Source organism: Lentibacillus populi (genome assembly GCA_014642895.1).
Classification (GTDB): domain Bacteria; phylum Bacillota; class Bacilli; order Bacillales; family Amphibacillaceae; genus Lentibacillus_C; species Lentibacillus_C populi.
In genome coordinates this window covers 1-53,666 of record BMJD01000032.1, presented here as the reverse complement: position 1 = coordinate 53,666, position 53,666 = coordinate 1, and the positions used below count along the sequence as shown (strand labels likewise).

At 38.7% G+C, this 53,666-nt stretch carries 42 protein-coding genes and 2 pseudogenes; 14 read left to right on the top strand and 30 right to left on the bottom strand.

Annotated features, from left to right (window positions below):
* Together IEX12_RS16565 and IEX12_RS16560 are read left to right on the top strand one after the other, a co-directional pair.
* Positions 1-249, top strand: a 249-nt coding sequence (locus tag IEX12_RS16565) for a thiamine pyrophosphate-dependent enzyme (RefSeq protein WP_286171217.1), incomplete at its 5' end; no start/stop codon positions are given.
* A 105-nt stretch (positions 250-354) separates the two neighbouring features.
* Positions 355-1,683 (top strand): MFS transporter, encoded by a 1,329-nt coding sequence (locus IEX12_RS16560; RefSeq protein ID WP_102414732.1) that lies wholly within the window; start codon positions 355-357, stop codon positions 1,681-1,683.
* A gap of 745 nt (positions 1,684-2,428) precedes the next feature.
* On the opposite strand, the gene IEX12_RS16555 is transcribed toward IEX12_RS16560, so the two are convergent.
* From IEX12_RS16555 to IEX12_RS16525, 7 genes are all read right to left on the bottom strand, one after another.
* The gene (locus tag IEX12_RS16555) at positions 2,429-3,343 is read right to left on the bottom strand and encodes an aminopeptidase (RefSeq protein WP_102414730.1); all 915 of its coding nucleotides are present in this window, start codon (positions 3,341-3,343) and stop codon (positions 2,429-2,431) included.
* A gap of 302 nt (positions 3,344-3,645) precedes the next feature.
* Positions 3,646-4,314 carry an AroM family protein gene (locus IEX12_RS16550; RefSeq protein WP_188725515.1) on the bottom strand — a complete coding sequence of 223 codons (669 nt, stop codon included), beginning with the start codon at positions 4,312-4,314 and terminating at the stop codon, positions 3,646-3,648.
* Complete coding sequence (locus IEX12_RS16545) at positions 4,311-5,252, bottom strand: DUF1177 domain-containing protein (protein WP_102414728.1); 942 nt, start codon at positions 5,250-5,252, stop codon at positions 4,311-4,313. The genes IEX12_RS16550 and IEX12_RS16545 overlap by 4 nt, the downstream gene beginning before the upstream one ends.
* Positions 5,253-5,265: 13 nt before the next feature.
* The gene (locus IEX12_RS16540) at positions 5,266-6,315 is read right to left on the bottom strand and encodes an S-methyl thiohydantoin desulfurase domain-containing protein (protein ID WP_102414727.1); all 1,050 of its coding nucleotides are present in this window, start codon (positions 6,313-6,315) and stop codon (positions 5,266-5,268) included.
* A gap of 15 nt (positions 6,316-6,330) precedes the next feature.
* On the bottom strand, positions 6,331-7,896 hold the full coding sequence (locus IEX12_RS16535) for an OPT/YSL family transporter (RefSeq protein WP_188725514.1): 1,566 nt from the start codon (positions 7,894-7,896) through the stop codon (positions 6,331-6,333).
* 2 nt (positions 7,897-7,898) lie between these two features.
* Complete coding sequence (locus IEX12_RS16530) at positions 7,899-8,540, bottom strand: aspartate/glutamate racemase family protein (protein ID WP_102414725.1); 642 nt, start codon at positions 8,538-8,540, stop codon at positions 7,899-7,901.
* A 125-nt stretch (positions 8,541-8,665) separates the two neighbouring features.
* Positions 8,666-9,013, bottom strand: coding sequence for a PucR family transcriptional regulator (locus tag IEX12_RS16525; RefSeq protein WP_188725513.1), 348 nt, complete (start codon positions 9,011-9,013; stop codon positions 8,666-8,668).
* Positions 9,014-9,419: 406 nt separating this feature from the next.
* Between IEX12_RS16525 and IEX12_RS16520 the strand changes: the two genes are divergently transcribed.
* Complete coding sequence (locus tag IEX12_RS16520) at positions 9,420-10,748, top strand: IS1380 family transposase (RefSeq protein ID WP_188725512.1); 1,329 nt, start codon at positions 9,420-9,422, stop codon at positions 10,746-10,748.
* Positions 10,749-10,919: 171 nt separating this feature from the next.
* On the opposite strand, the gene IEX12_RS16515 is transcribed toward IEX12_RS16520, so the two are convergent.
* The 5 genes from IEX12_RS16515 to IEX12_RS16495 form a co-directional block, all read right to left on the bottom strand.
* Positions 10,920-11,984, bottom strand: coding sequence for a PucR family transcriptional regulator ligand-binding domain-containing protein (locus IEX12_RS16515; protein WP_188725511.1), 1,065 nt, complete (start codon positions 11,982-11,984; stop codon positions 10,920-10,922).
* A 549-nt stretch (positions 11,985-12,533) separates the two neighbouring features.
* Positions 12,534-13,292: an amino acid ABC transporter ATP-binding protein gene (locus IEX12_RS16510; protein ID WP_102414723.1), complete on the bottom strand. Its 759-nt coding sequence runs from the start codon at positions 13,290-13,292 to the stop codon at positions 12,534-12,536.
* A 51-nt stretch (positions 13,293-13,343) separates the two neighbouring features.
* Positions 13,344-13,997 (bottom strand): amino acid ABC transporter permease, encoded by a 654-nt coding sequence (locus IEX12_RS16505; RefSeq protein ID WP_102414722.1) that lies wholly within the window; start codon positions 13,995-13,997, stop codon positions 13,344-13,346.
* Positions 13,998-14,051: 54 nt separating this feature from the next.
* Entirely contained in the window at positions 14,052-15,203 is a 1,152-nt protein-coding gene (locus tag IEX12_RS16500; RefSeq protein ID WP_102414721.1) for a saccharopine dehydrogenase family protein, read from the bottom strand.
* A gap of 43 nt (positions 15,204-15,246) precedes the next feature.
* A complete protein-coding gene (locus IEX12_RS16495; RefSeq protein WP_188725510.1) occupies positions 15,247-16,050 on the bottom strand; it encodes an ABC transporter substrate-binding protein in 804 nt (267 codons plus the stop codon).
* A gap of 168 nt (positions 16,051-16,218) precedes the next feature.
* Between IEX12_RS16495 and IEX12_RS23510 the strand changes: the two are divergent.
* The 3 genes and pseudogenes from IEX12_RS23510 to IEX12_RS16485 all read left to right on the top strand — a co-directional run.
* Positions 16,219-16,446 (top strand): annotated as a pseudogene (locus IEX12_RS23510) (GntR family transcriptional regulator); the annotation flags it as partial.
* Between the two features lie 9 nt (positions 16,447-16,455).
* Positions 16,456-16,935, top strand: a complete 480-nt coding sequence (locus IEX12_RS16490) for a GntR family transcriptional regulator (protein ID WP_286171219.1) — start codon at positions 16,456-16,458, stop codon at positions 16,933-16,935.
* Between the two features lie 770 nt (positions 16,936-17,705).
* A complete protein-coding gene (locus IEX12_RS16485; protein ID WP_188725508.1) occupies positions 17,706-18,359 on the top strand; it encodes an SDR family oxidoreductase in 654 nt (217 codons plus the stop codon).
* Positions 18,360-18,687: 328 nt separating this feature from the next.
* Here IEX12_RS16485 and IEX12_RS16480 read toward each other — a convergent pair whose 3' ends face one another.
* The 13 genes from IEX12_RS16480 to IEX12_RS16420 all read right to left on the bottom strand — a co-directional run bounded on the left by IEX12_RS16480 (position 18,688) and on the right by IEX12_RS16420 (position 33,606).
* Positions 18,688-20,112, bottom strand: a complete 1,425-nt coding sequence (locus tag IEX12_RS16480) for a YfcC family protein (RefSeq protein ID WP_188725507.1) — start codon at positions 20,110-20,112, stop codon at positions 18,688-18,690.
* 128 nt (positions 20,113-20,240) lie between these two features.
* The gene (locus IEX12_RS16475) at positions 20,241-21,440 is read right to left on the bottom strand and encodes a M20 family metallopeptidase (RefSeq protein ID WP_088052598.1); all 1,200 of its coding nucleotides are present in this window, start codon (positions 21,438-21,440) and stop codon (positions 20,241-20,243) included.
* A gap of 121 nt (positions 21,441-21,561) precedes the next feature.
* Positions 21,562-23,613 (bottom strand): CocE/NonD family hydrolase, encoded by a 2,052-nt coding sequence (locus IEX12_RS16470; RefSeq protein ID WP_188725506.1) that lies wholly within the window; start codon positions 23,611-23,613, stop codon positions 21,562-21,564.
* A 79-nt stretch (positions 23,614-23,692) separates the two neighbouring features.
* Entirely contained in the window at positions 23,693-24,403 is a 711-nt protein-coding gene (locus IEX12_RS16465) for a TetR/AcrR family transcriptional regulator (protein WP_088052597.1), read from the bottom strand.
* Positions 24,404-24,448: 45 nt separating this feature from the next.
* Complete coding sequence (locus tag IEX12_RS16460; RefSeq protein ID WP_188725505.1) at positions 24,449-25,969, bottom strand: BCCT family transporter; 1,521 nt, start codon at positions 25,967-25,969, stop codon at positions 24,449-24,451.
* A 377-nt stretch (positions 25,970-26,346) separates the two neighbouring features.
* Positions 26,347-26,547 carry a hypothetical protein gene (locus tag IEX12_RS16455; protein WP_188725504.1) on the bottom strand — a complete coding sequence of 67 codons (201 nt, stop codon included), beginning with the start codon at positions 26,545-26,547 and terminating at the stop codon, positions 26,347-26,349.
* A 226-nt stretch (positions 26,548-26,773) separates the two neighbouring features.
* Positions 26,774-26,983, bottom strand: coding sequence for a twin-arginine translocase TatA/TatE family subunit (gene tatA / locus IEX12_RS16450; RefSeq protein WP_188725503.1), 210 nt, complete (start codon positions 26,981-26,983; stop codon positions 26,774-26,776).
* Positions 26,984-27,005: 22 nt separating this feature from the next.
* Entirely contained in the window at positions 27,006-28,757 is a 1,752-nt protein-coding gene (phoD, locus tag IEX12_RS16445; protein ID WP_188725502.1) for an alkaline phosphatase PhoD, read from the bottom strand.
* Between the two features lie 804 nt (positions 28,758-29,561).
* Complete coding sequence (locus IEX12_RS16440; RefSeq protein WP_088052593.1) at positions 29,562-29,981, bottom strand: Fur family transcriptional regulator; 420 nt, start codon at positions 29,979-29,981, stop codon at positions 29,562-29,564.
* Positions 29,982-30,046: 65 nt separating this feature from the next.
* Complete coding sequence (sipW, locus tag IEX12_RS16435) at positions 30,047-30,619, bottom strand: signal peptidase I SipW (protein WP_088052592.1); 573 nt, start codon at positions 30,617-30,619, stop codon at positions 30,047-30,049.
* Complete coding sequence (locus tag IEX12_RS16430) at positions 30,616-31,446, bottom strand: TasA family protein (protein ID WP_268811348.1); 831 nt, start codon at positions 31,444-31,446, stop codon at positions 30,616-30,618. Before IEX12_RS16430 ends, sipW begins: the two co-directional genes overlap by 4 nt.
* 59 nt (positions 31,447-31,505) lie before the next feature.
* Entirely contained in the window at positions 31,506-32,087 is a 582-nt protein-coding gene (locus IEX12_RS16425) for a TasA family protein (RefSeq protein WP_088053535.1), read from the bottom strand.
* 73 nt (positions 32,088-32,160) lie between these two features.
* A complete protein-coding gene (locus IEX12_RS16420) occupies positions 32,161-33,606 on the bottom strand; it encodes an alkaline phosphatase PhoX (RefSeq protein ID WP_088052590.1) in 1,446 nt (481 codons plus the stop codon).
* A gap of 187 nt (positions 33,607-33,793) precedes the next feature.
* Here IEX12_RS16420 and tatA (IEX12_RS16415) point away from each other — a divergent pair, with 187 nt between their 5' ends.
* Positions 33,794-33,994 carry a twin-arginine translocase TatA/TatE family subunit gene (tatA, locus tag IEX12_RS16415; RefSeq protein WP_088052589.1) on the top strand — a complete coding sequence of 67 codons (201 nt, stop codon included), beginning with the start codon at positions 33,794-33,796 and terminating at the stop codon, positions 33,992-33,994.
* A 172-nt stretch (positions 33,995-34,166) separates the two neighbouring features.
* Positions 34,167-34,940 carry a twin-arginine translocase subunit TatC gene (gene tatC, locus IEX12_RS16410; RefSeq protein WP_188725501.1) on the top strand — a complete coding sequence of 258 codons (774 nt, stop codon included), beginning with the start codon at positions 34,167-34,169 and terminating at the stop codon, positions 34,938-34,940.
* Between the two features lie 244 nt (positions 34,941-35,184).
* Here the strand turns inward: tatC and IEX12_RS16405 are convergent, their stop codons facing one another.
* The 4 genes from IEX12_RS16405 to IEX12_RS16390 form a co-directional block, all read right to left on the bottom strand.
* Entirely contained in the window at positions 35,185-36,273 is a 1,089-nt protein-coding gene (locus IEX12_RS16405; protein ID WP_188725500.1) for a metallophosphoesterase family protein, read from the bottom strand.
* Between the two features lie 743 nt (positions 36,274-37,016).
* The gene (locus IEX12_RS16400; RefSeq protein ID WP_102414717.1) at positions 37,017-38,831 is read right to left on the bottom strand and encodes an ABC transporter substrate-binding protein; all 1,815 of its coding nucleotides are present in this window, start codon (positions 38,829-38,831) and stop codon (positions 37,017-37,019) included.
* 23 nt (positions 38,832-38,854) lie between these two features.
* Positions 38,855-40,375: an ABC transporter permease gene (locus IEX12_RS16395; RefSeq protein ID WP_088052585.1), complete on the bottom strand. Its 1,521-nt coding sequence runs from the start codon at positions 40,373-40,375 to the stop codon at positions 38,855-38,857.
* Positions 40,376-40,388: 13 nt separating this feature from the next.
* Positions 40,389-41,765: an ABC transporter permease gene (locus IEX12_RS16390; RefSeq protein WP_088053534.1), complete on the bottom strand. Its 1,377-nt coding sequence runs from the start codon at positions 41,763-41,765 to the stop codon at positions 40,389-40,391.
* A gap of 200 nt (positions 41,766-41,965) precedes the next feature.
* Here IEX12_RS16390 and IEX12_RS16385 point away from each other — a divergent pair, with 200 nt between their 5' ends.
* Entirely contained in the window at positions 41,966-43,705 is a 1,740-nt protein-coding gene (locus IEX12_RS16385; protein WP_088052584.1) for an ABC transporter ATP-binding protein, read from the top strand.
* 604 nt (positions 43,706-44,309) lie between these two features.
* Here the strand turns inward: IEX12_RS16385 and IEX12_RS16380 are convergent.
* A complete protein-coding gene (locus IEX12_RS16380; RefSeq protein WP_088052583.1) occupies positions 44,310-44,897 on the bottom strand; it encodes a DUF2961 domain-containing protein in 588 nt (195 codons plus the stop codon).
* 394 nt (positions 44,898-45,291) lie between these two features.
* Between IEX12_RS16380 and IEX12_RS16375 the strand changes: the two genes are divergently transcribed.
* The 5 genes and pseudogenes from IEX12_RS16375 (at position 45,292) to IEX12_RS24005 (ending at position 53,236) form a co-directional block, all read left to right on the top strand.
* Positions 45,292-47,352, top strand: a complete 2,061-nt coding sequence (locus tag IEX12_RS16375) for a hydantoinase/oxoprolinase family protein (RefSeq protein ID WP_088052582.1) — start codon at positions 45,292-45,294, stop codon at positions 47,350-47,352.
* Entirely contained in the window at positions 47,342-49,024 is a 1,683-nt protein-coding gene (locus tag IEX12_RS16370) for a hydantoinase B/oxoprolinase family protein (protein ID WP_088052581.1), read from the top strand. Before IEX12_RS16375 ends, IEX12_RS16370 begins: the two co-directional genes overlap by 11 nt.
* A gap of 50 nt (positions 49,025-49,074) precedes the next feature.
* Positions 49,075-49,845 (top strand): IclR family transcriptional regulator, encoded by a 771-nt coding sequence (locus IEX12_RS16365; protein ID WP_088052580.1) that lies wholly within the window; start codon positions 49,075-49,077, stop codon positions 49,843-49,845.
* A gap of 24 nt (positions 49,846-49,869) precedes the next feature.
* Positions 49,870-51,468 (top strand): OPT/YSL family transporter, encoded by a 1,599-nt coding sequence (locus tag IEX12_RS16360; RefSeq protein ID WP_102414716.1) that lies wholly within the window; start codon positions 49,870-49,872, stop codon positions 51,466-51,468.
* A 276-nt stretch (positions 51,469-51,744) separates the two neighbouring features.
* A pseudogene (locus IEX12_RS24005) lies at positions 51,745-53,236 on the top strand (IS1634 family transposase).
* The last annotated feature ends 430 nt before the right edge of the window (positions 53,237-53,666 follow it).

The following is a 53,666-nucleotide window of genomic DNA, read 5'->3' as shown; positions in this document are numbered from 1 at the left end:
GTTGGTTCTAATATTGAGGGTCCAGACTTTGCAGAAGTAGCAAAGTCCATGGGGGCAATTGGATATACGATTGATAAACCAGAAGACATTGGTCCGGTGGTGAAGGAAGTATTGGAACAGCGGAAACCGGCCGTACTAAACATCTATGTGGACGGAACCCAGCTGGCACCACCATTCCGCAAAGATGCTTTGCATATGCCAATACGCTTGTTAGATAAATACAAGCACTTGGATTATCGTAATATATAAGTACCTCTCAAGAAGCTTATGTCAAGCTTCTTGAGTTTTCAATTTTAATGTAATCGGTTTCAGAATTACCCGGATGATATCAATTATTAAAAAGGTGGGAAATGTATGAATGTAGCTAAGAAAAGGATGATTAGACGTGTAGTAGCATCCAGCTTAATTGGATCAACGATAGAATGGTACGATTTTTTCCTTTACGGGGTTGTTGCAGGTATTGTATTTAGCCAACTATATTTCCCAACAGGTGATCCTGTAATTTCTACCATGCTTGCATTTGGAACTTTTGCAGCGGGATTTGTTGCGAGACCTTTGGGCGGAATCGTTTTCGGGCATTTTGGAGACAAAATTGGACGTAAAAGTATGCTTGTTCTAACCTTAACAATTATGGGAGTTAGTACAACCTTAATGGCCTTTCTGCCACCTTATGAAAAAATAGGAATTGCAGCCCCTATCATCCTGCTAATTATGCGTTTAGTACAGGGACTTGCTGTCGGAGGAGAATGGGGAGGTGCTGTCCTTATGACTTATGAACATGCTCCCGAATCAAAACGTGGTTTGTATGCTAGTCTGCCACAAATCGGTCTATCCATCGGACTTTTATTTGCTTCGGGGGTAGTAGGAATATTGTCGTTCATACTATCATCCGAGCAATTTATGAATTGGGGATGGAGGATCGCCTTTGGTATAAGTGCATTGTTAGTTTTTATAGGGTTATGGATTCGGCTAAATGTAGAGGAGAGTCCGGAATTTCAGGAAATTAAAAATGATAATGCCGAATCCGCAATACCTTTTAAAGAAATGTGGCGTGGTAATACCCAAAATGTGCTCGCAGGAATGGGGGCAAGGTATATTGATGGTGTCTTCTTTAACATTATGGGTGTCTTTTCTATTACCTATCTCACACAAAACATGGATGTATCCCGTAATGTTGCCTTGTTAGGAGTTTCTACAGCAGCATTTGTTATGTGCTTTTTCATTCCGCTATTTGGTTACATTTCGGACAGAATTGGGAGAACCCGAACCTATTGGTATGGTAGTCTGATCACTGGCTTTTCAGCCATTCCAGCATTTATGTTAATGTCAACATCCGGGGCTAGTAACACATTAATCTGGTTGTCTATTATTATCCCATTTGGAATTTTCTACGCTGCAGTTTACGGGCCTGAAGCGGCATTATTCTCAGAATTGTTTGATCCTCATGTCAGATATACCGGTATATCGTTTGTATACCAATTTTCAGGAATATTTGCCAGCGGATTAACACCCATGATTGCAACTTATTTACTGAGTCTAAATAAAGGATTCCCTACAATGCTAGTAGGTTATGTAGTATTTGCAGGTATTGTTAGTGCCCTTTCAGTTAAATGGATTGGTTCAATAAAGGGTTCAAAACAAAAGCAAATAGACCGTCTTAATGCAAAAGTAACCCAACTGTAAATGCTGTAAGAACTATAAAACAGTTATTATCCAGATACATTTTTTCATATTCCAATTGAACCGAGTTATAAGAGAGAGCTGACTTCTTTTTCTTCTAACTTGGTTTTTGTTTCTTTTATCATATATGATTGAATAAATGCGGTTTTTAGGAGTGGTTTTATAAACCTCGTATTATTTTGCTTTCATATTAGCGTGGCATTTCATCTGATAATTTTAACTGGACAAAATCCAATGATATTTCTGCACAGAGAGAGAAAGTGGTGAACTTTATACCTTGTGAAGCGGTTGGATTTCACTAGACCTAATCGCCTTGGGTTATATCTGAATCTATCCAGGCAAGTAAATATTTGCAGTAAGTACATAACGAATAATTGCCGAATTAGAAGGGGGTGTTCCTTGGAGGCACCTTCCATTTCTTACTCACTAATAAAGAGTAAGTATAGAAAAAAACTATATAAACAGAAAATCTGCCAGTTTTCATAAGTACTAGCAGATTTACTTTTTTCTTAAAGTATTACAACCTATTATTATAGATACCTCTCCTTGAACATTTTGGACATGACCCACATCGCATTCGACAGGGATGCTTTTTCACCGGAGTTTTGGTCTGAACGTTTCCCATGGATATAACAAAGAACCCTTTCCCAGGGCGTCTTTATTGCCATGATATCCGTCAATTCCTGAAAAGGCAACCCCTCAAATATTGGACTTTTTATATCAGCTTTAACAAAATCCAACATCTTCCTTAATCATTCCACTCCAACGTTGGTTTTTTTGTAACACAATCAATATGTACGTCTGTTTTAATCGTGCCACCAAATGTATGGTTTGAACCAAACGCGACATGCACGGTATTGTAAGCCTTTTCATCCTCTAATATTTTTCCTGTCAATCGAGCAGCATAATTTGTACCTATACCTAGCTCCCCAAGTAGCCTTCCATCGCCATCACCCAGTAACTCCAGCAGACGCTTTCCAACTTCTCCTGTCGCATGAACCAAGCGACCTTGTTTAACCGTTAACAATACGGGCTCATCTACTAAGCCAATTCCAGCAATGGAACCATTGATCTCAATTTCTCCAGTCGCACCACCTTCTACCGGAGCAATAAACGCTTCTCCAGAAGGAAGATTGCCCGAAGCAGCTTTATGACGAAATACCCCTGTACTTGGAACGCCATCTCTCCCCTTAATTGGAATGCTTAATTTATACCTATCTCCAGTAAAGATTGATACGTTATTCATTTGTGTTAACTTTGCAGTCATTTCATTTGTCTCTTTTTCAACAACACTATAATCTGCACTCATCGCACCCTTTAAAAACATATCTTCGGTTATCCCGGGCATGGTAATAACGCTAATTCCATTCGCGTTAGCATTTTTACGGGCGACCGTATGTGTTAAGGAATGTTTGGTTAAGCAAAAGACAAGGTCATAGTTAAGCATCTTTTCGGCAGTTTCTACAGGTGGTTCTTCCCCAGACTTTTTCCGGTCATCCATCACGTGGAAATCTACATTCCATTCTTCAGCAACCAGTGCATTTCTAAATTTTTCGGCTAAATTCTCCGTACTCTTATCTGTAAGAACAAGAATGACTACCGTTTTTTCCACAAAGAAGTTGTTTTCCATGATGTTAGCAACTATATTTTGAAAGTCTTTCATTTTAAGCTCTCCTTTCCTTTTTCTTAAGTATACGCCTGTCAGCACAAATAACAATGCATCGATGAGTCCCGTACGCAACTATTCATACTAAAAAGAGACGGTTAACGTCAGCATTAACAATGCATCAATAAGGCAAAGATAGCTCCCCGATTTAATAAATGGTAATAGAAATATTTCCTAAGCCTGAATTAACCATAATGGGTACAGGATAAAAGTCCTCATAACAATTTGCTAAAACAAAATGCCAATTCCACAAACTAAACTCACTAATACAAGAATCGGCATTTTGACCACAAATGTATTTAAGAAACATATTCTTTGGCAATACGAGCTATCAACGTTCGGGGTAAAATAACTGGTAACCCGCTACCCTTTACTGCATTTTGCTTATGCATTTCGTTATAGCCCATACAGTCGAGAACAACTATATCTGCCCCTCTTTCCTTCAACGAACGGGCTGCTCCAGCTACATCACTTGTCTCATAAGGAGAGGCGACTTCGACGAGCGGCTCTAAATCCTGATCTTTCCACTTTTGAACAAGTGAATGCCTCTGTTCTTCTAGAGGGATGATCAATCCTAACGATCCAGACGGCATAATAGCTTTAATCGTATGATTCAGCACCCTATCAGGATAAAGAATTGGCTTGTTTGTTCGAAGTGTAGGGAAATCTCCTGTACATAACATGATCACAACATCTACTACTTCCTCTAGTTGAGACAGTTCATTTTGTAATAAAGGAAGAAGCTTGCTTTTGCCAATTTTCACTGCCCTCCCATTTCTTAGTCTGGAAATATAGGTTGTATCTGAATCACTCGGAGAAATTTCATGCATATTTTCCTCGGCAATCCCGTCCAATCCACCACTTTCCTTAATCACCACTTCCGATCCCAAAATGGACTGGATAGAAGGTGTTACATTTGTCCTTGGTGATTGACCAATAGTTATTATACCTACAATGCCTTTATTCATGACTTATCTTTTCCTAAAGTTTGTAAATGCTTCATAGAACCATATAATTCTTCTAGATGGTTAAATTCTTCTTCATCGTAAAAGTCAAATTGGCCCTGTGTATATTCTTTTGCTACTTCAATACAGAATCGAGCTGCTTGAGCGACATCTACTTCATGACTTGCACCAGTACCGCATCCGGGAACTGCAGTTTGCGCTGTAATAGCAACCCCCACGACAGGTGCGTCTGTTGCAACAGCTGGTTGTAAAATACTATTAATATGATACACATCATTGCCATATGGCGTAATATCTTGTGTTGTAACGGTGAAGGTAACGGCTAACTCCCCTGTTGACATTTCCATGATACGTACCAAGTCATCAGAGAATTTAAGGATATATCCTGATTTTACTGTTGGTGATAAAGCAATACCACGATGATTAAACACGCGATTGCCTTTCGTTGTATCGATGGATATAATAGCATCCATTTCCGGGAAAACTTCATAATTGTTCATTGTTAAAATATCAACAGGTGAACCCATAAAATCAACCGGTTCGTGTGGCTGCGTCGGGGCAGTTGGACAAATATGCGTTGTTATATAAACATCCCCTGGTAAGCGGTCACCTTTGACAGACATATTCGCCAATTTTAACGCAGTCGTTACTGCTGCAGCAGCACCATCCCCATCCGATACAAAACCAATTCGATTCGGACGAGCTCCTAACCCTCCAAGTCGACCTACTATTCCGAGTGAAGGTGCTTTACCACCAGAGAGCTTCCCTTTCGTTCCTTTGATAACAATTTTCACAAAGTCAGTCGATCCTTCCTCTCCTCGAACGGTTTCATAAGTAGCTTCACAATGGTCAAATCCATTAAATAAATCAACGACACGTTGCCCATTCACATTAATATCATCAAGAAGTTCCATTACGTCCATTGTATATTTTAAAGACATTCCAAGCATCCCCTTAAATAATTTTCTTTTGAATAATTGGTTCAACTGTTTTTAATAACTTTTCATTAAACATGGTAGAGCTTAATTTTAAATTTTCTTTTGAGACGGAAATAACTGCTATTTCGATACCTTCCTTAATCTCAGCACTAACAAGTGGCTTTCCTGTTTCCGCATCAAATGTCATGATTAAATCAGGAAATGTTCCTTTTCTTTCGCCATGCATCTCAACTGTCATATATTCATTCCAAAAAGTTAGTTCCAAATCATCAATGACAACAGTCCCAACATCAAAACCACCTGTTTCCTTCAACTCAAAATGACTCACCTTACCAGAATGGATAACCCTTCCTTTTAGATAAGAGGTGACAGCCTCAATACGTTCGGGACCTTCTGGAATAGAAAGGAATACGCCTCCTAATTCCATCGCCTGTGTAATTCCTCCGACAGCAGCATTCCTTTTCACGTAGCCAATATCAATAGGATTTCTACAAACACCAACCATTCCTCCAGCTTGAACGGAAACGGATCTTACTGCACTGGAAGAAAGGCCAAGTGAAGCGGTAATTGACCCTTTCACCTTTTTACCACCTTTACCGCCTGCAAAGGTTTGGATAGATGTATAACCTTCTACTTCTGATAAATTCATCGAACCCATAGAACCCGTCGGATGTGCTCTTCCATTACAAGGTGTATCCAGGAAAGGTAAACCTGTTGCGGCAGCCTGCAACCAACCATTTACCGTTGTCGATGCTCCATTTTCATTCGTCATCAATGCTTTGATCGGTTTATCAAACTCTCTTTGCATTTGTTTTACGGTTTCCGTCAACTGCTTCGAATCAATATAAGCTTCTTTAACGGAAGGAGCCCCGACTAAGGAAACACAAGCGACATAATCCTTATCCTCCAGCTCTTCAATCGATAATAATTCCGGGCTTCCCATCATAAAAGCTGCTTCCGCCTTTTGGAGGCCCTCTTCTATCCAGCCTCCACCGCCTCCGCCCAAAATACAACCACCATAAACCGCTTTTTTAGCATCTTCAAAGGTTAGAATTCTTCTTGACATATTGCTTTCCCCCTGTTATCTTGCTTTCCAAATAGATGTAAAGAAGCTATAAATCGCATCACCTGCAATAAATCCCGCAGCTGTCGTGAACATCGCATTTTCAGCCTCTGGTCCCTTCACTTTAAGGATTACGGCACGAATGATAATCCCTGCAATAACCGCCCAACCCGCTATTGGATTAACAATTAACAACCCGGTAGCAAGCAGGATGCCCATTTGCCGTTTCGGCCCACCAATTAATTGAATGATGGCTCCTGGGATGGCCCATAACAAAAGAAGCATTCCCACATTTCCGGATAAGCCGGATTCAATTGTCGTTGCATATACTTTATCTACTGGCGGAATTAAATCTTGTGCGAAAAAATGATTTGCAAAAAGTGCTACCATGATAATCGCAACGCCAAAGCCAATTAACGAGCTTTTCAACTGCATTCTGCGTCCATATAATTCTTGGGCAGATGTTTCACCTTCCCGTAAAATAAATCCTGCTTTAAAGTCAAATCCTAGGTCTGCAAAGGCAGGACCAGTTGCTGCGGTGTATCCTACTAATAAAGCAAGTGCAACTGGAGGGAAACCAAGCATCATTCCTAATAGTAATGAAATCAATGTGACCGCAAATGCAGGAAACCAACCAGAATGCATCGCTGCAATCCCTACAATAATTTCACTAACAAGTGCTGCAAAGGCAGCAAATACAACAAATAGAATCATTTGTAATATAGTCATGTCACCAATAATTCCACCGATCAAGGCAAGCATCAATGCCCCAAGTACGTAAAGAATATATCCAAGACCAAAGCCATTCTTCACATCCCGATCCGAACGAGTTTGGCTTTTATCTTCAGCCCCATTTCTAGCTGTTTCTTCTTTTTTGGATTTCCATAGGGTAAATATAAATTGTAATACCCCGACTAATCCTGCACCAATCATCATGCCGTGGGGAATATAGTATTCATTTAAGTCAACGCCAAACAATTGTATGGAATAGCCCCGTAATAACAGGCCAACACCAAACATGGTTAACGCCCAAATGTTTCCAATAAAAGCGACACCAAAGGCTGACATGGAAATCCCAAAATGCGACCCAACGATGCCTCCAGCTATCCCTAGACCTAGATATTTCGCTTTCGCCCCTCCTTGGTCACCAGCTTTTATTGCCTCTGCTGTCGCAACCCCTGATGGCCATGTTTCACTTGCGGAGAACAGCTTTGAATCGAATACTTTGTATAGAACAAACACATCGATAAGTAACGCAACACCAGCTCCAATAAGCATCGGAATAATTAGTTCTGGTAAACCCATTACATAAGGCAAACCAACTGGTATTAATAAACTATTAGCAGCACCAAAAGTGGCGGCGGAGATTGTTGTCTGTACGAGATTCTGATTTTCTAACGACCGATATTTGTAAAACATTTGCATCGGAATACGCGCAATTAACATAGCAATGAGAGCCCCGATGATTGATGTATTTGGTGTAATCCCAAGTGTAGTAATGAGCTGCATGCCGATAATCGCTCCAAATAATGCAATTAATATGGAGAAAATCACAAATGGGACATCAAAAGTTTTTTTGTTCAAGCTCACTCACCCTTCCTAATCAATTGGTACGCTATCCCTTGAGCTTCTACCAGATCAATAACTGGTACATGAATATGCTTTACCAAATAATCTTTCAGTCGTATCGTCGAAAAGCCAGTACATGCAAATAAAATAACATCCGCACCTGATTGTATGGTGCTTTCAACCACATGTAACAGCTCCGCTTTTGCATGTTCAGTAAATAAATCGGTTGTTTTTCGAAGCTTTGGCGAGAAGGAATGGGAATAAAATCGCCGTCCCAACTCTTCTTTCATTCGTATAGGCGGGGCTTCCGTAATACCAACGATACCCACATTTTCCCCAACCATACTAGCAGCATGCGCGCCACAGATCCCTGCCCCAAAAATGGGGATATCTACTACTTCTCGTGCTTCATCGAGAGCTGGATCTGCTGCACAGCTTATCGTAATTGCGTCTATTTTTTCTTCCTTAGCCATTTGATGTGCTAATTGGGTAATTTTAGGAATAGCAATTATTTCAGATTCATCGTTGAATATCCCATTTGGCTGATCAGGTATACACCTGGTTACGGAATCGATCTGAAAATTTTCTTTCATACTTTCGCCATGCTCTTGTAGAATTTCTTCTTGAGCTGTCGTCAAGACACGGATAATGCCTAACATGTTATCACCCCTTTTAAATGATTATAAATATTGTAATAATTCTACGGAATGCAAAATGTGTGAAACATATTTCTCAAAAATTTTCCCATATTATTTTTGGCAAAAAAAAAGACGGTTTTCCGCCTTTAAGAAAGATCCTTTATTTTAATGCAAAACCTTAAAACAAAACGATGATTCGCATCATTTAAATCCATATTAATTAATTCCTGGATCTTTTGAAGTCTATATGTCAGTGTTCGACGATGGACAAATAATTTTTCAGATGTTTTCGATACATTTCCATTTTCATTTAAATATACTTGAAGTGTTTCCAGTAAATCACTATGTTGGGCCTGTAAAAGTGGGTTAAGAACATTTTCCGTGTATTTTTGAACAAATGGATCAGAAGACAATTTGAAAAGAATTTCGTAAATACCTAATTGATCATGTGTATAAATATTCTCCTCTGGCCTTACCTTACAGCCAATTTCCATAACCTTAGTAACAGATCGTACAGAGTCCTCGAATGAATCGGTATCCTTTATTCCAGAGCTGATAGCTATTTTAAGATGATCAGCAAGATTTTGTTTATTATGTTGATCGGTTATGGCATTTAACTCCCTTATTATTTTGGAATAATGTTGACTAGAGCAAGAAAGGAAAGCATAAAAGTTATGGTATTTTTCGAAAACGATGACTTTGCTGTTGGTAAGTGTATCGAGTAAATTATCCTGAATTATTCATAGCTTTATATTGTAGCCTTCGGTGATACCGTTGTAACAGCACTTTGCGCGTTAACGCTGATCACCTAAAAAGTGAAAGTGAAATAAATGAAAAAGAGCCCAACTTTTGGTAACGTTGTAAGTGACTAAACAAAAACATACCAAGGGGGCTCCTTCTATGACAAGTGTAAACGAAAAATCCATGAACTTCAATAAACGTGTGAAAGTTAATTTTGACGGTGGTGACTTAACGGGTGACGCTGGTATTTTGCTATATAAGGAATTTAATGATGTTATCGGACTACATAAAGCCATTGAAGAAATGGTTCATGTAAAGGATGACGTATCCCATCGCAGTCACGTAAATCATGATGTTATCATGCAAAAGATTTACCAAAATGCTGCTGGTTACGATGCAGACGATCATGCAGATAACTTAAAATACGACCCGGTATTCACGACAGTTCTGGATAAGTCCGAACTCGCATCCCAGCCTACCATGTCCCGGTTAAACCAACATTTGGACAAGGAAACAATGAAACAGTTCCAAGATGTCAATCAAACAATCACCGACCGTTTTCATGAACTGGAGCCACCTGAAGTCCTGGTGCTGGATATTGATTCATCCAACTCACCAACCTACGGGGATCAGTATGGCAGTTCGTATAATCCGCATTACGGTGAAAATGGCTACCATCCCATTTTTATGTTTGAAGGGGAAACAGGAGATTGCCTCAAAGCTTCCTTGCGTGCTGGAAACGTCTATACATCAAGACAAATCGTTGCCTTCGTGGGCCCCGAACTGAAACGATTAAGTAAAAAGTATCCGAACATCAAAATCATCATTCGTGGGGATAGCGGATTTGCCACACCGGAGCTATACAAGCTTTGTGACAAATTAGGCGCGGATTATGTGATCCGTTTGAAGGCTAACCAACGCCTGCAACGAATTGCCAATGAATTTGAAAATGAGATACTTTCTGACCCTGAAATCGATATTTATGATGGCTGCCATCACGAATTCTATAGGGAATTTACATACAAAGCTACCAGTTGGGATAAAAGCCGCAACGTGATGCTGAAATTAGAAAAACCAGCTGACCAATTGTTGTTTATTCCGACTTTCATTGTCACAACACTGAAATATTCCCCGGAAGAAACCGTGCAATTTTATGCTGAGCGCGGCAAAATGGAAAATTACATCAAAGAAGGCAAGCTCGGTTTCGCTTTTGGCAAAATGAGCAGCACGGCATTTGAAATCAACGCTAACAAACTGCAAATTGCTGTCCTAGCCTACAATTTGAATAATGGACTGCGCCGCTTTTGTATGCCGGAAAAGATGAAAAAACATCGAATCCAGACCATTCGCACGTGTTTCATTAAAATTGCAGGAAAAGTGACCCGATCTGGGCGATACATAACATTCAAACTATCTAGCAGTTCGTTATACAAAGACGCCTTTTTTAGTACGCTAAATCGCATCCAACAGCTCCCTCTACTGTGTTAGCTCGATTTGTACGGACTCAAGGAAAGATCAAAAAAATGGAATTTCCTTCAACGGGATACGTATGTCCTTTTTCACCTCCGATTATGGAAAAAGGTGTATTTTATATAGTTTTTAACAAATGAAAAGGAAATTTACAAAGAGAATTAATAAAATTTCACCTGAATTTTTATTCTAACCTTCATTATTTGCAGAATCTGTTTCTATGAATAATTCAGGATTATTTATCAATTTTCTTATAAAGCAAGAATGATCAATTAAATAAAGGGATGGATAATAGGACATCCCAATCCAACTCGCATTAAAATGGAGGACCGATACAACCGTATTATTGTTTAGCTTCTCTAAATCGTTCAAGTACTTTTCCAATAGCTCCATATCATCAAGGCGTTTCTTTTGAAGATACAATTGCTCACTCATAAAAAGTTCACTTAATTTACGGGTTACCCTTTTCATATGAGCAGAAGAAATGTCATCTGCCTGTAGCTGTCTTTCTTTATACAGGATATGAACAATGGCGAATACTTTCTCCCTCGTAATAAGCGGTAGAACCAATCGATCACGGAACCCTTGGATTTTAAATAGGCAATGACTCTTTTCAAGAAATTCAACTCGCCACATTTCAAGCGTTTTGGCATAGGTGGGATAATCTGGCTTCGAAAACAGAGAAGTTGATTTTCGCCAACCATCAGCGTGAAAATCTTTAGATACGTATAGTATCCTACCTTCAGAATCCTCAATATAAACTGGTGAACCTACAATTTCAGATAATTTCTCAATCGCTTCTGATAAAGACGGGATATTTATTTTTTCAAATTCTGAAAATGGACTCTGAGATTTTTCTTCCTCTAATTGTTTCTCTTTATATAACCTTTCATAAAGTGGAGTTAGCACATTAATATAGGAAATATATTTCGGTATCGTAATGACTGGGAAGGCATTCTCATTTGCAAGTGCCAATATTCCTTCAGGTATAGAGTCGACGAACCTCCCAAGTTTAATGACAATCCCCGCTGCTTTTTTATTGATTAAGGTTTGCACAATATTAATTTGTTTTAACGGTTCCTCTTTGATCGAATAAAAAGTGGTCATGACTAAAATACCAGGGGTTACCCAATTTCCCACTTCTGGAACTTCCATCACTTCAATCGATCGGATAGCTCGTGAAAGGCCTTCCTTACCGGCAATAACCGTTCCTTCAGCCAAATCTCCTGTTAATAAAGCATCCTTCACTTGCATGACAATCCCTCGCTTTTTAACAGTGTAGTGTTGTTTTATTAATCTTATATGGTTTGTTGGTTTTCCGATTTCATCTATATTATCATACAAGATGGTTTTATTACTCGACAAAAACAACATTAATTCTGTTATTATCCCTCTTAGATAAGTGGTTTCCAGGTTTGGTTATTTCATGGGTACACTTTTCCCCTTAATAACAAGATTATCATACCATTTTATTTTGAATAATCCGTTAACTATTTTTAAATTTTAAAGATGTCTATTGGCGGGAAAGAAATTCATATAACTAGCTGGGCATGCCCGGTTTCCATTTTATCCCATTAACCTTTAATCACTTGAACATGTTCCCTATTTTCGGGGGGAAAAGCTTGGATTTTTCTTCTTACCATTAATAGTTATTTTAGCTTTATAAACCCCCATTTTATCCGATAAAACACATTGGAATATAGTAATCGTATTACGTTTCAAGCATCTCGTTACATCAAACAAATAAACGCTAAATTTAACCATCCGGTTTCGTGTATAGCGTTTTTCATGATTTTTTTACCTTTAGACTTTCTCACTAACATCATGGAGAAACTGCCTAGTACGTTCTTGTTCAGGATTATTGAACATTTTTGCTGAACTTCCCTCTTCTACAATTAAGCCGTCGTCCATAAAAATAACCCGATCAGCAACATCTTTAGCAAATTCTTTTTCATGCGTTACAACTACCATTGTCATACCTTCTTTAGCCAATTCTTTCATAACTAGAAGAACCTCTCGAACAAGTTCCGGGTCAAGCGCAGAGGTTGGTTCATCATAAAGCATTACCATTGGTTCCATTGATAACGCTCTAGCGATAGCAACTCTTTGTTGTTGCCCGCCCGAAAGTTGTGCAGGATAATGTTCCATTCGATCAGCTAATCCAACCTTTGTTAATAATTCCTTCGCTTTTTCTTTTGCTTTATGACGATCCATTTTTTTAATTATAATAGGGCCTTCCATTACGTTTTCTAAAGCAGTCTTATGTGGAAACAAATTAAACTGTTGGAAGACAAAACCAGTATTTTGGCGTAATTCTCGAACGGCAGTTTTTCTTTGTTTATTATGTTGCAGTCCAGCTTCTAACTCTATTTCGCCAAGTCTTACCACACCATCATCAGGTTCTTCTAAAAATGTGATGCAACGAAGCAACGTTGACTTACCGGATCCACTTGGACCCATAATGACTACCACCTCACTTTTGCTAACATTTAAGTTAATATCTTTAAGAACAATATTGTCATCAAAAGATTTCTTTAGATTACTGATCTTTATTACTTCCACATCTTCCCCTCCCCCATGTAAATCTTAATTTGAATTATTATGAAAAAACTCCTATGCAACATGTCTAGAAGTTCTTTTTTCTAAACGATCCAGCAATGCAGTGAAAAATGTAATGACTATCCAATAGAGAGCAGCAGCTAATAAGTATATTGTTAAAGGTTCAAAAGTTTTTGCAATAATTAATGTAGACATTTGCAGCAATTCTGTAACGGTGATAACAGAAACAAGTGATGTATCCTTTATCAATATGATGTATGTATTGGATAAGGTTGGAATTGCAATACGGATGCTCTGTGGCAAAATAACACGTCTCATCGCCTGTCCATATGTCATACCCATTGAAACTGCCGCCTCCATTTGACCTTTGTCAACAGCTAAAATTGCCGCACGAAAGGATTCGGAAAGATAGGCCCCAGCATTAAGACTCAAGGCTAAGACACCTGATGGTATCGGATTTAATTCAATATCTATTTGTGGCAAACCATAATAGATGACAAAAATTTGTACTAAAAGAGGGGTACCACGGAAAATAGATATATAAAAGGACCCTATTGCTTTTAATACTTTAATTTTTGAAATTCTAGCCAGTGCAGTAAAAAACCCCAATATTAATGCAAACACTACAGAGACCACTGCTAATAGGACAGTTATCAAGGTAGCATTTAATAAAGGAGGTAAAGATTCAATAATGATGGAAAAATCCATGCGTATCCCCTCCATTAATATATTGCCTCTGACAAATGCTTGAACTAAATTACATTAATAATGTTTCTCCTGAAACCTTAAATCAATCCCGTATTCATTTAATTCACTTATAAATGGATCAAACCGTTCACCAATCATAATTTTTTCGACAGGAATGATGCCTTTTTCTTTAATCCGACCGTTTACAATCCAGTTAGCAACTAACATTGCCGGAATCGCAGTAGTTTTGGCCATAGATGTTATGTTACGTTCATGGTCATAGAAGTCTACCATTTCCCAGGTATAACTAGTGCTCATACCATCTCTTTTACCTTTTACAACCACACGCAACACCGTAATATCTTCATTTGATTTACCACGAAGTTTTGGTTCCAAGATCTTTTCCGTAAACCTTGCTGGACTGACTGGATTCCCATCCACTTCAATTATTTCCTTGTCAAGATAACCTAGTTCAGCAAGGACAGCCATTTTGCTCCAATGTCCGGAATATCGTACTGTTTTTTCATACAGCTTTTTCACCTTATCCTTAAGTGTATACGCTGCACTATGGGCATCAGTAATTACTGCCTCACACTCTCCAACGGGTTCCGGAAAGTTCATTAATTCCAACCCTGATAACGGGGGTAAGCTGATAAGTTTTCCATTTTCAGCTGCAAGTGCTGGTCTTGTATACAAACCCATCACACTTTCCAAACGAAAAACGACCTGATACCATAACGGTGGTAACGGATGCCTTGGTATTCCCCCGCAAATCATTACAGCTTCATCGGCTTCGTCTAACATTTCGATTCCCTTTGCCGCTAAAAAATTCGTTATGCCTGGAGCTACCCCACAGCCTGGTACAATAATAACCTCTGCCTGTTTAGCTCGATTATCTAATTTTATTTTTTCTTCATATTTAGATCCGACAAGGTCAACCAGATTACACTTGGCAGCTATTGCGGCATTGATTGCTGTTAAACTTAACGAATGTGGCAAGCAGGCAATACCAATATCAGCATCCTTTAATACGTTGTAAATATCTTTTTCAGTTTGCAAATCAGTTACGTGACCATTTACTTTTGGGTTATCTGCAACCAATAAACATTTGTCTACATTTTCCTTGACACCATCAACTGCCGTTACCTTCTCTATATTTTGATATTTTGCAAGTTCCCTAACTACCGTAGTGCCGATCATTCCAGTACCTAGAACTACTGCATGCATAATGCTTTGTCCCCTCTCTGTAGTTGAATCTATTTCCTATTGATCATTTAACTAAAGGGTCTGAGTCAAACCATTTTTTATAAATTTCATCGTATGTTCCATCTTCCTTCATTTCAGCTAACCCTTGATTCAACTTCTTAACTAATTCATCGCTACCTTTTTTTACAGCCATTCCTATCTCATCTTTATTTAGAATTTCGCTTACTATTTTAATTGGCAACTCTTCTTCTTTTATGTTATAGCTCATCAATAATTGGTCATTGATAATCACATCTAGTCTCCCGTTAATCAAATCTTGAATATAGTCATTTACAGATTTATATAAGGTAACATCAGCTCCGTCAACACTTTTAGCAACCTCTTCAAACGTTGTCCCTCCACCTACTCCAACCTTTTTTCCCTTTATGTCTTCTAATTTGGAAATACCGGTTGTATCCTCTGTTGTGATTAAAACAGAACCTGTTACTACATATGGAGCTGTAAAATCAACACTTTGCTTTCTTTCCTCCGTTACAGTCATTTGGGCAATTATGACATCAAATTTGTCTGCCTTTAGCCCCCCTATGAGACTATCCCATTTAGTAGCAATAAATTCTGTTTCAACACCCAATCTTTTAGCTAATTCATTCGCTATATCTACGTCAAAACCAGCATATTTGTTATGATCATCTAAGTAGTTAAATGGTTGATATGTTCCTTCAAATCCAACCCGTAATACACCAGAATCCTCCACTCTATCTAACACATTACCCTTTTCCTTACCGTTAGCTTCTTCACCTCCATTACACGCCGTAGTGGTTACTAAAATGAGAACAAGTATTATGATCCATTGATAAAAACGCTTCATTCTTTTTTCCTCCCTGGTAATCACATATTTGTTAGCGCTTACTAATTGCAATTAACCATTTTGTTGTAGTTCCAAATTGTAGTACAATATATGCTTTTTAAGTCATTGGTATTCCAGTTGTCAATATTTTTCTAAAGTTGCATATATTTATTTCGATTAACTTGTTTTATGAGAACCATAAGTTACGAGGAGGTAATTAAAATACAAAAGAAACAATCTATCAAATACTTTATTTATCACAATTTAAAAGAAGCCATATTAAACAGACAGCTTCCCCCGGGAAAACAGTTGGTTGAAAATATAATTTCTGAAACGTTAATGGTCAGTCGGACTCCCATTAGAAGTGCGATAGAATTATTGGCTGGTGAGGGATTAGTAAACATTGTACCTAACAAGGGGGCCTTTGTGACAAATCCAACAAGAGATGAAATTCTCCAAGCTTATGATCTGCGTAAAAACTTGGAGATTATGGCAGCAGAACAGTCCATTGATCGTTTAGACGAGAATGACTTCGCGGAAATGGCAAAATGTATTGTGGAGGAAAAAGAGGCTTTACATGCCAAAAATATTATGGCCTATTTAAAAGCAAACCAAGATTTCCACATGATTTATACGAAGAAGTGCGGTAATAAATTTTTGATTGATTTCGTTGAAAAGCTAATTAACCAAACATCAATCTATTTAATCTTATTTGATATATTTTTCGAAGATTCATCAGCAGAACCATATGGTTATAAAGAACACTTGGACATTGTACATTTACTTAAACAAAAGAAACGTGATGAACTAAAATTATGCCTGACAAACCACTATGATAATGCAATTAATAGCTTGGATATTGATAAAGGATATAAGGATTTAAGTGGGATATTTAATAAGGGATAAGTAATAGTAATACGTTTTCCTTGATGTGACTTAAGTGGCCTAACCTTCTTGAATTTCTGCTGTAAAAGGGAAAGGGAGTATTTTTTTGTTATACTCGCTTAGTATTTTCAAATGAGGAGCCCCTTAAATTATATCTAAAAATCCAATGAATTTGTCTGGATACGAATATAAAAATTTGACTTGGCTACTAAAAGTTTATTTCCTTGCTGTTTTAGCCATAATATCTTCTCCGGCTGATTTTTCACGATCCACAATAGGATAAGAATCACCATTTAGGTTGTTCAATCAGGAGCTTTCCTAATATGACCTTCGGAAAGAACTAAAAGCAGAATAGTTGTTTAGTTATATACAATGAGTGAAAATGTATATATGGAACACATAAACGAATCCTATCAGTTAAGATAGCATGCCAAGGAGGGATTATAGGGTTACTATGGATCCAATCGGACGGTGAGGGAAAAGAGGACTTGAGTGAAAATTCAAGGTAATCATAGCGACTGCTGTTGGTCATCAACGTTTTTCCTATTTGCATTGATGTTCATGCTAAAAAGGCCGATTAGGAAACAACGAGATAAGATCAGAGTGAAGGTTATTGACCGTTACCGCATGGATTACCCTGCGCTTCCAATGCGCATATGCAAATAGGATCTAGCCCTTGTAGGAAGTAATCGAATATTTTAAATATCGTTTACTGCCTAAAGGCCATCGCTTGAAAAAACGGCCCCCTTAGCTAAAAGCCTTATTCCATTAACACAGAAAGGATGAAGAAAATGAAGATTCTTGTCGTAGGAGCTAATGGTAAAATTGGAAAACATCTTGTTTCATTGATTCAGAAAAACGATAACCTCGAAGCGAAAGCAATGATCCGTAACAAGGAGCAGGCTTCCTTTTTTGAAGATCTTGGTGCGGAAATTAGTATCGTAGACCTGGAACAAGACATCGATGCGATTGCCAACGCAGCAGAAGGCGTTGATGCGATCGTATTCACAGCAGGTTCTGGTGGGCATACGGGTAAAGATAAAACCATTATGGTAGATTTGGATGGTGCAGTAAAAACTATTGAAGCGGCAAAAGTTGCTGATGTGAAACGGTTTATTATGATTAGTTCGTTTGATACAAGCCGTGAAGCAATACAGGAAGCTGCTTCATCGTTTGCACCATATGTTGCAGCAAAACATTATGCAGATGAATGGTTGAAGAACTCCGATTTAGATTATACGATTATCCATCCTGGCTTGTTAACAAACGATAAAGGAACCGGTCAAGTCGAGCTAGGGTCCGATGTTGAAAGAGGCGAAGTTCCGAGAGAGGATATTGCAAGTGTCATCGCTGCCAGCTTGGAAAATGATACAACGATTGGAAAAGAGTTTCAGGTGGTGTCTGGAAAAAACCCTATTAAAGAAGCGTTAGATTCATTGAACTAATTATGAGAAAATGCAACTCCTGGTTTCTGCTTGATTGGGAGTTGCATTTCTAGTAAATAAGCGACTTTATCCAAAACCAAAATAATGATGTTACTAATAAACTTATGATGAACCTAAATATGCTATAATGAATAGATAATAGATCGGCTTCTCATGGGAGTGCGACTCATCTTTTGCCAACCGGCGGTATAGCTCCTCAACCAATCCGGTCCATCCCCACACAATTTTAGACACGCTTGCAGATCATAAACTCCATAACAACAATCCAGGTAATCGACTTTACCTCTTGTTATCATCCCATCAAAAACTTACCTCAAAACTACCCCTCTCACCATACAAACAAATGCGCAAACGTTACTAATACAGCACCAACTACATAATGAATGACAATTAACGGCCAGAACCATTTGAGCCATTTAACCCAAGGAATTTTAGCGATGGCCAGTGAAGCCATAAGAACCCCGGCAGTTGGCGTGATAGCATTGGATATTCCGTCACCTAATTGGAAGGCAAAGACAGCTGTTTGCCTGCTAACTCCGGTCAAATCAGCTAGCGGGGTCATAATAGGCATCGTTAAAGCAGCTTGACCACTTCCGGATGGAACGATAAAATTTAACAGACTTTGGGTAATATACATCCCCATTGCTGAGAAAGACGTTGGTAATTGACCGACTAAATTGGAAACAAAAAACAGAATCGAGTCAATGGTGTTGCTGTCCTCTAACACGACCAGAATACCATATGCCAGCCCAACAACTAATCCTCCAACAACCAAATCCTCACTGCCTTTGACAAATGCTTCAGCAATTTGATTAACCCGTAATTTACCTATAAAGCCGACAATAACCCCCATTAATAAAAATAATCCAGCAATTTCCATGATGTACCAATCAAAAAATGTCACACCAATTGCAAGTCCAATAATGGTTAAAATTAACGCTCCGATAATAAGAGACTGTCGTAAGTTTAGTTTTTGTTGTTGTTTTTGTATGGAAAGATCGATGTCCCTTTGCTGGTCCACCTGATACATCATACTTATTTCTGGACGCTTCCTAACCTTATTCGCGTAAATCATGACGTAAGCAATACTAATGGCTACAAAAATAAACCAAACAATAAACCGAAAGCCCATTCCAGAAAAAAGTGGTAATTCTGCTATTCCCTGCGCCACGCCTACCGTAAAAGGATTCATAAATGCTGCGGTAAATCCAGCACAGGAGCCAACAATCACCATTCCTGCACCGACAAGGGAATCAAATCCCATTTTTATTGCTAAAGGCACCAGAATTAAAATAAATGGAATAGTTTCCTCTGACATACCAAATGTTCCGCCTCCCAATGCAAATAAAACCATCACAACCGGGATCAAATAAATCTCTTTCCCCGCCATTCTAGCGGAAATACTGGCAAATCCTGCTTCAATTGCTTTTGTAGCGTTAAGAATACCAAATGCTCCACCCACAATGAATATGAAAAAGATAATTCCAGCACCTTCGACCATTCCTTTATGCACCGCTTCGAAAATACCCAAAAAACCAACAGGATTCGAATCAACCGTATGGTAAGTTCCATCTACCACAACGGTTTCCCCTGCTTCATTTACTTCACGTTCATACTCTCCAGCAGGGATCACATAGGATAGTACCGCCGTAATAATAATAAGAGCAAATAAGATCGCGAAAACATGGGGAAATTCAAATTTCTTTTTCGGTTTAGTTGGCTCTGTATCCTTTAAAACCGACTCCTCACTCACCTTACCCTCTCCTCTTGTAAGTAAAATTTTATTGCAATGTGTTAAAACAAAACAGGCAGTGATTCACTGCAAAAAGCTCTTTTTAAGCAGAAATTTCACTGTCTGTCCATGACGAAAAAATCTTGAACTTATTTGTTGTCAAATTCCGTTTTGATAGTAGTCAACAATTTCCGGTCGGTCATCACATCATAGCCAGTTTGTGCTAACGCTAATACACCTTCAGCAATAGCTGCCTCCCCATCTTCTGTGATTGTCTTATCCGCAAACTCCTTTGTATGAAAGACAAGGCCTGGCTCATTCAATCCTACATATGGATGTATCGCCGGGACAACGTGGCTTACATTTCCCATATCTGCGGATCCTGAAGGTTTTACAGCAGTATAAACGGGCTGTTGACTGTGTATTTTTAAGTTTTTGGTAAATGTTTCCGATAACGCTTTGTTTGTAATCATATTATCATAACTTAATTCGAAATTGGTAATGTCAACCGCAGCTCCTGTCATTGCTGCTGCTCCATGCGCGATATTTTCTACCTTTTTGACAACTTCATCTAAAACTTCACGTTTGTTTGCCCGAACATAAAATTGAGCAACTGCTTTTTCCGGGACAATGTTTGCCGCTTGACCACCTTCGGAAATAATGCCATGAATACGGATATCCGATGGTACATGTTCACGTAATGCATTAACCCCGTTAAACAGTTGGATGACACCATCCAGTGCATTAATTCCTTCTTCAGGCGAGGCCGCTGCATGGGACGCTTTCCCGGTAAATGAAAATTGAATAGCATCCATGGCAAGCATAGCGCCACTCTCCGAAGAAATGTCCGCAGGGTGTACCATCATAGCTACATCAATGTCGTTGAATGTCCCTTGTTCACTCATCGGTACTTTAGCGCCGCTTGTTTCTTCAGCTGGTGTACCAAGCACAATTACCTTTCCACCTATTTCTTGTACATGTTTACGAAGAACAACTCCAGCCCCAACCGCCATCGTTGCTATCAAATTGTGTCCACATCCGTGACCAATCCCCGGTAAGGCATCATATTCTGCCAAGTAAGCAACCGTTGGACCAGGTTTCTCTCCTGTAAATTCCGCTTTAAAAGCTGTAGGTCGGTCTACTATCCCTGTTTCAACTTCAAAATCATAAGAACGAAGATAATCTACTAGTAACTTCATAGATTCATATTCTTCATCTCCAAGCTCTGGATTTTCATATAGTTGATGACTAATTTTTACAAGTTCGTTTTTTATACTATTAAAATCTTTTGTAAGTGACACGAAATGATGCCTCCAATTCAGAATAATTATATTTATGAAGTGTACCATAATTCAATAAAACATGCGACGAGTGTTTATTTTTTCCCTACAATATATTGTCTTGTTCTTAAGAAATTGACCCATACCCATTTTCCTCTTAACATTAAACCTCAAAAACGTTGGCGCTTCTTCACACAAACTCCCTAGGTATCTCCTTCCTCCATGTTTTAGTAAAAATTTTTTCCTCATTTTCAAAAGCACTAATCGTGTTGACTAGATAAAATGCTGTTTCATCACTCGTCATTTCGCTATAGCTTTTTAGTTTTGTCTGCCAGTCGTCACGTCCGACATTCAATTCCCATTCACACGTCACCTTTGCAGATAGTGGATCATTTTCCTTAATCGTAAACGTATTTTTATTGATACTGCCATACTGCAGGCCATTTGCATGCAATTTTCTCTCGCCTTCATCTGAGAAATCTTCTAATTTCCAAATTCCATTAACTAGGTCATGTGATACGTGTCTTGTTCTATTTTCTTCCCGAATAATTTCTTTATCCATTACCTTGGCTGTTTCAGGGTTTTCGAAATGGCCATATTCTGCATCTTTAGCTTGTGGTATTCTTACTGGTAATGAGATATTCGTGTCTTTACCCGAATACAATTTTAATGTAACTGGTTTTGGAGACGGCCATGCCTGAGGCCAGTATGTTGGTGATACTGCTACTTCTAACCGGTGACCCTTTGGTATTTGTTGTCCCAATGCATCAAGCTGCACTGTGACCTTGTATTTTTCCCCCGGTTTCAGTGGTTCTGCCCGTTCATGTGAGTAGTGATGATTCAAATTTAACATTCCCCAGCTAATTAAAGTTGATTCGCCGGTTGGTGCTTTGTCACATAACCTCACTGCTAACAATGCATTTTCCTGATCTGATGACAGTTCACCATGAAAGATGGGATGCCCTAACAACTCCATCGTTTCCTGTAAAGGTTCTGATGTAAATACAACAGATTTACCATTTTCCAAACGTTGATCAGCGGCAAGATCGCCTGGTTGACCAAATGGACAGAAAACTCCTGCATAAAATCCATGTTCTTGTACGCTAGGAATAACCGTTTCTTCCCCAGCCATTACTTCATTGGTTAGTTTTTTTTCTGCTAAATAAAGGTTTTTTTCATTTATATTTCTCGATGGCCACGACCAGTCAGCAACCCATTTGCCAGGTCTTTCATCATAGCTTACAGCGGGCAATTCACTGTCCTGTATCCATGAAATTAGTTTAGGCTCATCCATGATCCCCGTATCTTTTCCTTTTAACCATTGATCCCACCAACGAAGACATTCCTGTAAGAAACCGATTGCAGGCTCGGGTATTGCTACTTCAGGATATTCATGCGCCCATGGTCCAATTAACCCTTTACTTTCATTCGGTAAATTTTCCAGTAAACGAAACACTGCATTGGTATAGCCATCTTGCCAGCCACTTACAGCAAATACAGGGATCTGAATCTTAGCGTAGTCCTCACAAATTGACCCATGCTTCCAGTACGCATCCCTCAGCTGGTGCCGAGTCCATTCTTCTACAAATGGAGGTGTGTTCTCCAGCCGGTCCAACCAGTTGTCCCGCCAGCTTTCTCCTACAACTTCCGGGTCTTGTGGTCTTGCATTATACACAAACATAGTGGAAGCCCACCAAAGCATATCTGATGCTAAAAGGTTGCCACCCTTATAATGGACGTCATCTGCATAACGGTCATCGGTGGAACACAATGTAATGATTGTTTTCAATGCTGGGTGTTGTCTTGCTGCAACCTGCAGACTATTAAAACCGCCCCATGATTTTCCGATCATTCCTACGTGCCCGGTTGACCACGGCTGTTTTGCTATCCAGTCAAGTATTTCTAATGCATCATCTTGTTCCTGTTTTAAATATTCATCCAATAAAATACCGTCTGAATCACCTGAACCCCTTATATCTACACGAATACTGGCATACCCATGCCCAGCAAAATATGGATGTCTAATGGAATCCCGAAGCGCTGTAAAATCATTTTTCCGATATGGGATATATTCCAGTATAGCAGGTACCGGATGTTCTTCCGCATCTTTTGGAAGCCAAATCGTTGCAGCTAATTTTGCGCCATCTGACATAGGAATCCATACATGATCCATCTTCGCTATTTCTCTCGGAAATTCTGTTTTAATCTTTCGCTCCTTGGAATCTTTAACATTAAATACCAAGTCATTAACCTCCTATATATCATTCTTATCTAATTCTTAGGCAACACTTTTCTCTCGCACGTTACTATCACTCCAGGATTTAATCTTCAATTTTTCTCCCTGGCAGAAACTCAATTTCCTCTCTCTTATCAGGATTTACTACCCTTATGACACTTTCATATACATAATAAAGTGTCCGCTTAATCGCCTCTTCTGTCGTATATTTCCGACGTTGATTCATCACCGTATTCATCATGCCTTTCCAAATCATTAACGTTGTATCAGCGATAAAATCAATATCTTTTTTCTCGATCAATCCTTCGTCTACTGCATTTTCGATATACAAGGCACTACGCTTTGAAAAACTGTGCTCCATAATAATCAACTTGATTTGTTCAGGCAAACCAATTAGGTCATCCCGATAAATTTTGTAATAATCATCCAGCAATTCTTCCGGTACAGACCCTAAGTTATCCATAAAAATAACGGAATAAATTTTAGGTTGTTCAAATGAATGCCTGCAGAAGCATTCCCAGGAATAGAGCCATTTTTCAACGGTGTTCTTCCCTTTTTCAAGGTACACAGGCAATTCATCCGTATACCCCTTCGTAAATCGCATTGCCGCAAAAAATTTCAAGTGGGATAAGTCTCTAAAATAATTATAGGCGGTAGAACTTGTATATCCTGCCTTTTCTGCTATTTTTCGAATGGTAACATGATTGATGCCTTCTTTTTCAATCACTTCCGTTGCAGCATCCAAAAAATAGCGCCACATACGTGCTCGTTGTATTTCCTTTCTTCCAGAACTCAATTCAGTCACTTCCTAACTATGAACATCCACATGTTAATCCACCTATTATTTCTTAACATAGACATGCAGATGCTCATTTTTCTTTAACCATTTTATCAATGATAGTCCCATAAGCACATACATAATCAGAACAGGTACAGACACGAGTACTGATGAGGTTTGTACTACATCAAGACCCCCGACAATAGTTAAGCTAATGGCCAGTGCCGATAGAAGCACACCCCATAATAGACGGTGCCAGCGTGCAGGTTCGGTAGTCGGACCTAATTTTTGAGTTGCAACACTGGCGATAACATAGCTTGCTGAATCAATTGATGTCGCGAGAAAAATAAAGCCAAGGATAACAAAGAATATAGAAACAACCATTGGTAGCGGCAGTGAATTTAACACGGCAACAATGACAGCTTGTTCACTTTGTTCTGTTAAAATTTCAGTTAAGCTTAGTTTGCCACTTAACTCAAGATCCATTGCATATCCACCAAACACTCCAAAATATAACCAACTGCCAAGGGAGCCCCACATTAACACATTAAATACCAATTCCCGAATACTTCTCCCTCTAGAAATCCGGGCAACGAAAATACCGATAAACGGAGCCGTTGCGGCAAACCATGCCCAATAGAAAACAGTCCAGGTTTGCGGGAATCCACTTTTTGCAATTGGATCCGTGTACAGACTCATCCGCAGGAAATCATCCAGCATCAACCCCAAACTATTTGTGAAATAAGAGAGAATAAATAATGTTGGCCCAACGATTATAACGAATAATGCCAAGCCTAATGCCATGTAGACGTTCCAGTCACTTAATTTTCGGATTCCTTTATATAGTCCTAAATATGCACTTGAACTAAAAATAAACGTCCAGATGATAATAATAACGACATTTAACCATAACGATGGTTCAATGCCAAAAAGATCACTAACCACTGCAGAAATCATCGGAACCCCAAGACCTAGCGACGTACCAAGCCCACCGATCATACTCCAAATAACTAAAACATCAATAGCTTTTCCTAAAAATCCATCTGCATGTTTACCTAGCACCCCGCGACATGCAGCACTTATTTTCAAAGAATGGTCTTTACGAACAAAAAAGCTATACGCCATCACGACAGCGGGTAATGCATATAAAGCCCATGCAGAAATTCCCCAATGAAACAAACCATAGCTTACTGCATAATCAGCGGCTTCGGTCGAGCCACCCTTGATACCAAATGGAGGACCAGTATAATAGTAGAGTGGTTCTACAATTGACCAAAACATAATACTTGTTCCCATACTTGCACAGAAAAGCATACCTCCCCAGCTAAACCGGGAAAACTCAGGTTTATCATCTGAATCACCAAGTTTTACTCTGCTGTACCGGCCAACCATCAGCCAGATTAAAATAATGAATAAACCGATAGTTAAAAATTCAAATGCCCAATCTAGACGAAAGGTAATTTCTGTCATCATGTTGGATACTACCGGACCAGCAGTATCCCGAAAGATTATTAAAAAAATAGTTACGACAACCACTAATAAAAGTGATGGCCAAAAGATAGATTTATGAATTTTAGGATTCATATCTTTTTTGCATACCTCCTGTTTGGTTTAATAAATTTAAAATCTTATTTAGAGAAGATGTTCAAAAAGTCACCAAATGATAAGCGGCGACTTTTTGAACACGCACTTAAAATGGCATACCCTGTTTTTTGCTATTTTATTTTTTATTATCTATGCCCTCCCCTCTAACATGAACAAGTTCTTTATATGAACATGTTCATATTAACATAATGATTGGATTTGTCAAAAAATATTTGAAGGAAAGTACGCGGAAAGGGAAGGATAGGGAAAAAACTTTAAAAATTATGATATAACGAGATATTAGTGATGGGGATTCAATTACCAGTACTAGAGTTTAGGCAAACCTTATTCACGTTACTAATGCAGCAAGGGAGATTTTAGAAATTGACATAATGGAAAAAGCTTGCAGAGAATATGGTGTTTTTCTCTGCAAGCTTTTTTCTGCTGAGTAATTCTGCTAACTTTTTTATTTGATCTTGAAAATCGCTTCTGTCACCATAAAAGCGGTCAACTTCCTGAATTCCAATAACGTCAGCACCAGCATCCTTTATAACCTTGGCAATTCCTTCTAAATCCAATTTACCATCTAATCCTGCTCAATGGTGAATGTTATAGGATATTACTTTTAGGTCTACTTCTTTTCCATACCCATTCGCAAAAACATTACCAGTTAGTGAAACTACCATAATAGTACTCAAGACTAACCCCGTAAAAGTCTTTTTTTATGGTTATTCTCCTCTCCTGTCTCTAAAAAATAGGTCGTTAGGGTCTCTTGTCCCCTCATTCTATCCTCTGATCAGCCTGTTATTTCTCCAAAGAAGATGAACTGTCCTTTTCCGTTACCTCTCGTTCATTCCCGCTATCCCCTGCCATCAAATTCTGTGAAGCATTTTTAAATTCCTTCAACGTTTTACCGAATGCCCGGCCGACTTCAGGTAGCTTGGATGGACCAAAAATAATCAGGGCAAGAACAAGTATTAAAATTAATCCTGGAATCCCAATGTTTGAGAGCATTAGCCTACCACCCTTTCTAATATTAATTCAGTTGTTTTTCCCGTACCTTCTTACGCTGCTTCTCATGTGCACGGTCGTGTGCTCGATATCGATCTTCTTCAACCTCACTGGATCGTTGCTTACCAAGAGGAACGAGAGAAGCAGCCAATTCTTTCAACCCTTCTTGGTCTTTCTCATATATAAAAGATGCCCTTGTAGAAATGGCTGCCCCTGGTTTTGTAACAAAAGGAACAACGCGATAGTCCGCCTTCCATTGTGAAGGTGTAATATGGCAACGAACATAGCCACGATAGTCATTAAAAAATTTGATATGTGGATTCTGCTCTAGGATTCGATCAGTATCCGCGCGTTTATCCGCTCCGTTTCCACCAGATGTAATCGATGTTCCGACAAATTCTGCCCCTAGAAGACGAGAGTTTTGATCATTAAAATCAGCCATCAGATTAGACGCCCAACTCGCATGAACGTCGCCCGTCAAAACGATCAAATTATTCATTTCTTTACTGGCACAGAAGTCCGTAATTCGCTTACGGGAAGGCGTATAACCGTCCCAGCCATCCATGCTGTATAACGGCTCATCTGGGCTTTTTCCAAAGTTCTGTTTTGCGAAGAATATTTGCTGTGCCAGTACATTCCATTTTGTCTTGGAGTTGCTTAGGTTCTCCTTTAACCAAGCCTCTTGTTTTTCACCCAGTAGGGTACGAGATGGATCCAGTGATTCTGGTGTTTGCGGCGAACTAGTGTCGCCATTTGCTTGATCGGATCGGTACTGGCGTGTATCCAATACAAAGAAATTTGCTAGATCACCATAAGAGAAGCTGCGATATAACTGCATATCAGCCCCGTGCGGCATAGACGATCTTCTCAGAGGCATATGTTCGTAATATGCTTGATAGGCAGCGATTCGCCGCTCAATAAATTCTCCTACAGATTGATCTTTTTCCGGAATTACATCTGCATAATTGTTTTCCACCTCATGATCATCCCAGGTCACCACCCACGGAAACGCAGCATGAGCAGATTGCAGATCTTCATCGGTTCGATATTGGGCATGCCGATTGCGATAATCCGTTAGCGTCTTGATTTCGGGTCCGCTGTGGGTTCTTACGTTACCTGAACCGGATACATATTCATTTGGACCATACTCGTATATGTAGTCTCCGAGATGGAAAACGAGATCGAGGTCTTCCTTAGCCATATGTTTATAGGCAGTATAATAACCATGTTCATACTGCTGACAGGAGGCAAAGGCAAAGGTAAGACTAGATACACTTGATCCATAGGCTGGAAGTGTTTTCGTTCTGCCAACTTGACTAGATTCACCTCCAGCATTAAAACGATAAAAGTAGACCGTATTAGACTGTAAACGTTCAACTTCTACATGAATAGAGTGGGCCAATTCCGGCCTTGCGATTGCCGTTCCACGCTGAACAATATGGTGAAAGCTTTCATCCTTTGCTAGCTCCCACTGTACAGGAATATTACGTGCAGGGGCACCTCCGCCTTCGAGAGGTTTTGGAGCTAGCCTTGTCCACAAAACGACACTGTCAGGAAGTGGGTCTCCAGAGGCAACACCAAGCGAGAATGGATAGTCACTAAATTTTGCTTCCGCATCAACCTTAATTCCGCCCATTGATTGAGCAATTACCATTCCTAATGAAACACCAGCAATTTTTCCAGCCCCTTGAATAAATCCCCGTCTATCGACATTTTTTTGCATGGTTTCCTCGTTTAATTGTTGAATCAAGTCTTCCAGTGATTTTTCCCTTGACATATGATTTTGCTCCTTTCCTTATCCCTATTTATTTAAATCTATTCTAATTATATAATGTGGTTATTAATTCATTGTTAAGTTTGTAAAGGAGGCAAAATATCCTGATGGAAAAGGCAGGTAATATGTAACGGGATAATCGAAGGAGTTACATTAACTTTAACCTTAAATGGAGTTTTGGATCTAAGTAATTATGTTATTTTTAATGGCTCGTTCTTTAATCTTGGTCTTTAATTCCTGGTTTTATTAACATCGGATTAACGAAAATATAACATTTTAGTTTTGCTATAAATCCTTAATGAACTTGGGGATAATTTACACCATGCTGGACAAAAGCTAATAATCCCTATTCGAAATGATGTGATTTCCTTAGCACAACTAAGCTAATATCCCTTAACATTACTTGAATACCCTTTTAAAATCGTTGCACAATGCATATTATAAAAATATCTAGCCTCTAATGGAAAAATTGGTGCTTTTTATATACAGTTAACATTCTTGGTATATTTAGCTCGAATTAATGAAACGCCAGTTCAGAAGAAACAAGAAAAGAGCTTGTTGATCAGATCAAAAAACCCCTTTCCTAACAATATTAACTCGCAGCAAAAATTTACATAAGATAAATCTGCTAAAAAGTTTATGCACCTTTTAAACCGTTTCTTTTATTAAACACAACTTTTTTCATTCAGTTTGACTTTCAATTATTCCTTATCTAAAAATCCCTCCGGAAGTTTATTCTTCTATATTAACAATAATTTCCTAAATTTCTACTGTCTCTATGATCTACTCAAACGGATGCATTTCTATTTATTTCTGACATGCTTTACATAATCCATATAACTGGAGACTATGTGTCTGGATGATATACCCGTAAAAATCCTCTGCGAAATCTTCAATTTCATAGAATAACGGATAATCCATATCTTCAATTTTCCCGCAGGACTGACATACTAGATGATAATGATCAGATGTATTATAATCATACCAGCTAGAGCCGTTTACATATAATTCTTTGATGGCTCCTTTTTTCACCAAAAAACGTAAATTGTTGTAAACAGTGGCAATGCTTAAATTGGGAAAGTGTTTTTTTATGGAGCTGTATATCTGATACGCACTAGGATGATTCACTGTATTGGATAAATACTCAATAATGGCCAGTCTCTGCGAGGTTACCCGAATACCTGATTCTTTCAATGTTGTCATCGTTTCTTTCATCATTTTACCCATTGATTTCCATCCCCTTTAATCCGATTTTAGCTGTTAATACAGGTCAACGTGTGATGCGCGCTAAGCTATTTCATTTCTAATGAATTGCTTTGATTCTTATTTTCCAATTTTCTTAGCATACTCCAAATGGTGAATGCAGAATAACCTAACAGGATGACACCCGGGACGATCATCAACAGAAGAATTCCATTTGGAGACTGGGCAAAATGAATCAGATAACCGACGTATGGGACGGTAAGTCCTTGATATTCTCCAACCACATTATTAGGCAATACCGGTTCAATGTCGGCTGCATCGTTATTATCCCCTTTGGTAGTGTACTTCACTCCGCTATCTGTCATCGTAACATCTGCAATCCGATGGCTGATTAATTTTTTGTCCTCATCCTGGAACGTAATAACGTCACCTGCTTGAAATTTTTTACTTTCCTCTTCATCCACTGATTTTATGGCAATAATCGATCCCGTTTGAATACCAGGTTCCATCGACCCGGATAACACCGTTTTTAATTGATATCCAAATATTCCGGACTCCTGATTCGTCAGCTTATTAGAAAGAACGAGAGCTGCAACACTTACGATAAATAGGATGATAAGGACTGTTAAAATCCGATTTCCCCATTTTAATAGTGGTTTCAATTTTCCCCAGCCTCCCCAGAGCTATTTTCTTCCGAGTTCTGCTTGCTTTCCGCGTTAGTTGCTTCCTGCTCCTTATCCTCAACATTTGCTTTCTCAGAGCTTTCCAATGTATCTTGACCATCTTTCTCTACTTGCTGGTTGCTTTGTTCATCCGTTTTAATTGATTTTTCCTGATTCCATGTTCCAATGGCCAGGTTCCCATCTATACTGGTTTTGTCATGAAAAGAAGCGTGCGTACTTGATGCGGAAGACGTCTTACCATCTCTTTGGACGGCCTCAAAATTCCATTTAACTTTTAGTTTGTCTGCTTGGAAGTGATTTTGATTTCCGCCATTGTCAACGAATGTAAATTGAACTGTAAATGATTCCTTCCCACTACCGCTAGGAAAAGCATTTATCATTTGCTCGGGGTTATTAGTCAGCTGGGATAGCCTTTGCTGAAATAAAACTTTTTCTCCTTCCTTATCATGGTGGATAAGCTTCACACGAATATGTTCGCCTAAATCATCTTCCTGGTTTGGCTCCCCTTTATCGACTACTTCATAGGTGGAATGCAGTAATACTTTTTCCATATCGATACTTCCATTGTTGGAGAGCTCTATCCGACCCTCAACGGTATCCCCGGGAACCATATTCTCAATTTGCATAAGTGTCTCCTTATCTACTTCCAGATTTAATGTACCATTGGTAATAAAACTGTCTGTTGCATGAGTATCTGTAAAATAGGCATAGGACCCCTCAACAATTAAACTCAGCCCAACTATCATCCCAGCGATACCCATTACCAACTTTCTTTTGATACTAATTTTCCTTCCCTCCCAAAACATGATTAAGTATGTAAAGGAGAGAGAAATCATCTCTCTCCTTTGATTCTATTTGATTACTACTATCTAGCCTCGAACGACCAATCAAGTTTTAGCTTGTCACCTTGGAATTGATTTTGATCCTCTTCCGTTTCTACAAATTCAAATGCAACAAACATCGTGTCATTGGTACCGGCCGGTAATCCACTTTGCTCTCCTCCAATACCAACAATATTCTTTTCTACCGCATCTGGACTCATATTTTGTAAATCATATAAAGTGGTAGAAAAAATGATATCGTTGTATCCATAGTCCTCGGATTTATCTGCATTTTCAAGGAAGTTTACCCGAATATGCTTTCCAAAGTCATCCGTGTTATCACCTTTAGCATCTTCCACCTCATAGCTGGTTCTCAGTATCACTTCCTTGATATCGACTGTTCCATTGTTTTCTAAATAGAAAGTACGAAACTCCGAATCTCCTGGTATCAGATTTTCCACATCTATAATTACTTCAGGGTCTAATGATAAATCCAATGTGCCCGCAGCAAAGGTATTTTGGGTTTCTGCCGTATCGCTAAAATAGGCAAATGTCCCTCCTGTTACTAAAACTAATCCAAGAGCTGCGGATGATAAGGCATAACCTAATTTTTTCTTAAAACTCATCATGAAAAATCTCCCCTTCTTTTTTATTATTTAAATGTCGAACAATTCTAGCACGTATATACCGGCTTCTATTCTATAAAATTGGCATACCATGACGATGAAAAGCAGCTGCTTCTAAACGAGACATCCCTTGAGCTTCGGCAAATGCAGTTAATTTGTCTGAGACCTTTGGTGCATAACTTTCCGGAGGTGCTGCATGCCCCATTAAACGACTTCTAGCCGCATTCCTATGTGAGAAAGGTCCCTGAATAGCCAGTGTTATACCGGGTGTTTGTATATTTACGAATAATGTTTTTCCATCTGGGGAAAATGTTGGACCAGCCAATTCGGAATCATTTAGTATGTTTTCTGCAAAGATATAAGTTGTTCCTTCTGGGGTTAAGCCGATAATGCGGTCTGAACCTCCACCATCTTCTACAATCCATAAATCACCCCATGGCGTAATCGTAATATTATCTGGGGCTTCTAAATCATTCGTTTCAGTAGATTCATAGAAAATCTCTAACGTATTCGTAGCTGGAATATAGCGATAGATTCTTCCCAAATTCTTATCCCCTGCATCTGTGTCAGAGAACCAGAATACACCATCCACAAAGTGACAGCCTTCCAATCGGGAAAATTGAATACATCCTTTATTCCGTGCATCCAAGGTAGGTTTCTCGGGATCAAGGTCTTTCCATACAATGCCAAATTTCTTGTTGCTATAGAAGTTGCTCATTTCATTCGAACTCATTTCCTCTACGGCAGCAGCTTGTAATTTTCCACCTTTTTGCAAGGAACCAATTTTTCCGCTAGGATCATTTGGAATATAACGATAGAAATAACTTTCTGGACCATCGTCTTCTGTCATATAGACAATGCCAGTTGCGGGATCTACGTCTACAGCCTCATGAGAAAATGCTCCCATTTCTCTGATAGGTGTTTTAGACAAGTCATTTTCAGGATCCAGTGGATCAACTTCAAATACATAACCATGTCCAGTATTTCTAGTTTCTTCACAAGTTAGCCATGTTCCCCAAGGGGTTCCTCCACCAGCACAGTTTCGAATCGTACCGGAAGATGTAACATATTCTTCATGCAGTTTAAGATCGGGACCTACGATAAGCGCGGTTGTTCCACCAGTATTTTTCTTGTCGTATGGATTTCGGCCGATTACAGGATTATTTGTTTGGCTCGTTAATTCGTGGTTACGGACAAGAATAGTAGAATTATGCTTTCCTTTAAATGCTGCCATTCCGTCAAATAATGCGGGAATCGGACGACCATCGGAAAGCCTCCCACCTTCTTCTGAAATAATTCGGTACTGGAATCCTTTCGGAAGATTCAAAATACCTCCAGAATCTTTAACAAGTGGCCCATATCCGCCAAACGAACCTCGCGATCTGGTTGCTGCGAGTGCTTTATTTCCATTCTCCCCCAGTGCTAAAAGACCGGTTGTTCCCAATGCCAGTGTTGCTGCTGTTACTCCACCAACCTTCAAAAAATGACGCCTGTCCATGTTCAAATGATTGCTCAACATGATTTCCTCCTTTTTTAGTATGTATGATTTTCCTTCTTTGGTGTCTTCAATTACTAGGTTAACAATCATTTTTTAAGTTATTGGTAAGCTATCGTAAAATTTCGGTAAATTATCTTCAATCATGCATATTTTTAAAAAATAGCATGTTAGAATGGCGTTAATAAGTAAGGAAAAGAGGGTGGGATATATGTTATCAAGTATAGGAATTCCAGGGTTAATTATAATTTTGATTATTGCTTTAGTTATTTTTGGACCGAAGAAACTCCCTGAAATCGGCAAAGCAACCGGTCAAACATTAAATGAATTCAAACAAGCAGCCCAGGACTTGACAAAAGAAGATGAAAAGGATGAAAGCGAAAAAACAGTAGAAACGGGTAAAAGTAAGTAACGTTCGGAAAAAAGATGAAGGTGCGGGGGAGACCCTGCATCTTCCTTATTCTGCTTTTTAAAAAAATCGCATTCGTTCGTCTTTTTGCAAAGTAATTTTATGAAGAAGAATAAGCTGTTGCTCCGCTAATGGTGAGAAGCCAAGCTTTTCCAAGAATGAAGGGGGATTGAAAATGGGTTTTCTAATAAAGTGGAAAAAAAGCAAAAATAATAAAGAATTGAATTTAACAGGGCATTTAACAGAGTTAAGAAATCGAATTATTGCTACACTAGTCCTGTTTTTCTTATTTTTCATGCTAGGTTTTGCATTTGTAAAAGACATCTATACTTTTTTTATAAATGATATAGATATTGACTTAATGGTGATCAGTCCGACAGAAATCATTTGGATTTATTTTCAAATGGCAGGTGTGGTAGCAATCACTGGAACAATTCCGGTTTTAGCATACCAAACCTGGGCATTTATTAGACCCGGATTAACTTCATATGAAAGAAGAGTTTCACTATCTTACATACCTTTTATTTTTGTCTTATTTATAATCGGATTGGTATTTGGTTATGAAATTTTCGTTCAATTCGTATTCCCATTTATCCTTACGTTATCGGAGGGAATGTTTGATGTCTTGATTACGGTGGATCGTTATTTTAAATTTTTATTCCAGACTATCATCCCATTTGCACTGCTGTTTGAACTTCCAATCGCAGCAATGTTCTTAACTACCCTTGGAATCATTACGCCAGATTACATGAGTAGAATAAGGAAGTTTGCCTATTTGGCCTTAATCATCATTAGTACCATGTTGACACCACCAGACTTACTGATGCCGCTTCTAGTCTCTTTCCCGTTAATTTTGCTTTATGAAGTAAGTATCCAATTATCTAAAGTTGTGTATCGGAAAAAGCTAGAGAAGCACGAAGAATTTATGAGCCAGGAGAATGCTGTTTAACATTTTTATTTTAGCAGTTTCGAGTACCGCCAAATTATTCCATCTTAATCATTGGGGGAAGCACTTTTTCTTTACGTTTGGGGACTATTCTAAAATAAAGAAAGTTATCGTGAAATTTTTCAAAAAGAGTCATTTCTTTAAATAGTTGTCTTGTCGCCCTTAAAAAGAGGGACATTACTCCAGCAAATGTCTCTTTGCTGGAGTAATGTCCCTGATAGACGTGTTCATTTTAATCAGTTTTCTCTTATTGAATGCCATAATCTTTTGCAAAAACCATGTGGGTTTCAACCAAAACATCTCTTTTGTCTTCTTGGAGATTAAACACCCTTGCGCCGCGCAATCTGTGATCTTCATTCCCCCCCAAACCATAGGTGCCGAATCCTGTGCTTCCCGCATAGCCCAACTTGATTCCGTAATAGTTGCCGTCATAAGTATTCACATGGTCATGGCCAGAAAAGACGCCTTCCACGTCACCCCTTTCTAGCATAGCAGCAAACATGCCACTGTTAAACGGACCAGAGCACACGCATTCGTTCTTTTCTCCTGTGATATCATGCTTCTCGACAGCTTTGGCATGGCTCTCTTCTGTTCTTTCACTTGGGCTCGCGTACCACATATATTCAAACTCTTGAAGAGGAATATGCATAAATGCGAGTGATGGGACTTTATGGCCAGTTTGGTGTTCTAACTTTTGCGAAGTCTCGTAGTACCATTTTATTTGATCAAAACGGAGCCAGTCCCAATTTGGGTACCCTTCAAAATCTTGTCCGGCCATTTCCTCTGGAGCATATCTCCCGCTGTCAAACAACCAAATATTGAATGCTGCATTCTTTCCCTTGGAATCCTGGATTAACAGATTTGTGTTACCAGTCCCAGTGATATCCTTCGCTTTCGGCTTGTTCAGATTATATCTGTAAGACATATATATATCTAGCATATCTTCCTCATCAACACCGGTCTTCGATGTATGATCCGCGTCGTGGTTACCGAAAGTGACGACCCACTTCACCCCTCTTTCTTCCATTGGCTGAGCAATATTGTTGATAGCCTTCATGACCTCTCTAGATGTTTCCATATCACCATTTATACTGTCCCCATTCAACACAACTAGATCGGGCTTTTCGTCATCAAGTACTTTTTCCATTAGTTTTACAGTTCTAGGGTCGATATTCTCGTCATCTTGCATATCGTTAAACTGTACAATTTTAAACTTTCCATCGGAATTAAATTGAAGCTTCATATTGTCGTTTGGTTCTGCTACGGCTGAGCTGTTAAACCCATTCATCACTGCAATTAAAATAACTGCAATAAGCATTAATTTAGTCACTCTCATATAAAATCCCCCAATATCTTTTTTAATCAGTCAATTATAATATTACTAATAGAACATTAAGTATAAGTTAATAAGATGTATGAATTTTGTAAAGAATAAAGATTTAAATATTTTATGCACTGAAAATGCATACATGGGGGGTCAGTCGTCAGGATGGTACTACTAATCAATTAGAACGTAAACCTGACTACTAGTAGTGTTAATATATTAATGAGTATTATTCTCTATATTAACAACCATTCACAGACTGAAACATTGCTGCGTACAATGCAGCTTTGGTCTCTGATTTTGGCTTTAGATTTAGGGTTACTAGACAGCCCCAGTAGGTGGAATGAGCTCAGTTCGATAAATGTTTGTCGCAAGAAACATTAAGGAGTACGACAACGATTCCTATTTTAGTTGACTGGTAATAAAATTGGAAGCCTCACTTACTAAGAATATCAAAACTGGTGCTAGATCCCGGTCAGCATCTCCATAGTCACCGCCGAGTAGGCTGTCTTTTACAATCTTTATAAATGTGTTGCGGAATGTTTGGACTGTACTTACTCGATACCGCAATATTCATGGGTAATTTTTCTGTCCCTGTTAAACAACACATTGTCAAAATAACAGCAGTTAGAATCTCAACCTTAATCCCTACTCCACCTAAGCCCGGTCACTCTATAATTTCGAAAACCGGAAACACAGAGACTGCCCCAACAACAATCATTCTGGGACAGTCTCTTAAAATAATCTCTTATTGCTTACTTGTTATCTTTATACTTCTTTAGGTATTTTTTCACCTTTTCCGGATCAGATTTCAGTTCATTTCCAGTATCTACAAGCGGACTAACCGTTGAAGAAGCCTTTAATTTGTTACCATGATAGAAGTCAAGAAACTCATCTTGATTAATCGAGTACAAAACAGCTTTTCGCAAATTTTCACTTTCAGCTACTTCCCTGTTTTCCGTATTGAATAATAAGTAGGTTACTGCATTGCTTTCAATACTTTGTCTCGTTAATTTATCATCCTTATCAACAACATCGTATTTGGTTTCCGGAACACCATAGTATAAATAAATTTCACTGTTGCGTAATGCAGAAAGTGTACTATCCGCATCTTTGATAAAGCGGACTTTAACAGTAGAAATTTTCGGTTCATGTTCTGTATCTTTCATGTAAGCGGGATTTTTATAAAAGGTTGCTTCATAATTATCTTTGGAAGATAAAATGTATGGACCGCTTGCATACAACGTATTATTGTACTTGTCACCTTCTGTTACTGTATCCTGGTCACCATAAGCAATATCTTTGTTTACATCGTAGGAATCAACATCGTACGTATTAATACTTTCCACTTGTTTTTTGGATACAATGCCTGCAGATTGATGTGCCAAATAGTTTAGTACTTGTGGAAATGGTTCCGTTGTTGTCAGTTTTATAACTTGATATTTTCCTGCTTCATTATTCGCTTTGTTCTTATCGGAAACAAGTTCATTAATATCTGTATCCAGCCCTTTTTCTAGTGCTGCTTTTATCGTATCGTCCCCACCAGATATCGTAACAGCTTCCAGTGCATCAAGATCTGTTACTACTTCGACATCTTTAATATGTTCATGTAACGTATATGTTCGATGATCGGGAACAGAATTTTTGTCTTTTGCCCTGTTTAAGGAGAAAATTACATCATCGGCACCAACGCGTTCCCCTGTATCTACTGCCTTGCCATCCTTGATTTCAGCAAAATTAATATCATCCCTTAATAAAAAGTAATAGTCAGAGTTACCTTCCGCTATGCCGAAATTATAACTGAGTGATCCGTCTGAAGTAACTTCATCATCATCCGTCAGATTTACAATACGTACATACATATTTGTATTAATCGTATTGATGGAACCGTCATTTCCTTTAATCGGATCCAGTGATGTTAGCGTTGAACTTTCCTGTGATAGCATAAGTGGATCTTTATCCCGTTTTGATTTATCCTTGAAATCAATTGTTTCCCAGGCAAGTGCACGGGATTTTGAGAGTCTAATAGAATCCTTATCCAATATGTCCGTGTTAATGCCTTGCGTTTTAAAGGAACCATAAAGTGGAACGATATATGCTTTATCAAATACAAGCTTCTGCTCTAACTGCTTATACGTTTCCACGTATTCTTCAGGTGTTTCGATACCTGCTTGATCAATCAGTTTGTCAATTTCGTCATCAGCAAGAATACTATAGTCACCACCGGTTTTAAATAGAGACCGGACCGCATAATCCGGATTTCCCGTTACTGTTGTCCAACTTGATAATGCAACGTCAAAATTTCCAGCGTCTTGCTGCGCTTTAAAACTGCCATAATCCGGCTGTAGATTCAGTTTTACATCAAAGCCATTTTTAATCAGCTGGTCACGAACAATATTTATATCATCTTCTGAACTGCTCATTCCAAGTATTTCGATTTCCGGATTTGACCCGTCTGAATTTTTATCCGAGTCGGCATCTTTTTCTTTAGAAACTTCTGATTTTGTTTCTATACAAGCAGTCAATAACAAAATCAAGCTAAACAATACAAGTAATAGTCTTTTCTTCAATCTGAACTCCCCCTGATATTTATTTAATCCATTTTCGGATCAAGTGCATCCCGCAATGCATCTCCTAAAAAATTAAATGACAATACAAGCGCAATAATAGCAAAGCCTGGAAAGATTGCCAGATAGGAATTAGACTCCAGGTATTCACTACCCAGTTTTAAAATGTTTCCCCATTCCGGAATATGTGGTTCTACACCAAGCCCAAGATAGCTGAGACTGCTTGTTGCAATAACAGCTCCACCAATTGTGAGTGTTGCCTTAACAATCATTGGCGCCAGTGAATTTGGAACAATATATTTAAAAATAATCGATAAATCACTTGAACCAAGCGCACGAGCAGAATCCACAAACTCATAATTCGACACCATCAATACATTTGCCCGCATCGTTCTTGCATAGGTAGGGATAGAACCAACACTAAGTGCAAGGATTAAATTAATCGTGTTTGCCCCAAAAGCAGCAATGATTGCGATCGCCAACAGCAGACCAGGGATGGCATACAGTACGTCAAGTAACCGCATTATTATATTGTCTGTTCGCTGACTATAATAGCCTGCTAATGCCCCAAATATCCCCCCGATAACTGCTGGGATTGCAGTCGATGCTATGCCCACAACAAGCGATATTCGTGCACCAAATACAATTCTTGAAAATACATCTCTACCAAAATTATCCGTACCAAGCGGATAAGCCGGACTTGGTGACTGAAGAATCGCACTGTAATTATTTTCAACCGCCATATCATAGTCAAACGTGAAATAGCTGCAAATTGATATGGAAAACGCTACGATGATAAAAAGCATACCTAACATCGCCGTCATATTTTGGGATATTTTTTCCCAAATCCCATTCCACTTACCTGTACCCGGCCTATAGTTGTTGCGGATTTTAATAAGCAAACTGCATCCCAGTAATAAGGCAAAGAAATTCCCAGTAACAGAAATGATAAAAAGCGGAATCACAATAAATATCATTCGTTGATCCACTGTATGTCCGTTTGCGTATCTCGCAACAATGAAAAGAACAGCTATCTGAAATAGTGTAATGATAAATAGAACAATCATGGCTATAGGAAATAGATTCGCAACATAAGGCTTAAAGACATTCAGCGCTGAAATGGCGATTATCGCTATCTGTGTAAGCACCATATATACAGCAAAGGTGTATTCCGGTGTCTGTTTCATTTTTATTAAATTAAGGGCAAAAATAACTATAAAAATATTTCCTGTTAATATACTGAAGAGTTGAATATACCCCCATTTTCTTGTATGTTTTTGTATTTCCCCCAACATTAACAGGTCTTTTTTTATCTTTTGTGTAATAACAATTTGCATCCCTGTAAATATTGCATACGCGACAAAAGCTATAAACAAATAAGGTTTTATAGTAAGACTAGTTATATCGATACTGGCCAATAACAAAACAATGGTAACAATCAGCGACAGGATACAAGTGAAATTGGCCTGTGTATATTCAACATATAACTTCAATGCATGTTCATGTTCGTTTTTATTCTCGTGAACTTTCCCTTTAATATTTAACATTGCTGCACCTGCTTTAATATTGTTTCATCTTTGAGCGGATACGCGGGTCAAAAAATGCATACATAATATCAATAATCACATTGACTAAAGAAATTGTAATCGCAACATAGACAACACCTCCCATGATCGCTGGGATGTCGGGAATAAATTGCTTGTCAACGATGTAACTGCCTATACCGCTTATATTAAACACTTTCTCTGTAACCGCCGCCCCGCCTAGCATTCCACCAAATAACAAACCAATCACCGTAATAATCGGTATCATTGCATTACCGATCGCGTGCTTACGTAAAACCTGTGACTGACTTAGTCCTTTTGATTTAGCAGTTATAATATAATCTTCGTTAATCACTTCAAGCATCGATGAACGCGTCATCCTTGCAACAGATGCCGTAAGTGCTGTGCCAAGTACAATGACAGGCATAATCATGGATAACCAGCTCTCCGGATTAAACGTAGCTGGCAACCATTTCAGTTTGATTGAGAAGCCTAATATGAATAAAAGGCCTTGCCAGAAATTTGGAATAGACAATCCTATCAACGCAATAAACATGAATGTATAGTCCAAAAATGAGTTACGTTTCATCGCTGAAATGATTCCAATTGGGATAGCAACCAATACTGCCATAATTAATGAGATTACAGTTAATTTAAAGGTTACAGGAAACCGGTTAGCAATACTTGCCGCTACATCCTCTTTTCCTTCAAAGGACAGTCCAAGATCAAACGTGGCAATTCCTTTCATCGCTTCCCACAATTGAATAAAATAAGGTTGATCAAGCCCATGCAAATGATTAAACGCTGCAATCTGATCTTTTGTTGCCGTTTCTCCAAGAATATTAGCCGCCGGATCAAACGGTGATAAGTACAAAATAGTAAACACAAAAAATACAACACCGACCACAACAAATATCGTCATGAACAGTCGTTCAACCAAATATTTGATGTAAGGGTTACTATATAAAAGAATGAAGCTATACATAAGCAGTCCCGGAATAAACGATAAATATAAAAACAGTCGTTTTAATAAAAGCTGTTGAAAGGTGCCAGCAAATGTTACCCTTTCTCTTCCTTGTTCTTTTAATTTTTTTGTTGTCTTTTCAGCAAGTGTTTTGTCAAAATACTCAGCTGTCCACTTCTCCACTTGATTATCTATTTGCTTTTCACTTATATCAGTATTAAAAAATTTCCGTTTCTGTACTAGCTCATCCTTAAATTCCAGCTTCATTCTTTCACTATATTCTGATGAAAGCAAGGATTGTTTTATTTCTTCACGTATAGAAAAATACGCATCATTTTTCTTTCGGAATAAATAGATGACAAACACATATAAATAAACTGGCAAGCCCAAAATAAACAGGATAAATTGATATGTATGCCTGTGTTGCATCTTTCCATACGTATATGGAATCAACCCTGGTAGATCAGCAGTTTTGACGTCACCACCCTCCACAAAATGTACCCCCTTTATTTCCATTAAATTTGCAAAAACCCTAGTTATATAGTAAACTTTATAATATTACTAATCCGATGTCAATACTCAGGATTCTACAATAGTATTTTTAATGATGGATATGGCAGGTGAAACAGTTGGAACCTATATTGCAAGTTAATAATTTAAATGTATCCTTTCAAACTAGAGATGATGAATTTGAAGCCGTAAAAGGTGTTAGTTTTGATCTGAATAATGGAGAAACTCTTGGTATAGTAGGAGAATCTGGAAGTGGCAAGAGTGTTACTGCCCGGGCGATCATGCGCCTGCTCCCCTCACCACCTTCTTATATAAAAGATGGAGAAATTACTTTTCTTGGAGAAAATCTTGCCAATAAAACAGAAAAAGAGATGGAATCGATACGTGGGAGAGATATCGGTATGATATTTCAGGATCCAATGACTTCGCTTAATCCAAGGATACGAATTGGCAACCAAATAGCTGAAAGTTTAATAAAGCATCAACAATTATCGAAGAAACAGGCCAAGGAACAAACCATTGAACTTCTGGAGCTAGTTGGTATCAAGGACAGTGAACGTCGTTATAACCAATACCCCCATGAATTTTCGGGAGGAATGCGGCAACGCGTTGTGATTGCTATTGCACTTTCCTGCCGACCTGCGTTACTGATCGCAGATGAACCCACAACTGCACTGGATGTAACAATTCAAGCACAAATTTTAGCACTGATGAAGAATATACAAGAGCGCTTTGGTACATCAATTATTTTAATTACACATGACCTTGGGGTGGTTGCTGGTATGTGTGACCGGGTTGTTGTAATGAAAGAAGGAGAGATTGTAGAGACTGGGAAAACGGAAGCAATACTTACCGACCCCGAGCATCCGTACACTTTAAAGCTTTTACATGCGCTGCCACGTTTAAATGAAAAGAAAAAACCGAAGAAGGCACCACTTATTCAGACTAAAATGGATCCAAGTAGACCTTTACTTGCTGTCAAATCACTCAAGCAACACTTTATTTTAGGTAAAGGAGATGTCCTAAAAGCAGTAGATAATATTAGTTTCCATATTCAACATGGGGAAACACTTGGTCTAGTTGGGGAATCAGGTTCTGGCAAATCAACGACAGGTCGTTCCGTTTTACGTCTTAATGAACCTACAGATGGCAGTATTTTATATCAGGGAGTCCCTGTAAACCGGTTATCCAAAAGAGAAATGAAAGCAATGCGCCGCCATATGCAAATGATCTTTCAGGACCCTTATTCTTCGCTTAATCCCCGATTTAGGGTGATCGATATTATTGGTCAAGCGTTAGATATACATAAATTGAGCAAGAGTAAGGAGGCTAGGAAGAAGAGAGTTGAAGAACTGCTTGATATGGTCGGACTAGAATCATCACATGCCTTCCGTTACCCACATGAATTCTCAGGTGGACAGCGTCAGCGTATAGGTATTGCACGTGCACTAGCTGTGGAACCGAAGTTTATCGTCTGTGACGAACCCTTATCTGCACTTGATGTGTCCATTCAGGCTCAAATTGTAAAGTTATTGGAGGATTTGCAGCAGCGTCTTGGGCTAACCTATCTGTTCATTGCCCATGATCTATCTATGGTAAAGCATATTAGTGATCGAGTGGCTGTAATGTATGCGGGGAAAATTGTAGAACTTGCTGAAAGCGAAGAACTATACAGCAACCCGCAGCATGATTATACGAAATCATTGCTATCTGCGATTCCCATCCCCGATCCAAAAATTGAATCAAAGAAAAAAAGAACCTTGTTGACCGAACCGACCAAAGAATTTAAATTTGATGTTGAGAATTCCGAACTTAATGAGGTTTCTGAGGGGCACTGGGTAGCTATGCCGTGCAAGTAGTCCTATCTGAGGTGACTCCATTCCTGCCTTGGTGGAACAAGGAGAGCCCAGGTATCGGCTAATTGGTGTTTCCATTACATATTTATTCGACAAAGACGCTTAAATTCTTTGGGATAATAGGAGACTTTATTTATTCAGCGAACCCTAAACAGTTGAATAACTGAAGATATCTCCGCCTCATGAGCGGATCAAAAAATGAAATGCCTTCAAGTGGGTGTGGAATATAGGTTTAGATAAAAAGGCTAAAGTTGACTCATACTAAGGGTGAATTATATCGAGATATAATTAATAGACATCTAAATATAAATCCTTCTAATCAATCAAATAAACTATTTTATAGATAGGATTTTCAAAGAAACGCCCTGGCAGTTTGTAAGGGCGTTTAATGTATTATTAATCAATGAGGGCTACCAGGCCGCCTTCCGTTACTAAGACTGTAACAGAAAGCCTAAATCCCCCTATGCATTTCACGTAGATATCCGGTTCAACTGTTACAATCATACCGAATCAATAGTTTGGCCTCCTAATCCAAAGAACAGCACTACATAATCCAATAGCCCGATATGGTGAAGGTTATAACAAGCTCCACTAATCCTACTACCAACTATATCGGTCTACGCGCTTGCACATCTGGGAAAGTTGGAAAAGGTTGGTGAGGCTCCACTTGGTACCAATATGCTACTGAAGATACATCGTCCGAACGTTCATATAGTTTGATATCATCATTACCAATTTGTTGCAACACAACCTTTAGATTTTTATTGAAACGTATTGGGTCAGGTATATGCCATCTATATAGTCCATGCATTGGAAGCGCATCATTTCCGAATCCATGGGTAGGAATAGCATCCTTTTTGGGAAAGTTATCCCTTGTATGGTCCTTTGTAGACTGAAATGCATACCCCAAGAATGGTGTATTATAAGTAGATGATGTTATCGTCCCGTCCGACTGCTTCTTGTGAAATGCCCAAGCACCACCAAAATAATCCTCCGTACCTGTTCCGCAAATCGTTGGATAATGGTGATCGTCATCAATAAAGAATTTAAATTCTCCCTCTCCCCACCAATAACGTTCCAGAGCCGTAAGCGCTAAGTAGGTACCAACATAGTGACCGTGCGAAACTGTGGCAGTCGATAAACCGCAATATTTACTCACATCGTTTAATGTTATTTTCATTATTTTCATCTTCATACTGTCACTACCTTAAGCTTTAGTTGTGAATTTAAACGTTTAACTTTTTGTATAAAAATAATATGAATTTCTTAATAGAAGAGCTTGTATATGCTTCCCAAGATGATGAACCTTTGCCCTAATGTCGACGCCTTAGTGCCAACAGGACAAGGAAATTGTATAAGCTGCGGAAGATGATTACAAACATACACTTTAAAGAGTAAATATGGTATCGCTGCACTTTAACATAGCAAATGAGGCTGTCAGATTTTTTTAAAGCATTTTTTAACGAACCAACCTTTTAGGAACTAACCGTGTTTGTAAATTTTTTAAATATATGATAATGTGTAGAATATAAAAAAATGAACCACTGTTTCTAATATAGAACCAACTTATTGAAGGGAGTATGATATAGATGAGAGTCGCTACAGATATTGGCGGTACTTTTACCGATCTTATTTATATTGATAATGAAGGAAATATGGGATTTGATAAAGCGCATTCCACTCCACCAAATTTTGAAAACGGTATCATTGATGTCATTGACAAGAGCGGTATAAGTTTTGAATCTATTGATATGTTTTTCCATGGGTCTACCGTTGTTATCAATACACTTACAGAGAGAAAGGGGGCAAAAGTTGGACTAATTACAACAAAAGGAATCAGAGATGTATTAGAAATAGCTCGGGGCAATAGACCAGACTTATATAATTTTAAATATGAAAAACCAAAGCCTTTTGTTGAGCGATATTTAAGAAAAGAAGTAGAGGAAAGAATGGATTACAAAGGGGAGGTTCTTCAGCCGCTAAATAAGCAAGATGTCATCGATATTGTAGATTATTTCAAACAGGAAAAGGTTGAGGCGATAGCAGTTTGTTTATTACATGCTTATAAAAACCCCATTCATGAACAAGAGGTAGTCAGGATTGTGCAAGCAATTTGGCCGGGCATACCTGTTAGTGCATCAAGTGAAATAACTAAAGAGTGGAGGGAATATGAACGGACGAATACTGCCGTTTTAAATTCATATGTGAAGCCAATATTGAACACGTATATTAATAATCTATCAAATAGATTGAGTGATCATCATTATGATGGCATTAAATATATCATGCAATCCAATGGGGGAGTAACTACTTTCGAAAGTGCAAAGGACTATCCGATAAATTTGGTAGAATCAGGACCAGTTGCCGGAATTTATGGTGCAGCTGTATTAGGAGAAATGATAGGAGAGAGTAATATTATTGCTTTTGATATCGGTGGTACAACTGCAAAATGTTCATTAATCAATAATGGTGAAGTTCGGGTTACGACTGATTATTATATAGAAAGGTCGGAAAAAGGTGCGGGATATCCGATTAAGGCTCCAGTAGTAGATATTGTGGAAATTGGAAATGGTGGTGGATCAATTGCCTGGATTGACGAATTGGGTTCTTTAAAAGTTGGCCCACAATCCGCTGGTTCGAATCCTGGTCCGGTATGTTATGGACAAGGAGGAGAACAGCCAACTACAACCGATGCAAATTTATTAGTTGGTAGACTTTCCGAGAAAAACTTTGATTACCAGGTAAATAAACAACCAGTTAATAACGCGATTAAAGAAGTGGTTGCCGATAAATTTACTACGACAACAGAGGAGGCAGCATTAGGTATTATCGAGATGGCAAATTCCAATATGTTAAATGCGCTAAAGCTCATCTCGGTAAGGAAAGGATATAACCCTTCCGAATTCACAATGATTGCCTTTGGTGGCGGGGGGCCGATGCATGCAGCTGAACTTGCAAGGAACTTGGGTATGAAAAAAGTTATCGTACCGTTTTCAGCTTCCGTCTTTTCAGCTTGGGGCATGCTTATGACTGACATTCGTCATGATTATATTCAAACCTATTTACAGAAATTAAATAGAATTGAATTCAATGAAATTAATAATCTATGGAATAAGATGGAGCAAGAAGCCTTAGAACAATACACTGAAGAAAACATTCAAAATGAGAGAGTTATTTTTAATAAATTTGTTGACCTTCGTTATGAAGGTCAAGAGCATACGGTAAAGGTTCCAATTACGAATGATGCGTGGGATGCTAATTTTATAAAAAACTTAAAAAATAAATTTCATGAGTTACATGAACAAAGTTATACATTTATACTGCCAGATGCAGAAGTAGAAATAGTAAACCTTCACTTAACAGGTTTCGGCCAAGTGGAAAAACATAAATTGCGCAAATTAGAAGAAACCGGAGCTACATTAGAAGAAACTACTCTAGAATATAGGAATGTGTATTTTAGGGATCAAGGATGGGTAGAGATTCCAATTCACAGCAGAAATTTGTTAGATCCATCGCATGTTGTAATGGGACCGGCAATTATCGAGGAAAGTACGTCTTCAACGTTAATTTTGGATAATCAAAAAGCAGAAATCGATGCATTCGGAAATATTATTATTGAGATTGAGGTGGAAAAAGTTTATGAACAATAATAGCCCATTTGTAAACGAGGTAATAAAAGATTCATTATTATCGATTGGTGACGAAATGTTTGCTGCCTTGGCAAGGACATCAATGAGCCCGATTATTTATGAAGTACTGGATTATGCGTGTGGTTTAACGGATGCACAGGGGAATTTAGTCAGCCAGGGAAATGGGGTTACCTCGTTTATTGGCATGTTAAGTCCAATGGTTAAGTCGGTAATTGCCGATCACAAAGATGATTTGTATGAGGGAGATATCATTATTATTAATGATCCTTATACTGGTGGGGGTTCTCACCTCTCAGATGTTGGCTTGGTGATGCCGATTTTTTCTGATGGGAAGATAGTTGCTTTTTCAGCCAATAAGGGGCATTGGACGGAAGTTGGCGGGAAGGATCCCGGTTCTTTTACGAATGATGCTACTGAGATATATCAAGAAGGAATCCAGCTGCCCGGTGTTAAATTATTTGAAAAAGGAAAGTTAAATAAAGCGGTTGAAAAAATTATTTCCACAAATGTAAGGCTGCCCAAATTATCAATTGGCGATATGTGGGCCCAAGTTGCAGCATTAAGAACGGGCGCGAAACGATTTGTCGAATTATGCAACAGTTATGGATCGGACACGGTTACGGATGTTATTGATAACTTAATAAAAAGTTCTGAAACATACGCACTCAAAGAATTAGCGCTTTTGCCCAGAGGTTCTTTTGAAGCGGAAGACTTTATTGAAGGGGATCCAAAAAAAGGTGGGCCTTATAACATCAAAGTAAAAGTAACCATCACAGATGATGAATTTATTTGTGATTATCGGGGATCTCATCCACAAGTAACCAATCCAGTAAACTGCTCCTATTACGGGTTAGTTGCTAGTGTTAGGGTCATGTTTTTAGCCATTCTTCGGCCAAAGTTCAATATTACGGAAGGTTTGTTTAAACCACTACGAATTATCACTGATAAGCAATCCATTGTTTCGGCGGAAAGACCTGCTCCCGTATCTATGAATTTTGAAGCTAGACTTGGCGGAGCAGAATTGATTTGGAAAGCACTTGCCCCATCTTTACCGGATCGGCTTTCCGCAGGTCATTTGTTATCCGTATGTTCAGTAACATTGTCAGGGGTGCATCCAGATACGAACGATGATTTCCTTATTGTAGAGCCTTCTGTAGGTGGTTGGGGAGCAGGTGATAATCACGACGGTCAAGGTGGACAATTCTGTATGGGAGACGGTGAAACATATAATGTTCCTATCGAGGTAGCAGAAATAAAGTATGGTGTCAGAGTAAAAGAATACAGCTTCCGGGATGACAGTAGTGGCGCTGGTGAATTTATTGGTGGTAAAGGTGTCGTTCGATCGTACGAAATTTTAAGTGATAAGCAACATCTATCGGCAAGTTACGGAAGATTTTCATTTAAACCATGGGGGATGAACGGTGGGAATGACGGGGCATCCAGCCTGATAAAGGTTTATCGAAAAGACGGAGAAATTGTTGGCCCATTTGGAGTGTCGACAAGAATGGAGTTGAATAAAGGCGACGTTGCTCAATTGGTCACACCTTCAGGAGGAGGCTATGGTGATCCTAAGTTAAGAGATAAAGGAAAAGTGAAACTGGATGTCAAAAATGAATTTTTTAGCGAAGAAGAGGCAGAGAAACTATTTGATGTAAGGTTAAACGATGATTGATAAAAAAGGATGTTTAACCTTTTGAACATCCTTGAAAAGTGGTGGCATAGATGACTTTGAAAACTTTGGGAATCGCATTAGATGTATTAAGTAAGTTTACAAAACAACATATTACATGGGGATTAAGAGAACTTGCCAAGGAAATGGATATGAATCATACCGTCCTATATCGGATATTAAAAACTTATGAGAGTAAAGGATTTTTGGTACAGGATAACGTGACAAAGAAGTATGAACTTGGATCAAAGATGCTTGACTTACTATCAGCTGTTCAGCAAAAAGTCAATTTATCCGACTTTGTTGTTCCTATCATGAAATCGCTTAGTAATGAGACAAATGAATCTGTATTTTTGACATGGAGAGATGGTTTTGCTGGTACAACCGTGGAAATTTCGGAAAGTCCCCAGCAAATTAAATTTGCCGTATCCATTGGGTATCAAACCCCTCTCTATGTTGGAGCTTCATGTAAAGTAATCATGGCATTCCTGCTTCCGGCAGAACAAAAGGAAATTATAAATAATGGAACGAATAAATTTACGGATCGGACCTTGGTAGAAAAAGAGGAAATTTTAAGCAGTCTGGAAGAAATCAAACAACAGGGATGGTGTTACTCAGAAGGGGAATTTTCAGAGGATGTTTTCGGTATCGGGGTGCCCATCTTTGGAAAGGATGAGAAAATTCTCGGGTCGTTAACCATTGCGGGGCCCATTTACCGGATAACTCCAGATAAAAAGAGTCTATTTTTAGACAGGCTTCTGAAGGGGAAAACGGAAATTGAGCAATCTATTCAATTATTAGGTGTTGATGATGTATATAAATAACCATGAAATTAGGGAGGTTCAGCGATGGAAGAAAAAGAATTCATAGATGTTAAACACCCAGAAATAGAACATCCATCTATTAAGGATCCTGCAATATTAACCGTAATCATTTTCTTAGCGGTAATCGGTGCAATAATCGGAGTTCAGTTAATTACATCATTGGGGATTTCAGCAAACACATCGATTGTAGGTGCTGTTTTTGCCATGATTTTGTCCCGAATACCGTTGCAACAGTTAGTCAAATTCAAATCGATTCATTCCCAAAATTTAGTGCAAACTTCTATCTCTGCAGCAACCTTTGGGGCCGCAAGCAGTTTAATTCTCCCAATCGGTATCCCATATGTGTTGGGAATGACTCAATTAATTATTCCACTTTTCATTGGCGTCATCATGGCGATGTTTGTTGATGCGTTGTTATTGTATAAGTTTTTTGACACGAAGGTTTTCCCGGCAAAAGAAGCTTGGCCCCCTGGTATTGCTACTGCAGAAGCCATTAAAGCTGGTGATGAGGGCGGAAAAAGAGCCAAATATCTTCTGACAGGAATCGGCGTTGGAATAATAGGCTCGATATTAAAAATACCGATGTCGGCATTCGGTGTCGCTTTCATCGGAAATATTTGGGCACTTTCGATGTTTGGTTTGGGTTTATTGGCTAGCTCATATTCTCCATCAATCATAGGCGTTAATTTAGATGATTATTATATACCGCACGGATTTATGATTGGTGCAGGCATTGTAGCACTGTTTCAAGTTTTGTTCATTATATTTAATAAGAACAAAAAGGTCAAAAATGAGGAAAAAGCGTATGCAAAAAATACAAGGGAGATTGGCCAAGGGTTCGGCTACGGTTTTATAGCGTACGTGATTGTTTCCATTATTATGGCTATCATAGGCGGCTTGTACACAAATATGTCGCTTTTTATGATCATTGGTTTTGCCTTATTTGCAGCGGCGGCAGCATTTGCCCATGAACTAATTGTCGGTATTGCTGCCATGCATGCAGGCTGGTTTCCAGCTTTTGCAGTTGCATTAATCACACTAATCATTGGAATATTAATCGGCTTTCCGACTGAAGCGTTGGCCATGCTGGCAGGGTTTAGCGCATGTACAGGAGTAGCATTTGCTGATATGGGTTACGATTTGAAAACCGGGTTTATCTTGAGGGGAAACGGCGAGGATCCAGCATTTGAAAAAGAAGGGCGGAAACATCAATTGTTAGTTGCAATGGTTGGATTTTCTGTTGCCGCCATCATCGTGCTGCTTACCTTTAATCATTATTTCTCCCAAGGTTTAATTCCACCTATTAATCATGTATATGCGGCTGCAATCCAATCAGGTGTATCTAATAGTATTGCTCTGCATTTGATCATATGGGCTATACCAGGAGCAATTTTACAACTTATTGGAGGATCGGGAAAACAGCTGGGGATTTTGTTTAGTACAGGCTTGTTATTAATCAATCCGCTTGCTGGGTGGGCTGTTTTAGTAGGTATCATTATCAGAATAATTGTACTTAAGAAAGCTCCCCAACATGAACAAAATATGACGATTATGGCTGCAGGAGTCATTGCAGGAGACGCGATTTATAGTTTCTTAAATTCGATTATTAAAGTGGGTAAATAGAATATAGGGATCATTTAATTCAGAAAACTCATTATTATTGTTAAACATCGTTATTAAATAACCCCCGCCTCTATAGTAAAATCAATAGGCAGGGGTTATTTAGTGCCTTTTCAATTACAATATCTGAAATTCCCTAGGAAAAGAAGTCAATAATTCGCCGTCACCATCTTCATTACCCATATTCCCCGCCCACCCTACAACTTATAATCTTTTTTGCAGGACTTCGTTGCTAAAATTGTCGAAGGGTAAAGGTACAAGTCCAATGAGGTGATGACATTGAACAACACAGCCCCGCAAATTCCCGATTTTCAAGTATGCCATGTAGGAGTTGCACCCATTATTCGTCAGTTAATTGAGGGCTAATCAAGCGGATCGATGAACTATCTCACGTAAAAAAGGAAGATTGCAATATATCTTGGCACCTGCATTGGAGTAATCATGATCAATCAATTGACGAGTCGAAAGGCACTTTACAAAATAGAAGAGTTCTACGAGGGGCAGGATGTGGAATTATTATTTGGTTCAGAAATAGAGCCCATGATTTTAATGATGATGCATTAGGACGGGCACTGGACGCTCTTTACCATACTGACCTGAAAAAAGTTTATATCCAGGCGGTTCAAGGTGTGCAGGAAGCTATATCAGCTTTGAGTTTAGACAGACTTCATATTGATACCACCTCGTTTGTGTACACAGGACAGGACAAGGAAGCGATCATCTTCTTAAAATTATGCGCGGTTATTCCAAAGATCACCGGCCGGATCTGCCGCAAATAAAGTTCGGAATGGGAACAACGGGTCAGGGAACTTCGGTATATGGAGAAACTCTGGATGGAAACCAGGACGACAAAAATGAAATGGCCACTTTTCGAAGACCATAACGGACTGGTTTTCCCCGGAAGCGTTGGCAAAAGACAAACTGGATGGAAAGACGTATCTATTTGTCATTGTTCACTCCAATAAGTGGGACGGACGAAAACAAAAAAAGTATCACATCCCAAATCGAAAAAGAAAAACAGAAGTGGGAAAAAGACAAAGAAAAACTGGAGAAAAAGGACTTTTCCTGTGAACGTGATGCAAAGCTTGCCCTGTCCGAATTTCACCGCGGCGCTCATATGATAGAAAGATATGTTGCTTCAGAAACAAGGGCAGGAAAACGGAAAAAAACGGGGACGTCCCAAAAAAGGCGAAACCACGCCACCATCAGTGACGGTCTATACCGTAAAACTGGTCATTCATCCACCATCCGACGAACAATTGGAACAACTACGTGAAAAGCCATCGACCTTTATCCTGATAACAAACAATATGAATAAACTGGAGACGCCGGATGTGGAGTAGTTGCTAAAAGCCTACAAGGAGCAGCAAACAGTAGAAAACCGATTCCGATTTTTGAAAAACCCCTATTTTATCGGCAGAGACTTCCTGGAAAAGCCTAAGCGTGAAGAAGCTTTTGCCTATGTCATGATGTTAAGCGTGATGGTGTACAGCGTGTTCGAATGTCTCATCCGCTAAAGCATGGAAATGGAAGACGAGCCACTTGACTTGATGGGGGGCAGCAGAAACAGCTTTCGCCCAACAGGAGAATCCGTATTAGAGATTCTGGACACGGTTGATATCGTTCATTTCAAACAGGATGGGAAATAATAAGAGTATTACCGGAAAACGCAAAAGCAAGGGTGAAACGAATTTTAGGATTATTGGGAATGTACGATGCTGTTTTTACACAGCCAAATAGCAAAAATGCTGTCGAAAAACTGAGCAAGTAACAAGTGCATGAACATCCTTTGTCTGTTTTGTGTCGAATACTACGAGGTTTGTCATGTATTGTAAAAAAATGTCATAAAAACAACTTGGAATTGTTTTTATGACATTTGCATGGTGGAAAAGTATGGCTTTAATGTGTTTGCGGGGAATCTGGGTTAATACATTTCAAGGGCAAAGTTGCCCTTGAAAACTAAAAACCAAAAAACAGGAATAGCTACCGCTATTCCTACAAAAATCACTCATCCTCCACATCAACATCAATATAAAAACTAACCCTGCTCCCCAACAAATAATACTCCGAATAATGCACTGGAATATCATTATTATCATTAATAACTCAAGTATCGGACATGATAAATAAACCTCAACCTATGGTATAAATAGAACAGAGGTGATTTTATATCATGCTGCACCTGGATTAAGTAACGGGTT

Excerpts from the sequence above, each read along its gene's own strand:
- IEX12_RS16440 (WP_088052593.1), bottom strand. The coding sequence starts at position 29,981 with ATGGGTAAAATGATGAAAGAAACGATGACAACATTGAAAGAATCAGGT.
- IEX12_RS16530 (WP_102414725.1), bottom strand. The coding sequence starts at position 8,540 with ATGTTAGGCATTATCCGTGTCTTGACGACAGCTCAAGAAGAAATTCTA.
- IEX12_RS16405 (WP_188725500.1), bottom strand. The coding sequence starts at position 36,273 with ATGAGAGTGACTAAATTAATGCTTATTGCAGTTATTTTAATTGCAGTG.
- IEX12_RS16395 (WP_088052585.1), bottom strand. The coding sequence starts at position 40,375 with ATGTTAAATATTAAAGGGAAAGTTCACGAGAATAAAAACGAACATGAA.
- IEX12_RS16545 (WP_102414728.1), bottom strand. The coding sequence starts at position 5,252 with ATGTCTTTAAAATATACAATGGACGTAATGGAACTTCTTGATGATATT.
- IEX12_RS16485 (WP_188725508.1), top strand. The coding sequence starts at position 17,706 with ATGAAGATTCTTGTCGTAGGAGCTAATGGTAAAATTGGAAAACATCTT.
- IEX12_RS16555 (WP_102414730.1), bottom strand. The coding sequence starts at position 3,343 with ATGAAAGACTTTCAAAATATAGTTGCTAACATCATGGAAAACAACTTC.
- IEX12_RS16520 (WP_188725512.1), top strand. The coding sequence starts at position 9,420 with ATGACAAGTGTAAACGAAAAATCCATGAACTTCAATAAACGTGTGAAA.
- IEX12_RS16495 (WP_188725510.1), bottom strand. The coding sequence starts at position 16,050 with ATGAAGCGTTTTTATCAATGGATCATAATACTTGTTCTCATTTTAGTA.
- IEX12_RS16475 (WP_088052598.1), bottom strand. The coding sequence starts at position 21,440 with ATGGTACACTTCATAAATATAATTATTCTGAATTGGAGGCATCATTTC.
- IEX12_RS16550 (WP_188725515.1), bottom strand. The coding sequence starts at position 4,314 with ATGAATAAAGGCATTGTAGGTATAATAACTATTGGTCAATCACCAAGG.
- IEX12_RS16380 (WP_088052583.1), bottom strand. The coding sequence starts at position 44,897 with ATGAAGATGAAAATAATGAAAATAACATTAAACGATGTGAGTAAATAT.
- tatA (WP_188725503.1), bottom strand. The coding sequence starts at position 26,983 with ATGCTCTCAAACATTGGGATTCCAGGATTAATTTTAATACTTGTTCTT.
- IEX12_RS16560 (WP_102414732.1), top strand. The coding sequence starts at position 355 with ATGAATGTAGCTAAGAAAAGGATGATTAGACGTGTAGTAGCATCCAGC.
- IEX12_RS16460 (WP_188725505.1), bottom strand. The coding sequence starts at position 25,969 with ATGAATCCTAAAATTCATAAATCTATCTTTTGGCCATCACTTTTATTA.
- IEX12_RS16505 (WP_102414722.1), bottom strand. The coding sequence starts at position 13,997 with ATGGATTTTTCCATCATTATTGAATCTTTACCTCCTTTATTAAATGCT.
- phoD (WP_188725502.1), bottom strand. The coding sequence starts at position 28,757 with ATGTCAAGGGAAAAATCACTGGAAGACTTGATTCAACAATTAAACGAG.
- IEX12_RS16390 (WP_088053534.1), bottom strand. The coding sequence starts at position 41,765 with ATGCAACACAGGCATACATATCAATTTATCCTGTTTATTTTGGGCTTG.
- IEX12_RS16525 (WP_188725513.1), bottom strand. The coding sequence starts at position 9,013 with ATGGAAATTGGCTGTAAGGTAAGGCCAGAGGAGAATATTTATACACAT.
- IEX12_RS16370 (WP_088052581.1), top strand. The coding sequence starts at position 47,342 with ATGAACAATAATAGCCCATTTGTAAACGAGGTAATAAAAGATTCATTA.
- IEX12_RS16430 (WP_268811348.1), bottom strand. The coding sequence starts at position 31,446 with ATGTTTTGGGAGGGAAGGAAAATTAGTATCAAAAGAAAGTTGGTAATG.
- IEX12_RS16365 (WP_088052580.1), top strand. The coding sequence starts at position 49,075 with ATGACTTTGAAAACTTTGGGAATCGCATTAGATGTATTAAGTAAGTTT.
- IEX12_RS16515 (WP_188725511.1), bottom strand. The coding sequence starts at position 11,984 with ATGCAAGTGAAGGATGCTTTATTAACAGGAGATTTGGCTGAAGGAACG.
- IEX12_RS16425 (WP_088053535.1), bottom strand. The coding sequence starts at position 32,087 with ATGAGTTTTAAGAAAAAATTAGGTTATGCCTTATCATCCGCAGCTCTT.
- IEX12_RS16500 (WP_102414721.1), bottom strand. The coding sequence starts at position 15,203 with ATGCATGCAGTAGTTCTAGGTACTGGAATGATCGGCACTACGGTAGTT.
- IEX12_RS16420 (WP_088052590.1), bottom strand. The coding sequence starts at position 33,606 with ATGTTGAGCAATCATTTGAACATGGACAGGCGTCATTTTTTGAAGGTT.
- IEX12_RS16375 (WP_088052582.1), top strand. The coding sequence starts at position 45,292 with ATGAGAGTCGCTACAGATATTGGCGGTACTTTTACCGATCTTATTTAT.
- tatA (WP_088052589.1), top strand. The coding sequence starts at position 33,794 with ATGTTATCAAGTATAGGAATTCCAGGGTTAATTATAATTTTGATTATT.
- IEX12_RS16540 (WP_102414727.1), bottom strand. The coding sequence starts at position 6,315 with ATGTCAAGAAGAATTCTAACCTTTGAAGATGCTAAAAAAGCGGTTTAT.
- tatC (WP_188725501.1), top strand. The coding sequence starts at position 34,167 with ATGGGTTTTCTAATAAAGTGGAAAAAAAGCAAAAATAATAAAGAATTG.
- IEX12_RS16360 (WP_102414716.1), top strand. The coding sequence starts at position 49,870 with ATGGAAGAAAAAGAATTCATAGATGTTAAACACCCAGAAATAGAACAT.